Raw genomic sequence first — 56,602 nt, 5'->3', positions numbered from 1 at the left:
GATGGACGCCGGGACTGATCTCCAGCTCGCCCTCCACGTCCGAGGCATCGAGCAATATCTGCAGCTGTTTCACCATCGGCAGCGGCGCGAGCTCGTCATGCTCGGCGCAGGAGATGTAGAGCTCGGCCCGCCCCTCGCCGAGCGTCAGATGCGGGCTCTCCTCGGCCTCGCTCACCAGCCAGGTTCCGTAGAAGGAGGCGGCGGCGGCGATCCGCCCGGGATAGCGCGCGGCCGCCGCCAGCGCATAAGGCCCGCTCATGCAATAGCCGTGCACACCGACCGCGCCCGGCTCCACCTCGGCCTGGGTGTCGAGAAAGGCGAGCATGGCGGCCACGTCGCGCATGACGGGCGGAATGGTCATCTTCGTGCGGATGGCGCGCATGCGGTCGCGCTCCGGATCGTCCTTCTGCAGCACGCCGGGGCCGAACTTGGAATCGCGCCCGGCGCGGTAATAGAGGTTCGGCAGGAGGACGTAGTAGCCCACGCTCGCCAGCCGCCGCGCCATGTCGTGCAGCTCCTCGCGGATGCCGGGCGCATCCATCAGCATGAGCACGGCCGGGTAGGGCCCGTCGCGCTCCGGCCTCACGATGAAGGTCTCCATCGCGCCGTCGCGCGTGGTGATGTCCCTGGTGTCTTCGAGCATGCTCGCCCCCCTTTACGCACACCGATGATGGGCCGAGGCTGGCGCCACGCAAATAGGTGAATGCGAAACGATGCGGAAGCTTCACGGGCATCCCGATGCCTCCGATCCTCACGAGCCGCTCCGGCGGATGCGGATCGGGTCCGGCATCAGGCTTGCCTGAACGGTGACGGCCACGCGCTTCACGGCTGCCGTCGTGTTGGCTCAGATCCTGGCGCAGATCGGAGCCTATACGCTTCCCGCCCTGCTACCGATCTACATCGCCCGATGGTCACTCTCGGCCACGGAGGCGGGCTGGCTGATCGGCGCCTTCTTCGCCGCCTATGTCTTCGCGGTTCCCTTGCTGGTGGCACTCACGGACAGGGTGCCCGCCCGCCGGGTCTACCTCCTCGGCACGGCGCTGACGGCGCTGTCCCATCTCGGCTTCGCGCTGCTGGCGGACGGGTTCTGGAGCGCCCTTGCCCTGCGGGCGATGGCCGGTGTCGGCTGGGCCGGCTGCTATATGCCCGGGCTGAAGGTCATCGCGGACCGGCAGGAGGGAACGGCACAGTCACGCGCCGTCACCTGGCATGCGGCTGGCGTCGGCATCGCCGGCGCCGCCTCCTTCGCCGTGGCGGGATCGCTCGATTCCCTGGCCGGGCCGGCCGCTGCCTTTCTCTTTGGCGCCGCCGCCGCGGCCATGGCCTTTGCGATCGGTGCCGCCGTCATGCCCGCCGAGGCGCCCCGCCGCGTTGCGGGGGCGGTCGCTCCCGCGGCATTGCTGGATTTCCGTCCCGTGCTGCGTAACCGCGCCGCCATGGCCTGGATCGTCGGCTACACGGTTCACACCTGGGAACTGGCGGCCCTGCGGGCCTGGGCCGTCACCTTCCTCACCGTGACCATCGCGAGCCATGGCGCGCCGGCGTGGCTGCCCGGCCCGGCCGTGATCTTCACACTGGTCGGCCTGGTCGGCATCGCCGTCTCGGTGACGGGCAACGAGACGGCGCAGCGCTTCGGCCGAGCGCGGGTCGTGGCTGCCGCGATGGGCGCGGGAGCGGTGCTGGCATTTGTCACCGGCTGGTCCGCCGCGATCTCGGCACCCCTCGCGGTGGTATGCGTCCTGCTGTGGAATGCCGCGATCTATCTCGACAGCTCAGCCCTGACCGCGGGGACGGTAAAGGCGGCGGCACCCGGTATGCGGGGCGCCACAATGGGATTGCACAGCATGTGCGGCTATGCTGGAGGCTTCCTGGGACCGGTGGGAGTAGGGCTCATGCTCGACATCGCCGGGCACGATGCCTGGGGGCCGGCCTTCGGGCATATCGCCATCGTCACACTGATCGGCCTCTTCCTGATGCGGCGCCTCAACCGGCTGGCCTGATCCCCGCTAGGCCGCCGCCTGCTCCAGCGTCGGCGCCACGTCGGAGAGCGTCACGCGGCGCATGTCGCGCTTATAGGTCTTGTCGTCATAGGCGCGGCCGCGATGCATGGTGCTGCGGTTGTCCCAGACCACGAGGTCGCCCACCGCCCATTTGTGCGAGTAGACGAAGCGCGGCTGTGTCGCGAATTCCGTGAGGTCACGGATGAGCATCAGCGCCTCGGGCCGCGGCAGCCCGTGGATGCGGCCGATATGCGCCGAAAGGAAGACCGAGATTCGCCCCGAACCCGCGTGGCGGCGCACGAGCCGCTGCGGCACCGGCGCCCACATCTTCCGCTCCTCGCCCGTGTAGTTGTCGAAGCCGAGCTGTTCGCGGGAATAGAGCAGGGAATGGTCGCAGACATAGTTGCGGATCTCGGCCCGGATCTTCTCCGGCAGCGCGTCCCAGGCGGCGCGCATATCGGCGAACTCGGTCTCACCGCCCTCGGGCGGGATGCTGCGGGCATGCAGCATCGAGTACTTGGCCGGCGTCGCTTTGAAGCTGGAATCCGAGTGCCACAGCCGGTTGCCGAGCGAGAAGAAGCGGCGCCGATCGTCGGCGGCGAGGATCTCGCCCTTCTCGTCCAGGTTGGAGATGTCGTTGATCGCCGTATTGGCGAGGCGCTGCTTGTGCACGTCCACCGTGGCGCGCGTGCCCTCGAGGGGGCCGAAATTCCCGCCGAAGGCGGCCTGCTGCTCGTCGTCGATGTCCTGCGCCGGGAAGAGCAGCACGGCGTGCTTGTCCATCGCATCCTCGATCTCCCGCGCCTGCTCCCGGGTCAGCGGGCGGCGCAGGTCGGCGCCCTCGACGCGGGCGCCCAGGACGGGGTTGAGCGGCGTATAGGTGAACATCTCTGATCCTCCTCTCGAATGTCTATTGCGCGCGCAGGTTCGCGGCGCGGATCACGTCGAGCCATTTGGCGCGGTCGGCGGCCAGTCGCGTCGCGAAGGCCTCGGGCCCCTCATAGAAAGGCGAGAATCCGGCTGCGGCCAGGCGCTGCTGGAAGGGCTCGCTGTGCATGGCCGCACGGATCGCCTCGTCCCAGCGCGTGATGACGGCGACGGGCGTGGCGCGCGGCAGGCAGAAGCCGAACCAGCCGGTCACGTCGAAGCCGGGCAGCGTCTCGGCGATGCGCGGCAGGTCGGGGAAGAGGGGGAAGCGCGAGGGATCGCCCTGGGCCAGCAGGCGCAGGCTGCCGTCGCGCACCTGACCCGCGGTGTCGCCGAGATTGGTCATCATGAAGTCGATGCGCCCCGCGATCAGGTCGACCACCGCCGGCGCCGCGCCCCGATAGGGCACGTGCTGCATGTTCACCTCACCCAGCCGGTTCATCAACTCGCCCGACAGATGCTGCGCCGAGCCCGGGCCGGGACTGCCGAAGGTGACCGCGCCGGGACGGGCCCGCGCGCCCGCGAGAATGTCGGCCACGCTGCGATAAGGTCCGCTCGCCGCCACCGCCAGCCCGTAGGAGGACAGCGCGACGTTGGAGACGGGAACGAGCTCGGCCCCCACGTCCATGATCCCCGATCCGGGCAGCTGCGCCGTGATCGACAGGGTGCTCATCGGGCATTGAAAGGCCGTATAGCCATCGGCCGCGCCGCGGGCGACGAATTCGGCCCCGATCGCGCCATTCACGCCGGGCCGGTTCTCCACCAGGACGCGCTGGCCCATGCCGGCCGAGATGGCATCGGCGACCATCCGCGCGATCACGTCCGACGAGCCGCCCGCCGCCTGGCCGACGACGATGCGCGGCGGCCGGTCGGGAAACTGCGCGAGCGCGGGCGCGGCCGAAAGGACCACCGCCAGCAGCGACGGCACGAAACGCTTCATCGGTTCTCCTCCCAGGGAGAATTTCCGAAATCGTCCCGTTTGCTGCGCTGCGATGTCAAGCCCGGATTGCGGCCCGCCTCTCGACCAGCAGGGCCAGCAACAGCAGGGCGAGGCCCGTCCCCGCCATGAGGAGGATCGCCGCGCGCGGCCCCAGGTCGTCGGACAGCGCGCCGATGGTGAGCACGCCGGCCGGGCTCGCGCCGATGCAGGTGGTGACGAGGCCCAGCACGCGCGAGCGGATTTCCACGGGCGCCGCCGTCATCACGACCGAGGTCTGCATGGCGGAGAATTGCGCCGTGCCGAGACCGCCCAAGGCCAGCAGCGCCCAGGCCAGGAGATAGGCGTGGCTGAAGGCCGCCCCCATCACGAGCACGAGGAAGACGAGCGTTCCCACCACCAGCGGCGTCGTGCCCGGCGCCGAGCGGCGCCTCAGCGCCAACCACAGCCCCCCGATCAGTCCGCCGAAGGGCTCGGCGGCGGCGAGCAGCCCAATGGCCGCGCCCGAGGCCGAAAAGGCGACCGCGCCGAAGGCCGGCAGGATGGCGCCATAGGCAAAGGCGAAGACGTTCATCACCAGCGTGACCACGATCACCATGCGCAGTGCCGGCGTCGTCGCGACGAGCCGCGCGGCCTCGGCGATGCCGGCCAGGGCGCCGGCCCCGGCCGAGCGCGCCGGCCTGGGCGGCGGCGTGACGCGCAGGACCAGCCCCAGCGCCACGAGATGAAGGATGCAGGCGATGGTGGCCGCGACGGGCAGCCCGGCCCATTGGAACAGCACGCCGCCGAGCAGCGGGCCGAGGGCGCGGGTGGTGCTGCCGGTCACCGTGTCGAGCGCGATGGCGGGGACGAGATCTTCCGGCGGCGCCGCATCGGCCACCATGCGGCGGCGCGTCGCCATCTCGCCGGCCCAGGCCAGGCCCGCGACCAGTCCCTGCACCATCAGATGCCAGGGCGCGAGCCAGCCCAGCATGGCCAGAATCGCCACGGTGCCCGCGCCGAGGGCGGAGCTCGATTGCAGGAAGACCAGCAGTCGCCGCCGGTCGAAACGCTCGGCGAGCACGCCAGCCAACGCGCCCAGCAGCAGCATGGGCAAGGCGCGCATCATGGCCACGGCGGCGACGGCCAGCGCGGATTGCGTGGCCTCGAAGGTCCAGAGCGAGGCGGCCAGGATCTCCATCCAGCGCATGGCATTGGCAATGCCGCCGAGCAGCCAGAGCCGCCGGTAGTCGGGCGTGCGAAGCAGGCGGAGGATGCCGGATCGAGGCGGGCCGGCGATCGGCCGCGCGGCCGAGGGCGCGCCCCTCGATCTCATCTGGTCGTTTCCTCGCATTTGCTTACCGGAGGGTAATGCCCGAAGCAGGGATGCCGCCAGACCGGGAGCACCGAATAAATCGGCACCGGCCGCGTCACATGCCGCGCACCGGCTTGCCCTCCAGGAACGCCAGCACGTCCTCCAGCGCATCGCGGTAGCGGGCCACGAAATTCTCCCGCGTGCGTCCGCCGATATGGGCCGTCAGCAGCGTGTTCGGCAGCTTTCGCAGGACGTGATCCGCCGGCAGCGGCTCGCGGTCGAAGACATCGAGGCCCGCGCCGGCGATCGCGCCGCGCCGCAAGGCCTGGATCAGCGCCTCCTCGTCCACGATCGGGCCGCGCGAGGTGTTGATGAGGATCGCATCCGGCTTCATCGCACCGATCTCGTCGCGCCCCACCAGCCCGCGCGAGCGCGCGCTGAAGCGCGTGTGGATGCTGACCACGTCGGATTGCGCGAAGAACTGGCTCTTCGTCACCAGCCTTGCGCCGACCTCCGCGCAGCGACCGGCGGTGAGGTTCTCGCTCCAGGCGATCACCTCCATGCCCAGCGCCAGCCCCACCCGTGCGACGCCGCTGCCGAGCTGCCCCAACCCCAGCACGCCGAGCGTCCGCCCCGTGAGCCCGCGCCCCAGCCCCGCGCCCCAGCCGCCCGCGCGGATCGCGCGGTCCTCGGCCGGGATGTTCTTCACCAGGCCCAGGATGAGACCCCAGGTCAGCTCCACCGTCGCCATCTCCAGGCCCAGCGTCGTGCCGCACACCGTCACGCCCCGCGCCGCGAGCGCCGGCAGGTCGAGCGCGGCATTGCTGGAACCATGCGTGACCAGGAGCTTCAGCCGTGGAAGCTGCGCCAGAAGCGCCGCATCGAAGCGCGTCTCCTCGCGCGAGGTCACGACCATGTCGCAATCGGCGAGCAGCGCGGGCGCCTCCGCCTCGCTCACGCGGCCATGCACGCTGAGCAGGACATGCGCCGGCAACCGCGACCAGTCCGCCGCTTCGCGCGCGAGGCCGTGATAGTCGTTGATGATGGCGAGGCGCATCAGGAGGGCTGCAATCCGGCGAGTTGCGCCGCTTGCCGGGCCTTCACCAGCTCCTCGCGCAGGAAGGCCGCAAAGCCCGCGGGGCTCTGCTGCGCGGCGCTGCCGGGAATGGCGCCGACCTCGGCCACGCGCGAGATCACGGCGGGCTCGGCCATGGTCGCGGCGAGGGCGCGGCTGAGCGCCGCGAGAATGTCGGCCGGCAGGCCCGCGGGCGCGAGCAATCCGCCATAGCTGCCGGCCGTGAAGCCGGGGAAGCCCGCTTCGCCGAAGGTCTGCACGCCGCGCAGCAGCGGGGAGGGCTGCTGCCGGCCGTGAAGCCGGGGAAGCCCGCTTCGCCGAAGGTCTGCACGCCGCGCAGCAGCGGGGAGGGCTGCGGCGTCGCGATGCCGATGATGGGCGCCTGCCGGTCGCGATGGAGCGGCAGGGCCGAAGGCAGCTCGACGAAGGCCGCATCGACCGTGCCGCTGATGAGGTCGGGGATCATGGCGCTGCCGCCGCGATAGGGCACATGCTGCGCGCGGAGATGGGCCGCCGCGAGCACCAGCTCCAGCGCGAGGTGGCCCGCGCTGCCCTGCCCCGGCGTGGCGATGGTGATCTCGCCGGGCCGCGCGCGCAGCAGGGCCACGAACTCAGTCATGTTGCGCGCCGGCACCTTGGTGCTGACCTGGCAGACCATCGGCAGGATGCCGACCATGCCGACCGGCAGGAAGTCGCGCTCGACGTCATAGGGAATGCGCGCCATCAGCACGGGATTGGCCGTCAGCGGCCCGCCCGCGCCGAAGAGCAGCGTGTAGCCATCGGGCGTGGCGCGCGCGACCATCTCCGCGCCCACGCTGCCGCCGGCGCCGGCGCGGTTCTCGATGACCATGGCCTGGCCCATCCGCTCCGCCATTCGCTGCAAGAGGATGCGGCCTAGGATGTCGGTGTTGCCGCCGGCCGCGAAGGGCACGATCACGCGGATCGGCCGGTCCGGATAGGCGGCCTGCGCGGCATGCGGGAGCACGGAGAGCATCGGCGCGGCAAGGGCCGCCCGCAGCAGCGATCGACGTGAGGTCATCGGATGTTCTCCCTGCCCGGCCTCTGCGTCCGGTGCGGAGGGCATGATGACGCGCGGATCCTTGCCGGCACAAGCGGCTTGCCGCAGCATCGGCGCAACGAACCCGGGGAGAAAGCATGGAACAGCGGCGATTGGGTCGGACGGGTCTTTCCGTCTCGGTGCTCGGCTATGGATGCGGCGCCATCGGCGGGCTGATGGTCAAGGGCAGCGAGGCCGAGCAGGACCGCGCCATCGGCCGCGCGCTGGATCACGGCATCACCTATTTCGACACGGCCTATGCCTATGGCGAGGGCGTCTCCGAGCGAAACCTCGGCCGCGCGCTGAAGAAGCTGGGCGCCAGGCCGACGGTGGGCACCAAGGTGCGCATCTACGATCCGCAGCGCGGCGATATCGCCGGCGCCATCGCCGCCTCGCTGGAGGGCAGCCTGGCGCGGCTCGACCTGGATTGCGTGGACCTCTTCCAGCTGCACAATCCGATCACGGCGGCGGGCGAGAAGCCGGCCCTGACCAGCGAGCAGATCCTTGGCGAGGCCGTCCCCATGCTGCGGAAACTGCAGAAGGAAGGAAAATTCCGCTTCTACGGCCTTACGGGCCTCGGCGACGCGCCCGCGCTGCGCCAGGTGCTGGACGAGGGCGGCTTCGCCACCGCGCAGATGCCCTACAATCTCCTCCAGCCGAGCGGCGTGGTCGCGGGTTCCGCCACGCCCGATCTCGACGGCGTCATCGCGCATGCGGCGGCGAAGGACGTGGGCGTGATCGCCATCCGCATCCTCGCCGGCGGCGCGCTCAGCGGGACGCCGGCGCGGCACGCCTATGGCGCGCAGAAGGTCGAACCCATCGCCTCGGGCGACAGCTATGCGGCCGATGTGCAAACGGCGCTGACGTTCAGGCCGCTGATCGAGGCGGGACACGCCGCCGATCTTGTCGAGCTGGCGCTCCGCTACGCCATCGGGCCGGCGGAAATCTCGACGGTGCTGGTCGGCACCTCCAGCCCCGACGAGCTCGACCATGCGGTGGCGAGCGTGAACAAGGGGCGTCTGTCCGAGGCGGCCCATGCCCTGCTGAAAACCCTGCAAGGCTGACGACGCTAATCGCAGGGGCAACTCGCAAGGGTAGGCGGCGTTGCCCGGTCATGGCCCGCTACAGCAAGCAGGATTTCCCGCTCGACAATGTCCGCCGGCATCTGGAGCCCGGCCCCATCGTCCTGGTGAGTTCCGCCTGGAAAAGCGAGACGAACATCATGACCATGGGCTGGCACATGATGCTGGGTTTCACGCCCGCGCGCTTCGCCTGCTACATCTGGGACGCGAACCATAGCTTCGAGATGCTGCGACGCTCGCGCGAATGCGTGATCAACGTGCCGGAAGTGGCGCTGTTGGAGACAGTGATCGGCATCGGCAATTGCTCGGGCCGCGACGGCGACAAGTTCGCGCGCTTCGGCCTGCGGGCCGATCCGGCCGAGAAGGTGAAAGCGCCGCTGATCCGCGAGTGCTACGCGAATTTCGAGTGCCGCCTGGCGGATTCCAAGTTGATCCGCAGCGAGGGCGTCTTCATCTGGGAGGTGGTGAAGGCCCATGTCGCGCGGTCGCCCAAGGCACCGAAGACGGTGCATTACCGCGGCGACGGCGAATTCATGGTGGCGGGATCGACCGTGAAGCGGCGGGCCTTGTTCAAGCCGCAGAACCTCTAGGGTCAGGTCTCCGCGATCTCCCGGTCATCGCGTGGCGCGGCCGCCAGCTCGGCCCAGTCCAGTTCTTCCTGCAAGGCCTGGAAGGCATCCTCCGCGATGCCGCCGCCGCTGTGCAGGCCATCGAGCGCACGCCGTCCGGACGCGATGACCTCCAGCCGCAGGCGGCTGTCGTCCACCTCGCGCTCGATGGCCGCCCGGCCGCCCGCCGCGATGACCGCTTCCAGCCGCGCGCGCATGGCCACCGCCGGCTCGTCCGTGCGATCGCCGATCGTCTCCAGACCGGCTTCCGCCAAAGCGGAGCGGCCGATGCGGATGTCGTCGTCCATCGTGCCGTCACGCCCGATCCCCAGCCAGCGCAGCAGCAGCGAGACGGTCGATCCCTGGATCACCAGCGTGCCGAGGACCACCGCGAAGGCGCTCAGCACGATCACGTCGCGACCGGGGAAGTCGTAAGGCAGCGCGAAGGCCGTCGCCAAGGTGAGAATGCCGCGCATGCCGCACCAGGCGATCAGCATCCGCAGCGCAGGCGAGCCCGTCTCGGCCTCACCCGCGAGGCGAACGAGGGGCGCGAGCACCCGGCGGTAGCTCAGCACCCAGGCGATGCGCACCGCCACGACGATGGCGAAGACCGCACCCGCGAAGATCATCGCGTCCCACAGCTCGCGCGGCGCCAGCGTCTGGATGATCTGGCGCGCCTGCAGCCCCATCAGCAGGAAGGCGAAGACGTTGAGGATGAACACCGCCGCCGCCCAGACGGAGAAGGAATGCACGCGGTCGCGCGCCGATTGCCGCAGCGGTGCATGCCGGGCCAGCACCATGGCATAGGCCACGATGGCGAGGACGAGCGACAGGTGCAGCCGCTCCGCCAGCAGCCAGAGCGCGAAGGTGCGATGAATTCCAGGATGGTGGAGCTCAGCGTGCCCGCCCAGATCGTCCAGAGCCGCACGAAGGCCTGGCCCGCGACCAGGCCCAGCAGCAGCCCGCCCGGCACGGCGACGAGCCGCATGGCCGTGAAGCTCAGGGGATCCAGCGTCTCCGCCGAGGCGATGGCGACGGCGGTGGAGAAGATCAGCAGCGCCACCGCGTCGTTCAGCAGGCTCTCCCCCTGGAGCAGCGCCATCGTGCGGCGCGGCAGGCCCCGCCCGGCGAGCGTGGCCCGCGCCGCCGCCGCGTCGGGCGGCGCGACGATGGCGCCCAGCGCGACCGCCGCCGCGACGGGAAGGCCGGCGAAGGCCCATCCCGCGAGCGCCACGGCGGCCGTGGTGAGCAGCACGGCGAAGAGCGCCAGCGCGATCAGCGGAAACCAGTCGCGCTTCAGCTCATGCGGCGAGGTGTCGTAGCCCGCATCCAGGATCGCCGGCGCGACGAAAAGCACCAGCGCGAGATGGGGATCCAGCCGCAGATCCGGCGACCAGGGCAGGAAGGCCACGCAGGCGCCGGTCAGGGCCAGCAGCGTCGGATAGGGCATGCGCAGGCGCCGCGCGAGCTGCAGCAGCACCGCCGCGACCAGAAGCTGGGTGATGAGGGTTTCGAAGAGGGTCACGCAGGCCTAAGCGCGCGTGGCCCGTTTGGTTACGCTCCCGGCCCTAACTGCCGAGCGTGAGCGTGCCTCGCATGCCGCCCTCATGCGACAGGCGCAGCTTGCACAACCCGCCGCCCGGCCGGCGCAGCTGCCGTCCGGTCTGGCCGCGATTTTCCGGCAGGTTGCGGTCGTGGACGCATTCGGCGGCGGCCAGAACGTTGAGGCGCGGATCCGGCTCGCGCGGGTCATCGGACCGGCGCGCGATGGCGAGCACGCTTTCCGCCGGCGAGACCGCGAGTGCCGCGAGCATCTCCACCAGCGCCGAGGCGAAGGCCGGATCGTCGAGCTGCGCGCGGTCGTAGCCGAGGACGAGCATGCCCGCGAAGGACTGCACCTGCTGCGTCCGTCCCGGAACGAGGTTCATCTGGCAGGTGGTCAGCCGCGAGCCGTCCGGTCCCTGCTGGACCTGGCAGGATCCCGGCACCAGCCGTGGATTGAGCACCCCGGCCACGCGATCGGGCGTGGCCAGCGCGCTCGGCGGCTTCGGCGCGCAGGCGGAAAGCGCCAGGATCGCGATCGCCAGAAGGGCGCCCGGCGCGCCATTCGCACGCCTCATCTTCGATCCCAGCATCCCCATCCTCCCGATCCCCGGCTTCACATAAGCGAGGCCGGGCATGATGTCCTGATACAAACGGTTTCCAGGACCATGCCTGGGCTCATAGCGAAATGAGCCGCCTGGACAGTGTTGCGCGACGTTCCATGCCTTTTCATGATCGGGAATATTGACCAAACGGCGTCTTCGCGCTTCTTTGGTGCCCCGCGTGGCCAACCGGGATGGAGTCAACGAATGTCCTGGCACATCAGCCTGACGCGCTTTGCCAGTGCCCATATCGTGAAGAAGCAGGATGCCGTGAACTCCTGCGGCATCGCCTGCATCCTGATGGTCAACTTCAAGATCAAGAAGGGGCTGATGTTCGCGGGGCTTTCCGCCGGTGCCTCGGTATCCGCCGTGCCGGTGCCCGGCGCCAGCTTCGTCGGCGGCACGCTGTCCAAGGCCGCGGTCGACATGGCGGTGAAGACCGAGCCGACCGTCTACAAGATCTACAGCGACGTCGTGGGCACGGTCTACGACGGCACGTCCTACACGAACGGCCAGAGCCACCCGGAGGTGCTCAAGCGCCTCGGCCTGGGCAATTGGGAGTGCTTCTGGGCCGGAACCGAAGGCATCTCGGCCGCCATCAAGGCCCAGGCGAAGGCGGGCGTGCCCTGCATCGTGCATGTGAAGTGGAAGGCCGGCGGCGCGCATTTCGTCTGCGTCGACGACGTCTACAGCCCCTTCGGCAGCCCCTATGCCTGCGTGAACGATCCCGCCGATGGCGAGGTCGTCGTCACGGAACTGGGCGGCGGACCGGTCGGCTATCTGGACAACAAGGGCACCTTCTCCGGCTGGATCGTGCGGCGCGTCTCCTCGCCGTGACAAATCGGGGTGGTCTCCCCACCTAGCTCCGATGTCCAAACACGATCGCCCCTGCATCAAGGTCTGCCGCTACGACGACGAGAGCGGCTGGTGCCTCGGTTGCGGGATGAGCCTGCGCGAGAAGAAGAGCTGGAAGCGCGTGGCGGGCTATCGCGCGGCGATCCGGGATTCCCTGCCGGCACGGCTGGATGCCCTGGCGGCCGAGGGCTTCGTCATCGGAGCGGCGGCGGACGGGAAGCACCGGAAGGATTGAGGGCCTGCCGCTCGCTCCCGAGCTCGTCCAGGAACGCGCGCAACGGGCGCACGCTTTGCCCTCCCTCCGGCGCCAGCGCCTCGGCCGGCGAGCCCGATATCGCCGCGACGCGCAGCTGACGCGGCGTCGCGCCGAATTCGCGCCGGAAGGCCCGACTGAACTGCGACGGATCGTCGAAGCCGACGCGCGCGGCGATCTCGGCGATCGTGCCGGTGCAGGAAGGGGCGCTCAGCCATTCACGGCAGGCCTCCAACCGCAGCCGTCGGATGTAGTGCGCCACGCCGCCCTCACCCTGAAGCAGGCGGTAGAGCTGCGAGCGCGAGACGCCGAGCGCGGCGCAGAGCATGCCCGAATCCAGATCCGGCGCTTCGAGGTTCCGCCGCACGATCCGTCGCACCTTGTCGAGCCGGGTCGCGTCGATCTGCCCGGAAGCCATCACGATGCGGTCCGCCGTCGGCACCACGCAGGCGCCGATCATGCCCCGCACCGCGGCGCTGACCTGCGGGACGTCGGCCGGCGTCATCTCCGGCAGGCTTCGCACCAGGTTGCGCAGGAAGTCGCCGAGCAGCCGGCCGAGCCCCGCCTCCAGGGGGGTGTTGCGCGCGGCATCGAGCTGGGTGGCGATGTCGGCGAAGCTGTCGCGCGGCATGTAGATGTGCAGCCGCTCGTCGGCGGCGCGCTCGCTCGTCACATTCGCGCCAAGGGAGACGAGGAAGGGCGTCCGCGCCGGGATGGCCACGGAATCCTGCGGCGTGGAAATTTCGGTGTCATGTTGCCCGAGGGTGAGGCACCAGTGATCCATCGGGTTGCGCCGAACGAGGTTGCGCGTCCGATTGGCGCGCAGCTTGGGCGCCGAGACCTGACCGACGCCGAAACCCTCCAGCGCCCAATGGCGGCTCTCGGCGAGGAAGCCCTGGCTGGCATCCTCCGGCCGCTCCACCTCGAAGACCGACGAGAACCAACCACGCCAGGCATCGAGCTGCTGGAACTTCGGTAGTTCATGCGTTGTCATTATATCGGGCGTCATGTTGTTCCTGGCGGGTCGACCGGATCAGGCACGAGTAATGATTAATAAGACTTTCTAAATATTTCTGCCACGCAAGGATCGCGGGACGGCCATCTTCCGGGATCGCGGCTTGTTGCCCGAGGCATGTCCGGCGCATCGCCTGGCCCCTCCGGGGCGCGATCCTGCTAGCCTTGCCTCCTTCACCTTCGGGCCGGCGATGTCGCTGACCTTGCCGCGCTTTTGCCTCGACGATCGGAACTGACATGACCGCACCTGCAAAGCCCGTCCTGCTGACGGGAGCGTCCGGCAATCTCGGCCGCCATCTGGCGAAGAGCCTCGGCGCGCTCGGCTGGAAGCTGCGCCTCACCGACATCACGCCCTTCCCCGATCCGCTGCCGGAGGGCGCGGTCTTCGTGAAGGCGGATCTCAATGACGGCGTTGCCTTGCTGCGCCAGGCCGAGGGCTGCGGCGCCATCCTGCACTTCGGCGGCGTCTCGGTGGAACGCCCCTTCGAGGAGGTCCTGGGCCCCAATCTGCGCGGCCTCTACCATGTCTACGAGGCGGCACGGCACGAGGGCGCGCGGGTGGTCTTCGCCAGCTCCAACCACTCCATCGGCTTCCACGAGCGCCCGCAGGGCAACCAGGCCAAGCTCGACTTCGACGGCGACTTCCGGCCGGACGGCTATTACGGGCTCTCCAAGGCCTATGGCGAGCTGATGGGCCGCATGTACTGGGACAAGCACGGCGTCGAGAACGTGAACCTGCGCATCGGCTCCTGCTTCGCCAAACCGATCGACCGGCGGATGCTCTCCACCTGGCTCTCCTACGCCGATCTCACGCGGCTCATCGAGCGCTGCGTGGTCGCGGAGCGCTCGGGCCATGCGGTGATCTGGGCCTGCTCGAACAATCCCGCGACCTATTGGGGGGAGGATCATCGCGCGCGCATCGGCTGGGCGCCGCAGGACAGCGCCGAGCCCTTCCGCGCGGAGGTGGAGCACATCACCGCCGATCCGGTGACGGAGCGCTACCAGGGCGGCGGCTATACGGCCATCGAGTATTCGCGCAGGACGCCCTCGCCGCGGGACGCCTTCACCCTCGACGAATAGAAGGCGCGCCTTCCGGACGCGCCTTCTATCAGGTTCAGCGGAAGGCGCAGGTGAAGCGGATCTGCGCGCCGACCTCGTTCGCCGAGGGGGCGCCGGCCCCACCCGGATTGCTCCGCCGCAGCGTCATGAGCACGACGTTGTTCTGCTGGTACGGCGCGAGGTCGAAGCGGGCGAGCGGGCGGGTGACCTCCCAGTTGCCGAAGCGCGCGACGACGATGGACATCGTCGCCGTGATGGTGCGGCGGTTCGGATCCTGGTTCTGGAACATGCCGTGATATTCGACCTGGGCGTTCGCGCCGTTCGACAGGATGTTGGCGTAGAAGGAATTCGTCACGAGAACATTGCCAGGGCAGAACTTGGGAAGCGCCTGCGCGGAGGCGGGGCCGGCGAAGGCGCCGAGGGTCGCGGCGGTCAGGACGGCAGCGGCAACTTTCTTGAAGCGGACCGGGATAAAGCGGGTCATCTGAGTTCTCTCCTCTTTCTTGTTTCGGACCCCATGATTGGACCCGGTGAGAGGATGTTGCGCAGAAGACGTGTCACGCACCATACGAATTCGCCTATCGCGGGCATAGGTGATGGCCTCAGTACTTCAAGTCGCCGTCTTATTCATGAGGTTTCATGATGGCCCCGTTCGAGTTCAGGCGATTCAGGGCCGGCCCGGCTCCGTCTCAGGCAGCCGGCTCCCAGCCCGCGCTCCGCATGCAGGCGAGGATATGGTTGCGCCGGCCCTCGGCGATCGCCCCCATCATATAGGGCGCGTAGCCCGACATCCGCGCCGCCGGCGTCATGGTCCGCTCCGCGCGGTCCTGGGCCCAGCGGTCGCCCTCGGTCATGCAGCCGCCGATCGCCAGGCCTGCCTGCTCCGGCGGACGGCTGGTGCCGGTGAAGTCCTTCCAGGCCAAAGGCAGGCCCGGCTCCATGCCCGAAGGCGGCGGCGCAACGCAGGCCGCCAGGGCCGCGCAGAGAATCAGGCCGATGGAGATCCGCATGGGTGGTTCCTCGCTGACGCCGGGGCAGTCCCCAGGCGATGATTTCCCGAGCATGGATAAGCCTCAGCCGCCGCCACGGGCAAGACGAAAGCCTTGCTGGCGTGGCGGCGCCGTTCCATCCTCCGCAAGGGACGTCAGTGACATCGCGCAGAATGAGGGCGGCCTCCATGGGAGGTTAACCGATGCTTCGTCGTGTTCTTTTGGCCGCCCCCGCGCTGCTTCTCGCCGCGCGGGCGTCAGCTCAGTCGCTGACGGGGCGGACGGTGCAGCTGATCGTTCCCTATCCACCGGGTGGCGGCAACGACATCGGCGCACGCGCGCTCGCGCCGCTGCTGGAGCGTGAGCTCGGCGCCTCCATCGTCGTCGTGAACCGGCCTGGCGCGGCCAGCCAGCTGGGGATGGCGCAGCTCGCCCGCGCGGCGCCGGACGGCCTCACCATCGGCTACGGACTCTGGCCGCAGACGACGACGCTCTATCTCGACCCCAGCCGGCAGACGCCCTTCACGCGCGCGAGCTTCACGCCGCTCTGCCTCCACGTCACCGATCCGGGCGCCATCGTGGTGAAGGCGGACAGTCCGCTGCGCAGCCTCGCCGAGCTGGTCGCCGCCGCGCGGGCCCGCCCGGACGATTTCCGGATGATGGACAACGGCCGGTTCGGCCACGAGCACCTCGCCTCCGTGCAGCTCCAGCAACTGGCGGGCCTGGCCTTCAATCAGATTCATTTTCAGGGGGCCGGCCCCGCCATCGTCGCGCTGCTCAGCAGCCAGACGGAGGCGGGCATCTTCGCCGTGGGAACCGCGAATGCCAGCGTGCGCCAGGGGCTGATGCGCGCCATCGCGGTCCTGTCCCCACAGGAGAGCCCGTATCTGCCCGGCGTGCCGACCGCGGCCGCGCAGGGCTTCGACATCGTCGCGGGCTCGACGCGCGCCTTCGTGGCGCCGGCCGGCCTGCCGGCGGGGCTGAAGCTCGCCTGGGCCGGCGCGCTCGAACGGGCGATCCTGTCGCCCGAGCATCGCGAGAAGATGGAGCAGCTCGCCATCCCCATCACCTATCGAGGGCCGGAGGAATTCGCGCGGTACTGGGAGCTGGAGGAAGCGGCGCTGGTGCCGCTGATGCAGGCATTGCTGCGCCCGGGAGGCAATTGAGTTCATCCGCGCCGCATTGAAGTTCCCCCGGCCCGGCTGTAGCGAGCGGAGCTCGGCCCCAGGAAAGTTTCGAGTATGAGAACCGGCGTCTTTCTGTTCCACGAATCGCGCGACCCTTCCGGCGATTCCCAGGTCATCGACGAAGCCGTCCGCGAAGCCCAGCTGGCCGAGGCCGAGGGCATGGACGCCGTCTTCCTCGCCGAGCACCACTTCGACGGCAATTGCGTCTATGTCGACCCACCGACCTTCGCCGCCGCGCTCGCCATGGCGACGACGCGCATCAAGATCGGCTTCGCCGTCCTGCAGACCTCGCTCTACCACCCGCTGCGCGTGGCCGAGCAGATCTCGCTGCTCGACAATCTGAGCAAGGGCCGCATGATCGTGGGCCTGGGCCGCGGCAGCATGGTGAACCAGCACGAATACAGCGGCTACCAGATCGATCCCCAGAGCGCGCAGGAGCGGTTCGAGGAGATCGAGAAGATCCTCATCCAGAGCTGGACCAGCGACCACCTCAAGCACGAGGGGAAGTACTGGAACTTCGACGTGCCGATGATGCTGCGCCCCCGGCCATATACGAAGCCGCATCCGCAGATCCTGCGCGCCGTCGCCTCCGAGGGCTCGATCATGGGCCAGGCCCGTCAGGGGCGCCCGGTGATCATGGCGGCCGCGACGGCCAAGGGCGCGGCGCGCAACATCGAGGCCTATCGCAACGCGGCGCGCGAGGCCGGCGTCAGCGACGACCGCATCGACTGGGCCATCAGCGAGAGCTGGGTGTCGCGCACCGTGATTCTCGCGCCGACGGACAAGGAGGCCGAGGAGGTCGGCCTGCCGTATTTCCGGCAGATGCAGACCTATCGCGCGGCGCAGAGCTCCGCCTTCGAGGAGATGGTCGCCAAGGCCAATGCGCAGCCGACCCTGCCGGTTCTCTGCGGCTCGCCGGAGACGGTGATGGAGGACTTCACGAATCTGGCCAAGACCGGGATCGGCGGCGTCAGCATCCGCTTCCGCACGGGCCCGATGCCCGCAGAATTCTCGGCCCGCGCGCTGAAGCTGTTCATGAAGCACATCGCGCCCGAAATCCGGGACACGAAGCTGGCCGCCGCGGAGTGACGAAAGGCGATGGGCCGGGGCGATCCCTCAGCCCATCGCGGCCTTGCGGACCTCGTCGCGGATCTCGCCCATCAGCTGCGCCTTGAGGGCGGCGAATTCCGGCGTGGTCTTCATCGTCCAGTCGCGCGGATAGCCCATCGGCACCCGCACATCCGCCTTGATGCGGCCCGGCCGCGCCGACATCACGATCACCCGGTTTGCGAGGAAGATCGCCTCGTCGATATCGTGGGTGACGAAGAGCACCGTCTTGCGGTCCGCCACCCAGATCTCCAGCAGCAGTTCCTGCATCAGCTCGCGCGTCTGGTGATCGAGCGCGCCGAAGGGCTCGTCGAGCAGCAGGATCTCGGGGTCGTTGGCCAGAGCGCGGGCCAGGGCGCAGCGCTGCTGCATGCCGCCGGAAAGCTGGCGCGGCCAGTGATTCTCGAAGCCCTTGAGGCCGGTGCGCGCGATGAAGCGCTCGGCCGTGGCGTCCTGCTCCGCGGCCCGCAGGCCGCGCTCCTCCAGCCCGAAGCGGATGTTCTGGCCCACGGTCAGCCAGGGGAAGAGCGTGTAGGACTGGAACACCATCCCGCGATCCGCGCCGGGGCCGGTGACGGGCGCGCCGTCCAGCGTCACGCGCCCGGCGGTCGGTGTGTCGAGGCCCGCGACGATGCGCAGCAGCGTGGACTTGCCGCAGCCCGAGGGGCCGAGGATGGCGACGAACTCACCGGGCGCGGCGGTGAGGTCGGTGGGCTGCAAAGCGAGCGTCGGACCCGCCTTGCCACGGGCGGGGAAGGAGCGCGTGACGCCCTCGACCCGCAGGGTCTTGTTGCTCATCTCAGATCGACGCCCAGGGGAAGAGCCAGCGGTTCGCCGCCTTGAAGAGGAAGTCGGTGACGAGGCCGATCAGGCCGATCAGCACGATGCCGAAGATCATCTGCCCGGTGTCGAGCAGGCGCTGGCTGTCCATGATCATATGACCGATGCCCGAGGAGGCGCCGATCAGCTCGGCGACGATCACATAGGTCCAGGCCCAGCCGAGCACGAGGCGCAGGGTCTCCATCACCAGCGGCGCCGAGGAGGGCAGGATCACACGCTTCACGATGCCGCGGGATTTCGCGCCGAGGGTATAGGCCGCCTCGACCAGGTCCATCCGCGTCCCGCCGGCGATGACGGACACCATGATCACGATCTGGAAGAACGAGCCGATGAAGATGAGCGAGAGCTTCTGCGCCTCGCCGATGCCGACCCAGAGGATCAGCAGCGGGATGAAGGCGGAGGCGGGCAGGTAACGCGCGAAGGAGACGAAGGGCTCGAAGAAGGCCTCGACCGGCTTGAAGGCGCCCATCATCAGCCCGAGCGGCACGCCCAGCGCCGAAGCGATGAGGAAGCCGCCGACGACGCGCCCGATGGTCACCAGGATGTCGCCGAGGAAGCCGTATTCGGTGAGCAGGGACCAGCCCGACATCAGCGTCTGGCCCGGCGAGGCCAGGAAGAGCGGCGGCACGTAGCCGGAATAGGTCACGCCCGCCCAGGCCGCGACGAACATGGCGAAGAAGCCGGCGCCGAGGGCAACCCGGGCCGGCGCCGAAACTGGAACGAGGGGCTTCATGTCACCCGATGAAGGCGGGGTTGAAGAGGGCCGACAGATCGACGTCGCGGCGCACGGTGCCGGTCTCGCGCTGCACGGTATGCGCCTTGCGGGTGAATTCCGGCAGGCCGTTGGCGACGTAATCGCGGTTCATCGGCTGGTCCATCCATTCGATGAACCGCGCGCTGGCCCTGAACTGCTCCGGGTTCTGGTTGACGCGGCGGCCCATGATCTCGACCGAGCGATCGGGCTCGCTCGCGATCATCGCCAGGGCGTCGAACCAGGACTTCACCACGCGGCGCACGACCTCGGGATTGGCCTGGATGAAGGCGGGCGGGAAGGCGAGGGTGTCGACGATGCAGGGATGGTCCAGCGTCGTGGCGAAGACCTTGCCCTTGTCCGCGCCCATGGCGCGCACCTGGGAGAGGTAGGGTTCGTAGCTCGAGCAGCCGTCATACTGGCCGGCGACGAAGGCCTGGGCGGCGGGCTGCGCGGCCAGCGTGGCGAGGCTGACGTCGCGGATCGACATGCCGTTCTCGCGCAACATGTAGGCCAGCACGAAATAGGGCGAGCTGCCCGCGCCGTCGCAGGCGATCGTCTTGCCCTTGAAATCGGCCCAGGAATTGATGTTGGGGCGCACCGCGAGGCCATCGCCACCCTTGGAGCGGTCGAGCACCAGGACCTGCACGAGCGGCGCCGTGCTGGCCCAGAGGATCATGGTGTCGACCGTGGTGACCACGCAGTTCAGCGACCCGCCGACGAGGGCCAGGTTGCGCTCGCGCACCGGGATGAACTTGGTCTCGACCTCGACGCCATTGGCGCGGAAGATTCCGGCCTGCTCGGCCAGGGTCAGCGGGGCGAAACCCGTCCAGCCCGACATGCCGATGATGACCTTGGGGAGCGTCTGGGCGTGCAGGACGGCCGGAGCGGCCAGCAGCCCGGTCGTGGTGGCGCTGAGAAAGAGGCGGCGATCCATGCGTGTCGCTCCAAGATCCGGATGCACGCAGCCTAGCAAAGCTCAACTCTGGAGCAAGCTCCGCGACCTCCGTACGCGGCGGAGAACGCCGCGGATTGCCGCGGCAGGAGGCAATGGAACCGCTGGCTGCGCGGCGCGCGGGCAGCCGCCCCGATCGCCGGCCGTTAGCCGACGGCGGCGAGGGGCATGGGGGCTTTCTTCAGGCGGCGGCCCAGCGACCAGTTGGCGGCCATCCGGATCTCCGGGTTAGGCACTGTCCAGCACTCACCATTGGCGTCGAGGAACACGACCCACATGAGGTGGCTCTCCACCCCATAGTCGATGCAGAAATGAGCGAGGCCGGGCCCGTGAGGCGTCGTCACGGGCAGCGGCGGATTGAGCTGCAACATACATCACCCCCGGGGATTCCTGCGCGTCGCATTCAGCCGGCGTGGCGCGCAAATGAAACGCGGGGGCGGTTCTGCCGGTTGCGGCGGCGCGACGATCTGACGATCGCGCGCCAGGCCTGGACGTGAGTGAGGGCTGCTGATCTCAGCGCTTCAGCCGACCCTTGATGCCGCGCGGCAGGGTGGCGGATTTCCTGACACCGGCCGCCACGGCGTCCAGCGGATGGGCGAAGGTATCCACCGACCGGTAAACCTCCTCGCCTTCCGGGTTGCGCAGCACATAGCCCCACCGGCCGCCTCGCGGGTCGGCTTCGGCGCGGTTGAGAGGAGTGGAGATGGGTGTCATGGCAGTCATTCCTTGAGGTCCGCCACAAGTCCACGAACTTCAAGTCCGCAAAATGAGTAGGCTAGTCGACCGTAACGTATTGAAAAATTGGTGTCCCCGGCGGACGCCAAATCGTAGTCTACCTGCATCTACCATCGTCTATGAACACACGCATTAACAGTGACTTAGGTGATGATTTGTCTCAATGCATCTAGGATGATCTGCGTTTACCCCCGACGGAATTGGGGGTAGAGTTGGGGGTAAGGAAAATTGAGAGGCACGTGTGGGCCGACTAACTGCTGTGACTGTCAAGTCGCTCAGACATGACCCGGCCAAGGGCAGCAGGCCGGTGCGATTTCCCGATGGAGACGGTCTTTATCTTCAGATAGCTCAGGGAGGATCCAAGTCCTGGTTATTCAGATACACGCTGCGAGGTAAGGCACGTGAAATGGGTCTCGGCCCTCTTGGCGACGCGCCTGACGGAACCTCGTTGGCCGAAGCGCGCAAGCGAGCCGCAGCATCGCGAGCGTTACTCAGCGACGGCATTGACCCCCTAAACGAAAGAGTACGGGTCCGCCGTCAACGCGACGACGATCAGGCTGCTTCAGAGGCCGCTCGGGCGAGAACATTTAGGTCGGTCGCGATGGCGTGCATCGAAGCAGAGGCGCCGGGCTGGAAGAATGTAAGAACGGCGCTGCTATGGAAGTCGTCGTTGGAACGACATGCTTATCCCGTGCTCGGTGATCTACCAGTCGGCCAGATCGATCGGGCGCTAGTGAAGAAAGCAATTGAAGGTGTCTGGAGCTCGGCTCCGTCTATCGGTCGCAAGGTGCTACGTCGAATAGCAGCCGTGCTTCGCTACGCTGCAGCCCATGGTTGGCGTGCGAATGACAATCCTGCCGACGCTCGAATGCTGCGATACGCTGGGCTGCCCGCACTGCCTGGTGGCAAAAATCATCCATCTTTACCTTGGATGAAAATTGCCGCCTTCATGGCGGAGCTCAAGATGGTGGAGGGGCAATCAGCGCTTGTTCTCCAAACCATTATTCTCACCGCGCTGCGCTCTGGTGAGGTGAGGAAGCTTCGTTGGTCGTATCTCTCCTTCGACGGCACCCCGACCCTCACTGTTCCCGGCGAGGAGATGAAAGGTAAGAAGTCGGCCGAGGTCTTGCCTCACCGAGTTCCACTAGCGGCAGCGACCATAGAGGTCCTGGCGAAGGCTTGCGGCCATGCGGTCGGCTATCGCGTTTCAGCCGAAGGACTGCCTGGTCTCCTGGACGGCTTAGGGAGCGCGCTGATTTTCCCGAGCCAGAAGCGCGACGTTCCCTTGTCTGATATGGCGGTATCGATGGTTGTCCGGCGGATGAATGCGGATCGGCCAGAAGGTCAGACTGCCCCGTGGCGCGATGCAGACGGTAGACCGGCTGTACCCCACGGCTTCCGAGCTACGTTCTCGACGTGGGTAGACGATACCTGCCCTCAGGAACGCGAGGCTGCGGAGCGCGCCTTGGCTCACGAGATCGCTAATAAAGTGTCTGGCGCATATCGACGGAGCGACCTCTTCGATCGACGCATCCCGTTGATGAGCGCATGGGCGGATCACTGCTCAAACGGATTCTTGGCGAGATGATTCGCATGACGGCCGGCGTGTTTTTGACGATCCTACGTCAAACTTCTGCCTGCAAGAGGTTGAGGTTACCCCACATATGTGGCGCCTCAGCTGCAACATCGGTGAGAAAGCTTTTCTGAAACCGGGTGCAGATTTCGAACTCGACCTCGGCGGCGATAGCGGCGGCCATGGTTACGCTGGGTTATCTGTCTCGCCTAAGCCGAGCCCTTCCCCTCAAGATTGTCGGTAAGGATGACGTCCGCCCTAAGTCACCCGTTCACCCGTTCACCCGTTCAGGCATGTGCGCCGCGGTCACCCCGCGCAGCACACGGCTTGTGAGCAGGAACGATTCAATGACGGCGCCTGCGCCCGGCTCATCGTTTCCGAGAAGACGCTGGGCCTCTTTGCTTGTCGATTCGATCTTGTAACCGCATTGGCGCTAGCCGCTCAGTTCTATGATCATCCGTTGAACGGCGTAGGCTTCGAACTTGGTCTCAGGAAGCTGAAAGTGCGAGCGCTCCACCGTTCTTCCGCTCCTGCAGGCATCCCAAAGCGCATGCGGAAGACCCACCAAATCCCGTTCCATTCGGGCATTCCTCCCTGCTGGTGGCGCGAGAACAGCCACCACGGCACCGCCGACACACTCCGCCCATCATTGCCCCTTGCGTAGCTCAGCGGCAAAGCTCATCACATTGAGAAAATTAAATAACAGAGGTCAAACCGTGACGCGTCCTTCCACTCGGCGATCGCTCCCTGTTGCTGAGGCCATCGCGATTGTCAGCAAACGATGGATCGCTCGTTTCACTGGCTTCGCGCTGGGCGGCGAGGCGCCGGGAGAGGACCACGACGTTACGGACGAGGTGTGGAGCGAAGCAATCTCAGCCATCATAGCGGGCATCTTCAAGCATCCTTTTGACCGATCTGAGTACGAATTACTTTGGAGGCGCGCGCGCGAGATCCCTGCAGAGCGACAAGATGAATGGATCTCGGCGCTAACGAGCTGGAGATCAAAAAATTGGAAGCATGTTCGGGAGCGGATCGTCTCCGAATTGTCAGGAAATTTCTCATACTATTTTGAATCAAATCACATAGAGGAAAGATTCCTGGCGTACTGGCCCGAATTGAGAGGTGAGCAGCGGGTGATAGGCGCTGGCCTCGATGTATTGCACGCAAAGCGGGACCGTCCAATTTCGGTTCTTCACGTCCTAGCCTCGCTCAAAGGGACGGCGGAAGATGCTCGCGCTGCGCTTGCGATCATACTTGGAGAGCAGCCTCACTTACGCAACGAAGCAATCTCACGCCTCGTTCATGAGTGGGCAGGCGAGGTGCGTTGGGGACAGCTTTTCGCTGCTATTTGGTCGAGTAGGCTCGAGACCTATCACCCGCCGCAACAGGTGGCAGAGTTGGCCCATCTGCTACGCCAGGTGCCGCTCATATGCGGCCCCTCGCTCGACTCCTTCGCGTTGCGCGATATGTCTGGTCCGTCCCGGGCCGCATGGCGCCGAACACTCACGCGACTGGTCGCCGAGGATGCTGCGCTGCGCGATGCCGCCATCGAGGTGTTGCTCTGGTTCGCCGACCATCGCGAGGACTTGCTGTGTCAGGTTACCGCACTTGAGATGAGCGAGCCCGACCCGCGGAGCGCGATCGAACCATTCGCCGCCCATCCGTCGCATCTGGTAGCTCTGCGAGCCAGATCCGCCCTCGAGATATTTGGGGGTGAACCCGACTACCTCGAAGTGCTCCTTGGCAAAGAGCCGGCACACCACGCTTCCAACCCTGTCCTCGCTCCATCGAGGACCTGGCTCGGCGATGCCAGGCTGGAAGCACTGCTCCGCAATGCGTTTGGCGAAGCCGCAATGAGTATGGCGAATGAGGTACTCGCGACTGCATCGAGTGGTGAAGAGAACTTGGTCGGCAAGCTTTTTGAGCGGCTCCGGGGTGCCTGCGTGGCTGTCACGCGACAAGCCGCAATCTGGGCGCGCGAAACAGATCGCCACGAAAGGCTTACCGTCGCACTGTCCCACCGCATCATCGGGAAGACGGAGGAAGGAGCCGACGGGCTTAGGAAGAAGCGCAAGTTCTCAACCGACGTGACCCTGATCATACGGGCGCGCCGTGGTGCGGATAAGCCGTTCAGTGAACGTGCGACCTTCATCCAAGCTAAGCGCTTTAAACGGAAGAAGCGAAACGTGGATGAGCACTATGCCGTCGATATGAGCCAGATGAGCGACATCGCCATTCAAACCAAATCATCCTACCTTCTGGCCGTGGGGCCGACGGCCCAGGATGTTGTGATGCCAATCGTACCGGCCCAGCTCATGATCGACCGGTTGGGTACGGAGCAGAAAATCCGCCATCTGCATCCGGACCGAGTTGCGCGTTTGGGGCGGAGCCTGGCCGGGTGGCTTGTCGACGATGTGATCGGCTTGTGGACGGGCGATCCTGATGTGCGCACAGTGAAAAAAGCCGCCGCAGGCGCCGGCGATAGCGACACCATGGTGGTCGAAATCAAAGTTGCGTTCGTCCCGATCGAGGCTTAGCCGCACGCATCAACGCTCGGCCGCTGGGCAAGGCCGTGTACGGAGAATCGCCCTGCTTGCGCGCCCCTGTAAGTGCAGCCGCGTTCAACATGGGCTACCTCAATAACTGCGACCATCCGGTGCAGATCACTGCACGTGCGGGAGCAATTGAATCCACAATTCCCCAAAACTGCACACGTAGGACTAGCTGCAGAATCGCCCTTATGTTAAGGTCCAAATCTAGTATCCGGCCGTGTGGGCGGCCCCCATATTTAGGGTACGGCCTACCCAAGCTGATCGGCGAACGAGGAGCCAGGGGCGCAGTTAAATGACACGGGAGTACGCAGTTATTGAACCCAACGTTCAGCGCTCGACCGCAACCGTCGCGGCGATCGTTACCATCTGCACCAACCAAAAGCGGCTCCCCCCGACCTCTGAAGGAACACCTGCCGCTCTTCCTTTCGCGCCCCAAGCGGATGTCGCGTCGCGTTGGCTGTGGCAGATTTCGGCAGCGTTCCCCACGACTCCCGCGACTAAACTGTATGCGGGTCGAGCTTTTGCCTTGGCTCGCGATGCGGCTGCGCAAACCGGCGCCAAATTGTTTGTGGTTTCCGCGGGACTTGGCCTAGTCGCGGGGAGCACAGCCGTGCCCGGCTACAGCCTGACGGTCGCGCGGGGGGATACGGACTCCATTCGGAACAGGGTCATCGACGCCTTCGATCCGCCGGAATGGTTCAGGAGACTTCTGGCGAGCCCCTACTCGGCGCAATGGTCTGACGCGTTTTCAAGCGTCAACGGTCGCGTGTTATTCGCCGTAACCAAGCCCTACGCTGAGATGGCGTCCCAAAGCCTGGCCGCCGTTCCCGCCTCGGCGCTGAGCCGCCTGCGAATCTTCGGTGCCGGGCTTGGAGGAGTGTTGCCGGCCGTTCTGAAGCCATTCCTCCTTCCTTACGATGACCGGCTCGACACGATCTTTCCTGGCACGCGATCTGACTTCGCACAGCGCGCCTTGGTGCATTTCAGTCGAAACATCGCTCCGCAGGACGGAGACATTTCCTTGGACGCCGAATGGGTCCGACGCGCGATGGCCAAGTCAAAGTCGCCATTGCGCCCTGTGCGGAGCACCGCGACCGATGAGGCCCTACTGGCCGTGATCCGGTCTCGGCTTCATCCGCGTGCAAGCGCGAGCCAGTTGCTGCGGCGCCTGCGGGACGACGACCAGATCGCCTGTGAGCAAGGCCGCTTTGCAAAGCTCTTTCGCCAAGCCCAGTCGGAAGGTGACTGTTCATGACGCGTCCTAAGACGATGAGCGAGCCCACCTTGGCGGTGCGCGCCGTTCGAACTTACCAGGCAGATAAAGCGGTCTATGCCTTCTTTCTCGCCGGCGCCGACCTCTTGAAGGTCGCTGATATCTCACGCGTGCGTCGCGACGCCGATGGCGGCATGCAGGGCTTCCAGCGCAAGGGGATTCGGAGCCACGTTCAGTCCATCACCGAGTTCCTTGACCAAGGTCCGGTACTTTTCCCCAACTCCATCATTCTCGCGATCTCGCCGCGGGCCAGGTTTACCGCTGCGCGAGGCGAGCGGCCGTCGGGCGATCTACGCGTGGCGGAAGCTGGAACCCTGCGCATGCCGATGCCAACCGATGGCAGCCGCGCGGCCTGGATCGTCGACGGACAGCAGCGCTCCTTGGCCCTGTCTCGAGCCAAGGATCAGGGTTTCCCGGTCCCAGTCGTCGCCTTTGCCTCGGAGGAACTATCTGTCCATCGCGAGCAGTTCATCCTGGTCAACAAGGCCAAGCCGCTTGATCCGCGGCTGATTAATGAGCTGCTGCCAGAGGTCGACGCTCATTTTCCGCGTGACCTGGCCGCCCGCAAAATCCCCAGCCTGCTGGTACATCGGCTTCAGACCGCGACGGATTCTCCGCTGCGGGGCATGATTCGGCGAGTTTCGGAAGACGAGGGCGGCGGCGTCATCATCGATAGCGCTCTGATTAAGGGCATTCGTCAGAGCATCAGCAGCGGCCTCGGCGCTCTTGGCCCGCTCAGGGCGGGCGGCGGTCAGCAGACCGATGTCGACGGCATGTACCGGATCCTCGTGGCCTTCTGGACTGCGGTGAAGGCCGCTTTTCCCGAGGCCTGGGGACGCCCTGTGACTGATAGCCGGCTTATGCATTCTGCGGGCGTGGAAGCGATGAGCTTGCTGATGGATCGGGTAATGTCGCGCGCTGCGCCCGGCGCCGATCTTTTGGCCCATGCTTACGAGGCGCTGAGCCGCATCGCTCCGCACTGTCGCTGGACATCGGGCCGCTGGAATGAACTGCAGCGGGACTGGAACGAGATCCAGAACATCTCGCGCGACATCAAGCTCCTGGCCGGTCATCTGGCGCGGCTCGATCACCTTTACGCGTTCGCGAAGGTGGCCTCGTGAAGTTCCTATTCGCCGACAGTCTTGATACGATCGACCCGGCCTACAACTTCGTCGCCGACCGAAATGGCACAGGCCGCACGGTCCACCGCGACGATCAGTATCCGCACGAATTTCTCGATCGGGCGCCCTACGATGGCATACTAGTGTCGCGCGGGATCGTCGGCGACGCTCGCTATCCTGGGAAGTATTCAGAGGCGCAGTTGATGCGGTTTCGGCGCGAGGGCGCCCGCAGGTTTCTGCGTTACCCGCTAGAGCGATTCCCAGACAGTATAATGATGGGGGACTGCGGGGCCTTTACGTATCGCAACTTTCCTGAACCTCCGTACAGAGCCGGCGACACCGTAGAATTCTACGCCGACGGAGGCTTCTCCCATGGCTGTGCGCCCGACCACCTCATCTTCGATTTCGACGAAGTGGGCATCGAACGAGCGCTGATCGATGTGCCCGAAGACGTCCGCCGGCGGTACGAGATTACGCTTCAGAATGGCGCGGAGTTCTTCGCCGAGGCCGCGCGGCTGGGTCCTGATTTCACGCCGATGGGGGTTATCCAGGGCTGGTCGACCCGGAGCATGGCCGACGCCGCCCGCCAGCTCGCCGCGATGGGCTTCGACTATCTGGCCATTGGTGGGACTGTCCCACTGAAGATCGATCAGATTCGGCGGGTCCTGGCGGCGGTACGGGACGCTCTGCCGAACTCGGTGCGGCTCCACCTGCTGGGCTTTGGGAAGATCGAAGAGCTTCGATCTTTAGAGGAGTTTGGCGTCAGCAGCTTCGACACGACGTCGCCGCTGCTGCGGGCCTTCAAGGACGCGCGCAAAAACTACTGGGCGCGGACCTCGGACGGCGATCTATCCTACTACACGGCTATCCGCATTCCTCAGGCCATTGAGAATAACAAGCTTAAGCATAAGGCGCTTGAGGGCAGCTTGAACCAAGAGGCGGCGCGCCACCTCGAAGATGTCGCGCTCAAAAGCGTGAGGGCCTACTCAACGGGCGAGGCCACCCTCGATCAGAGCCTGGATGCCGTCATGGCCTATTGGGCCGCGCTTAACTGGGACGAAGAGACCTCGCCCACCCGCCGCGCCGAAGCGGCGGCGCGACAGCGAAAAGTCTATGCTAAGACCTTGACCGACCGACCGTGGGAGCATTGCGGGTGTCGCGTCTGTCGGGAGAGCGGTGTCGAGGCGCTGATCTTCCGAACTTCGAACCGCAACAAGCGGCGCGGCATCCACAACCTCCATGTCTTCCACACTCACCTCAACGAATTTCGGCGGGAAACCGTATGAGCGAGACTCATCTTTCATTCGACGTCCTGGTCCCGGCTCAAAGCCGCAATCTGACCGTCTTCACCTTCGTGGCGAAGGCCGCCGACATCGTCCGGATCGTCCGGATCGAACGCGCCGGGCGCGCCGCCGACGGCATGCTGCAGGGTTTCCAGCGCCCGCAAATCGCCGCCCACATACGGGAGATCCGCGACTATCTCGAGAAGCCCAACGCGATCCTGCCCAATCCGATCGTCGTGGCCTTCCTGGGCAAGGCCGCACTCGAGCCGTCTCGCGAGGCGAGCGGATCGCGACGCCTAAAGATCGACATCACTGAGGGGCCGCCCGGTTGGATCGTCGATGGACAGCAGCGCTTCACGGCGCTGTCGGAGCTCTGCGGACGGGAGTTCGAGGTGCTGGTCTCCGGCTTCCTGTGTGAGACGGAGGAAGAACTCCAAAAGCAGTTCATCCTCATCAACAACACACGGCCCCTGCCGAAGGCGCTCATCTATGAATTGCTGCCGCAGGTCGCCGACCTGCCGCTGCGGATGTCCAGCCGATCTCAGGCTGCGCTGCTCACCGAAGCCTTGAACTACCGCGCGGGCTCAGCGCTCAAGGGCCTGATTAAGCAGCAGACGAACCCGAAGGGCGTGATCCGCGACACGGTTCTCCAACGGGTCATCATGAACTCGCTAAGCGATGGCGCCCTGCGTCTCTACGCCGGCGACGACGCGTTGCTGCTGAGCAAGGGCGTCGAACTGATCAGCGAATATTGGCACGCTGTGCAGGCCGTTTTCGTCTCCGATTGGGATGGGAAGACCCCCAAGGACTCCCGGCTCATCCATGGGACAGGCATCATCGCCCTGGGCTACGTGATGGATTACCTTAACGCCGTCACCGGCGCCGAAACTCGCGACGAGTTCGCGCGCGGGCTGCGCCTGCTAAAGGGCAAGACAGCCTGGTCCTCCGGTGAGTGGAACTTCCGCGACGAACGCCGGCGATGGAACGGCTTGCAGAACGTCCCCGCGGATGTCCGCCAACTGTCCTTCTATCTCCTCGACGTCATCAAGGCAGCACTCGCCGCACAAGAGCGGGCAGCCTGACAATGGTCGCATACGCCGTCAAAGAGATCTTTTACACGCTGCAGGGGGAGGGCCGGCACGCGGGTCGCCCTGCCGTCTTCTGTCGCTTTGCGGGCTGCAATCTCTGGAGTGGCCGCGAGCAGGATCGAGGAACAGCCACTTGCCGTTTCTGCGACACCGACTTCGTCGGCGTTGATGGCGTGGGAGGCGGGCGATTCCGGGACGCCGCGGCCCTTGGCCAAGCGATCTCCGACGCCTGGATTGGCCGGGGAGGCCGCCGCCTCGTCGTGCTGACCGGCGGCGAACCTCTGCTGCAGGTCGACGAACCGCTCATCGAGCGCCTGCACGCCCTGGACTTCGAGGTGGCTGTGGAGACGAACGGCACCCTCCCCGCGCCGGCTGGGCTCGATTGGATTGCGGTCAGCCCAAAGGCGGACGCAAAACTCCAGATCCAGCAGGGGGACGAACTCAAGCTGGTCTATCCCCAACCCGAGGCGCCGCCGGACCGCTTCGAAGACCTAGCGTTCACCCATTTCCTTCTGCAGCCGATGGATGGGCCCAACCTTGCGGCCAACACATCCGCTGCCGTGGCCTACTGTCTTGCCAACCCGCGTTGGCGACTCTCCCTCCAATCACATAAAGTCTTGGGGATTCCCTGATGTTCGAACTCAGCAAGGAATTTCGCTTCGACGCGGCGCATACGCTGGAACGGGTGATCGACACAGAGTCGAGCCGCCGAATCCATGGCCATTCTTACCGAGCCGAGGTGGTGCTTCGAGGCCGCCCCGATCCTCAGACCGGAATGATCATGGACCTAGGGATCTTCGAGCGTGCGCTGGAATCTGCTCGGGAGGGCCTCGATCATCGATTCCTCGACGAACTCAATGACCTTGGCCCCGCGACGATGGAAAACCTGTCGACCTGGATCTGGCGCAAGGTCGAGCCTGTTTGCCCTAACCTCTGGCGCGTGACCGTGCGTCGCGACAGCGATCAGGGCGCGTGCAGCTATTTCGGCCGAGAGGATTAAGCGGCATGAGCGGCGGCGCGCTGGTATTGTTTTCAGGCGGGCAAGACTCCGCTACCTGCCTGGCGTGGGCGCTCGCTCGGTTCGCGACTGTCGAAACCGTCGGCTTTGATTATCGCCAGCGTCATGCGATCGAACTCGATGTCCGCCAAGCATTCCTTCAGGAATTAAGACGCGGCTTCCCGACCTGGGCCGAAAAGCTCGGCGAAGATCACGTCCTCGATCTAGCCGTGCTGGGCCAGGTCAGCGAAACTGCGCTCACGCGCGATCTAGAGATCGAGGCCACGGCGTCCGGCCTGCCGAACACCTTCGTGCCTGGCCGCAATATCGTCTTTCTCACGCTAGCCTCTGCAATTGCTTATCGGCGCGGCCTGAAGCACATCGTTACCGGCGTCTGCGAGACCGATTACTCCGGATATCCCGACTGCAGGGACGATACGATAAAAGCGCTGCAGGTGGTCCTGAATCTCGGGATGGAGAGCCGGTTTGTGCTCGAGGCCCCGCTGATGTGGATCGACAAAGCTGCCACTTGGACTCTCGCTAGAGATCTGGGCGGCGAGCGCCTGACGGACCTCGTCGTCGAGCATACCCACACCTGTTATCAAGGCGCCAGGGAACGCCGTCATAATTGGGGATATGGCTGCGGCGAGTGCCCCGCTTGCGATTTGCGCGCAAGAGGACACCAAGCCTGGGAGGCGGCAGCCGCCTAACGGGGCGCGCCGCCCCAGATCAGAAAAGTCCAACTGCTTCATCCGAGTCACCAGCGGTTCGTTAGCCGCGGCTGGAAACGTTTGAGCGAAAACTGTGCTCCACGCATTCACTTCAGAGGTCAGCGCCAATGCGCCCATTACTTCGCTGAGCGGTCGTAATAGGTAAGCGTTCACCGACGGCTGCGGTCGCGGCGGCTTGACGCGCTCAGGTGGTTTCGGGCCGCAGGTTCCTAGGCGCGAGCTCGCCGGTGCGGTTGATCGGGTGATCTGCGAGGGCGGCGCCAACGCCCCGATGGCTAAGATCACTCGATAGCCTCGCGCACGGCGGCCAATATGCTGGCCGTACCTTTGCCGGCCGCATAGATCAGATCGCACTTCGTCAGCGCCGTCTTCACGCAATAGTACGCTTGGTGGCTGCTGCTCTTCCATGCGAACACGAAGACGTCCGATGCCTGCGCGAGACTGGTCAGAGCCGAAGTGCAGACTAGGTCTGAATTCAGCTGGACGTCGCAACCGGGATAAAGTGTCTTGAGCAGTTGCTTGGCGCGGAGCCCAGCGGCCTCCGCCAGGGTGTAAATGCCGATCGTCTTCCCACTCAAGTCAGGGCCGGTCAAATCAGCGCCCACCGCTTCGCTGGCGCGGCGCAGCGAGGTGATCGCCTCGGTGTCCACGCCGAAGTCTTTGGCCAAGTATTCGATGACGAGGAGGTCGGGCGCCAGCAGTCGGTGGCCGAAGCCCTGGGCCTGCACCAGCACGCTGAGGAAGAAGCGCAGCCGAGCCTCCCGCGAGGCCGTCGAGGGACTGGGCGCGACCGCGAGCGCCTCGCACACATCCAGGCTCCAGGCGAGGTGCGCATAGGACGCAATCCGCCCTTGAACCTCCGATAGATCGCCGACGAGCGAGACATAGTCCGCCTCCGACAGCCCGAGGCCGAGGAGACGGGTCAGCAACTGTTCCAGTAGAGCGAGGTCGGCCGCGGACAAGGCGTCGTCTAGCGCAAGCAGCAGGAACAGCATGTTGGCGATCGGTCGCGTTGACCGTTCAGGCGCGGCATCCTCGGGAAAGAAAGCAGCGAAGATCTGCGCGAACGATCGCCGGAGGACCTCAGCGGGTTCGCCCTGCAGATTGCCGAGCAGGTCCGCCAACTCTTGGGACCGCGACTCGCTCGTCAGATAGGGCGAGGCGTCCCATGTCGTCGCGCCATCTCGAACCGCCAGCTCCGCTGCCGCAAGATCGCCGCCCGACTGCAGACGCCGCGCCCAGTACATCCAACGGTCGGGGTCGACCGCCGCGATTACGGCGCTCTGATCCGCGGCGTCCAGACTTTCGATCTTCTCGCGAACCGCCGGCGGGAGGCTCGCGAGGAAGGCGTCGCCGGCGCCGTCGATCCAGGTTCTGAAACGCTGCCGCGCGTCGGGCGTCCCGATGGCGAGGACGCACGACAGCAATCGGCTCGCTGTTTTGCGGTCCGGTCTGAGCACGATATAGAACTCAAATGCCCGGTCGAACTGCCTGTCGTCGAAGGCGAGATCGGCGTCGCCTTCGGTCGGCGGCTCCACCGTCTTGATCGCGGATAGCGCCTGCACGAAGGCACTGGCGCGATCGGAGGCCGATAGTAGGGCAGCGAGGTCGAACAAGATATGCGCGTTGGGTCGCGGCTGCAGGCGCTCGAACAGCAGGAACGCCTTGACGACGCGCGGCGTGCGCAGGCCGCGCCGGGACGCAAACAGCCGTGGGTACCGGCCGGATACCGCCTCACTGAAGACGCGGAGCGCCGCCACCGGGTCGACGCTGGCCTCAAGTTCATCGATGAAGGTGCGGTAGAGCGCCTCGATTAGGTCGGATAGCACCTGTGGCGGTAAGGCCAAATCCGAGAGTGTCGAGATTAGCCAATTGTCTCGGGCGATCTGCGGCCAAAGGCCCAAACCGGCTTTCAGCCGCACGTCGAGGTAGCGAAGGTTCTCCTCGTTCAAGCGCCCGGTACCGCGCAACTCGGCGATCATAGCCTCGGCGTGGGCTTCATCTTGGGCGAGGAGTGCGCGCTCGAATTCCGCCCGGATGCTGCCGACTGGGCGGGCGTATCGACGGGTGAGCGACGGCCGCCGTGCGAGCAGCGCGCCATACTCGGCCACCTTGGTGACAATCGCTTGGTTACCCACTGCATCCGCCCCCGCGAACCGCCACACGCGCGTGCCGAAGCGGCTCGTCATGGCCCGCGCCATCGGATCGCCGGCGGCCAAGGGCAACTGGCGCACCATCTTCAAAAGGTTGGGGCCAAGCCAGGCTTGCAGCTCATCGCCAAGCTCTTGGCTGCCATCGGTGCCCCTCGACGACGCGTACCACCCGACGATTACGCCCTCCCGCACGAACGGGAGAACGATCGCGGTAGCGCCGCGGCCAGAGACCAGGGTCTCGACCCAGGGCCGCACTTGGTCCGCGAGACGGGCAGGCACGACGCCGCTAATCAAATCACCCCAGTGCAGGGCGTTGGGGTCTGAGAAGAATGCGCGCAGCCACACCGCTTCGGTCTCGGGAAGGCCGTGGATCACTCGGTCGACCCCAGATAGGACTCGAAGTTTAGCCGCGCCTCGGCCAGCGTCTTCGGAACAGTGTCGTAAACCACCACCTCATCGTTCAGTTCGAGTCCGCGGTAGGTCAGGTTCATCGAGCCGGTGAGCAGGCCGCGCTTCACCAGGACGCCTTTGGTGTGCAGGTGCTGCCGGCGCACGACGGTAAGCTTCTCAGCGACGGCGCTTTCCTGCGCGGCTGTGGTTAAGCGCTCGATGAAGGGATCGTTGTGGGCGTCGTGGTTGGTCGCCAGCCCAAGGGAGGTGCCTCGCGCCATGAGGTCGGTCATCAGCTCCGCCAACCGGATCTCCCCTTGTCGCCAATCGGGATTGATTGAGCTGAAACCGCCTGCGCGGTTATCGAGCAGGACCACATTGCTGACCCACGGACTCACCAGCCAGGCGCGATCCCCTCCCGGCGCGAGGTATTCCCCAAGAAACATGAGCTGCAGAAGTTCGCGGATTAGATTCTGACTGGTCACCGCGCTCTTGAAGATCCGGCGCGTCTCGAAGGTCATTGCAGCGCCTCCGCGACATCGACGTCCGCCTGCAAGTCGTCCTTGACCCGGCGAATGCACTGCACTCGCGCGAACACCGAGAGATAGTCGCTCTGGACGGGATTGGTGGCGAGGAAGCCGAACGCCTGCGCGAGCAGTGCTGCTTCCGTGGCCGGGCAGCTCAGCGTGACGGCGCCGCGTTCGGCCAGCTGCTGCAGACAGCGATCGCGCCAGTCGGTCTCCCGCACGTCCAGCGTGGCGTCAGTTTGTGATAGGTGGCGGCCCAGCAGCAGCGGCTCGGCAGGCGGCAGATCGGAAAAGGGTGAGTAGAGATTCAGCCCGGACTGCCGGATCAGAGGCCCCCGCGGCCAAAGCAGTCCGTAAATGGCGCTGAAGCGCCACTGGTCCGGGTTGACGCTCGGAGCAGCGATGCCGGCGAGGCCGAGGGCGATGTCGATGTCTCCGCTTCGGGCCAGTCGGTAGGCGAGCACGCGCGAGTCCACTTCAACGCCGAGGCGTGACTCCTCGGCGTTCCAGGTTCGGATCGCGTGGAGCAGAAACGCGTCGCTGTCCGGCCCAGACCCTGGCCGCAGCACACGGTTTCCCAAGGCGACGAGAAAGGTGTGGAAGGTGACAAAACCTTGCTCCGCGAGGGTCTGCCGCAATGTCGTCAGGGTTTGATGCCCCGCTTCGGCCCCCCTCGCGGCCCGGAACGCTCGCGTCGCGACCACGATCTCACCGTCGCCCGGTCCCTCGACGATCGTATCCAGGAACCGCGTGATCTGGAAGTCACTCTGAGCGAGGTCGTTGTCACGCAACGCGGCCGCCATCAACGTAAAGAAGCGCCGGGGATCCTCCGCGTAGTGGCGCAGCGCCTCTTCGATGTGGCCGTTGCCGCCCGGTGCCAGTTCGCTGATCCAGATTTCGTGCCGCGCCGCGCCGGCGCAAACGTCGCCCGGCTCCGACGGTCCGGCATCGATATCGACGACCAAGCCGCTACCATCGATCTCCGGGCAAAGACTAAGCACGGCGCTGAGCGCGGCGGCAGCGACTGTGGAGGCGAACCGTTCGCGTAGCCACAGTTCCCAGCTGGCGTCGACCGGCGTCCAGAGCGTGGCGGCCAGGTCCGCCAGACCCTGGCGAACTTGAGGATCCGCCAGAAAGGCCGCCAAGTCTTGCCGGAGGCGATCCTGCTGGTTGCCCTGACCGTTGGCGTCGTCGACTACCGGGGAATCGAACAGGATAAGAAGGGTGCGGCCCAGATCCAGATCAGCGACGCCCTGCGCGAGGTTGGCCGCCGCGTCCTCAAGGGAGATCGACTTCGTCATGGCCTCGTTGACCAAGGTGGCCAGCAGCAGTTGGCCAAGCCATTCGCGCGCGAAGGGATTGTCCACCGCCCGGAGATACGGCCCGCGCTGCGCCTCGTGATGGAATCGCGCCGTCCGCATGGCTCGGGTAAGCGCTGACGACGCGTCAACGAGACCAGTCCAAAGCGCGTCCGGGAATCGCAACTTGAGGCACAGCGCGTCGACGGTCAGTTCGAACCCCAGCGCGGCCGGCGCGCCATCGGCCTCGAAGTAGAAGTCCTTGCTCGTCGAGGTCCCGTCGAGGTGTCGGATCTCGGCATCGCTGCCGAGAGCCATGCGCCGCACATTGACCGGAGCCAGCCCCTGGTGGGTGTGAAAACGCACCTCGGCGATCAGACCCCGCCAGGGCCCGGCTAGGGGCGGGTCGAGGGCCAGCCCACCGGCCCGCGCGACTATCTGCGTGCGCCAACGCAACCGTGCATTTGAAGTGTCGATCACGGTGTTCGGCGGCCCCTGAACCCTGATCTCGCGAGGCCGAAACACCGGAATGGGGACCGCACCACCCGGCGTCCGCATCTGCCAATTACCTAGCGGGTCGACGACAAGGTCCGCATGCAGCGCCACCGCCTGGCGTGGGTTGGGATCGAGCGGCGGACAAAACCAATGGCGCTCGGCGATATGTCTGAGGCCGTAGCGGCGGGAGACGCGGCCGGGAGCGAACTCGCGCATCGCCTGGGCGATGGGCATCACCATCACGTCGCCGCGGTTGCCGAAGCCTTGCGGCAAGACGATGTGGACCTCGGGCAGGTTCAGGTCGCTGAACAGGTTTGTGGGCGCAAACTCGGGGAGCGGAGAATTGCTCACCTGGTAGTCGCTCGCCGGTCCGGAGAGTGTGCTCCAGTTGCTCTCCAAACGCCGGAGGGCTGTGGGCAGGACCTGCGTCAGAAGCGGACGCGGGTGTTGCCAAAGTAGGAGTTCGACCTCGGCATCGTCGATGCGGAGCGCCTCACGCAAGTACGCTGCATAGCGCTCTTGCTCCACGGGGCTCGAGAGGATTTGGCGGACGCGTGCCGCCACAGCGAGTTGGCGTTGCCGTTGGACCGGATTCTGACGGTACGGTGGGCCCGCGAGATTGGTCCAGACGCTCCCCTCCGGCGTGCCCGCCCTTAACGTTTGCGAGAGAAAGTCCAAGGTCGCGTAGACCGCCTGCATGCGCAGTATATGACGGTTGCCGGTCGGCAGCGTGCGGGCCGGCAACTCGGGATCGAACAACAGGTCGTAGCCCTGGTAGGCTAGCCGGTCGCGGCCGTAGTCGGACAGCACCGCGACGGTCCAGGGGCGCATGAGCCGCGACCGGCCGGCGCGGCCTTTCCGCTGCAAGAACTGTGCGACGTCGCGGGGCGCCTTGTGCTGGACGACAGCCCCCACCTTAGGATCGTTAAACCCGACTTCGAGTGAGGCGGTAGCGACGATGATATCGCGGCCACTGTCCACGCCGGGATCCATCGACATGACCCGACCGACCGATTTGCGATCCGGTGCCTGCAGGCTGTGGCCGACCTCGGTCGCCGCTTCCCAGTCCTGGCCGTGCAGCTTTCGGTGCTGACTGGGCATGGCGCGCCGCAGCGTCGCCAGCCCGCCCTGGGGATAGTTCACTGGGTCGATCGCACCGCTGCTGCGCCGCCCCTCGGCGTCGAGCATGGCGAAGTACATGCGGTTGGTCACATCGATGTCATCAGTGAACAGGAATATCCGCTCGCCGAAAATGCCCCGACTCTTGTGCGAGTCCGGCGCATCCAACATCCGAGAAAGCAACATGGCGGTCTGAATGGTGGTCGACAGGAGGGCGGTGCGCGACACGGGATCACCGCGCAAGGCCAGAAGATATTCGGCGCCCTCCTCGATCATATCCGCGGCGCGGGGGCTGACTTCCACGCAAGCCTGCTCGCTTAGTCCAGTCAGGCTCGCGAAGAACCGAGCGCCGTCCGCAAGGGTCGCCGACAGACCGACGAAGCAGACTGACCGACGCAGGACGCGACGCCAACGACGCAGCAGGAAGGCGACCTGGGCGCCGGTGCTGCCGGCATAGGTGTGAACCTCGTCCAGCAGCATTATCTCGACCGGGCGCGGCGCGCGGTCGCCAACGCCGAACAGATGCCGGAACCGATCGTCGCCGAGTCGCTGGTTCAGCATTTCGGTCGTGGTGAAGAGGATGTCGGGGCTCTCGGCCATCAACCGGCGACGCGTCAGCACGATCTCGTCGCTTTCGATCGATCGACCGCAATCGACGCAAACCAGACGTTCCCGGCCGTCGGTGCGATCCGCGTCGGGCCACGCCAAGTCGCCATCGCAGGTCGGCGCTGGACACCGCAGATAATCACAAATTCGGCCCGCCGGGTGACCGCGCCAGCCGTTCTCGGGGTGCTCGACGTCCGCCGCGGCGTACGGCGTGGGTCCGAAGAATGTCCCGATTAAGATCTTGCGGTGGCCGGGCGCATCAAGGCGACGGGCTTGCGCGTAGACTTCGGCGAACTGATCCTTGAGGAGTTCGTTGCGCGGGTAGAGCGCCAGCACCTTGACCCAGCGCGAGGCGCCCGTGTCGCGCTGGATATGCGACATGATCCGGGCGAGCGCGGGCAAGTAGAAGGCGAGTGTCTTGCCGCTGCCAGTCCCCGCGCTGACTAGCGTGGCGGTCGAACCGGTCCCCTCCAGCGCCGCGAGGATCCGACGGGCGGCCTCAACTTGGAAGTCGGCGAGCGTGAACTCGGGGCCATAGCTTTCCAACAGGGTGGCCGCCGCGCGGGCGGCGACCGTATCGGCGATCGCCTCGCCGAGCACCACGCTGGCCCGGCGCGCCTCAATGTAGCGCCGTGGATAGCGCCGGCGACGCCAGATGAAGCGGAAATCGGCGACAAGGGTCGGCGCTGTCGCCCATCCCAGCGCGCCGGCGTGCTTCGGGAACAACTGGCGAAGCCGGAACAGAAGTCTGACAGTCTCCGCCATCCGGCTGCGGAAGCGCTGCCCCGGCAATTCTCCGACATCGAGCAGCAGTACCCGCGCTCGCATAGCCGCGAGCACGTCCGCGGAACTGACGAAGCTCACGCCGGCTGAGGCGTCCGGGTCATCGAGCAGACGATCCGCCGCAGCGTTCACTTCCGCAGCCGACAAGAAGCCGTCGACCAAGCCCCAGGTCAGCAGCCTGGCTTCGTGCCGCTCCAACTCTTCGAGGAGCGTAAGAAGAAGACGTTCGTCGGCCGACATCAGGCTGCCACGGCGCGTATGCGATAGTTTTGCAGCGCGTTGTTCGCCAGCAGCCAGTCCTTGACCGGCTCGGTCAGCAGTAGCAGCGGTGCCCCACCTTCCTGCACGGCGTCCAGGAAGGCCTTCACGTCTGGCGGGACATCGAAGTCGAATCGGGTTGCAGCCGCGCGGAGTCCGCGGGCGAGAGTCTTAGCATCCGCCAATGCTGCGGCGTCACGCGGTCGGACGCTGAAGGCGCCGAAGCGCTTGTAGAGGTCTTCGTAGGTCTTAAAGGCGTCAGCATTCTCCCGCGTCATGGCGAGACGGTTACGGACATCGGCCGGCTTGTCGCCGCTGAATTGGTCCTCCTTGTAGGCGAGCCAAGCCGTATCCAGGACCTTGCCGACCTCCCGTGCCGCCTCATCTACGTCAGCCAGCAGTTGGGTCCATGATCGACCCTTTTTGAGCGTCGCGGCAGATCGGTCAGCGCGGAAGCGCTCGAGCAAAACCGCTGTCCGCCCCCGCCTGGGTTCAAGGCTGACCGGCAGGCTAGCCGTTAGGCCCGCGCCTTGCAGGATAGCTCGCTGCTCAAGTTGTTGCTTCAGGGCAGCGATCGGCGCTGCCAACTCGGCGCGCAGGTCGTTGATTCGTCCAGCTTCCCGAACCTTGTCACCGAGATCCTGGACCTGCTTCAGGCGGCGGCGCAGATCCCGCACGCGATCCGGAAGGGAGCTTGTCATGCCGCAGCCTCGGAAGTTGGAGGTTCATCGCCCACCATGACAGTCAGAAGATCGATGAGTTCGTCGGCCACAACCTCCGGGTTGGCCTGGCCGTGCGACCTCTCCAATTGGGCAACCCGCGGCTCTGCCAAATCGAACAACTCCTTGGTAGTGGCGAGGAACGCCGCCGTTCGTTGAATGAGGTTGAGGTCAAGGGCGCCGAGAGCGTTCAACAGCCGGGGTGTCTGTTCACGATCGTTTTCGCCCGTGATCGTCGCGAGCTTCTCGATCAGATCGACGATGGCGCTCGACTGAAACTCGGTCACGCGCTGCTCAAACTCAGCCAGCTTCAGACTATGCGGCCAGACGCCTGTCGCCTGCAGCAGGAGGGCGACGTCACGCAGGTCGGCGACAAACATGGCTTTGTCGAAAGTGTCGTCGATGAACTCAGCGATCTCGTTCTGGAAGCCGAGCAGACGGGCAATCAGCGGCGACAGTCGGTTCCAGAGACGCGATGTGCCGACCGACGCGATGAATGGAGGAAGTTCTTCCGGAAGCCCATTCGCCGCCCCATCGCTGGACGACAAGGCCTCCGTCAGCCGCGCCGTGTCCACCGCAAACGCTTGCGCGCCAGTTCCTTGGAAGCTGGCGACGCGGTCAAACAGCTCTTTTTGAAGCTTTTCGCGCATCTGAGGCGGGAAGGTATCGCGCCGCAACTGATCCCAGGCTTCGTTGGAGGTCGGCTCCGGCGTCGGCAACGGCACAAAAAGTGCCGGCAGCATCCCAGCGGCGCCAGAGACCCGGATCGGCGGCGCCAGCCCTGCGATCCGCGCCTGCGTCAGCAAGGCAGAGCCAACTGCCGCCGCTTGACCCCGAGCCTCCTCCAGCAGGAGCGGTGTCAGTTGCCGCTTCAGATCGTCAACGATAGCGGCCGTCGCGACGTAGTCTCGATCAGCCTCAGGATACGACCAACGGCGGCGGTGAAGGTCGAATCGGACGGCGCCCAGGAACCCGGCGCGAATGGCGCCCGAAGGGTCTTGTTGTTGATCGCAAACCGTTAACACACGTCCGACCGTCGGGTTGTTTCGCGCGCCGGCAATAGACAACCAAGTTGGTCGAATCGCCCGCTTGCGCAACCGCAGCGCGGGCCAATCCATGGCGTCGGTTAGCATGTCAGCCAGCAGGGTCCGAAGTTGCCGCGCCTCCGTCTGCGGCAGCATTTCGCCGTCCTGAGCCCATGCCTCGAGCTTTCGGTTCCACTCGACGATCAGCGGGTCCTCGGCTGCGGTCTCAGAGGGAGCGGGCGGGACCTGGGGCGTTATGGTCTGCTCGCGCGGACCGCTGGTTTGCTGCTCGGGTGGCTTTGGAACATGCTTGAGGTTCGCCAGCGCCACCGGTGTTGGCAGCCCGAACGTCGTGAACAAGGCCGGCGGCACTTGGGCGAGCGTAGATTGATTGGGCGCGTTGCCGCCCCAGGTGGCCAGCAAGGCCCCTAGCCGTCCCTTCTGCGCGTCTGTCGCACTGCTTTGAGAGGTCCATTCCGCCAGGAAGCCATTGGGGCGCAGGCCTTGGAAATCGGTGGGCGGAAACGCCCCGCGCTCGAATACTGGGCGCATCAACAGCGCGCTGCGGAGAATCTCGTTGACCACGGTCCGGGGTTTGAACACCAGGCGGCCACCTGCCGCTAGGTGGCGGTTCGTCAACTGCTCAAGCGCGGACCGATTGAACGGAAATAGAGGGTCGCCTCGGTTCGAGAATCCGAATGCTTCCAAGGCGGCCGTAGCTTCGTCGGATTGAAGTTCGTCGTGCCACGACGGCAGCCAGTCCCGACCCGAAAGGTCAGCGCTGTCTGCCCGGTCCTCGAACCGTTCCTGAATGGCGGCCGCCCCCCAACGGGCGGCGTTGAGGTAGGCACCGGCCATCTCGACGACGTTGCTCTTGATCTCCTCATCGGTCAGCTGCCTGTCACCGACTACCCAGACCCGTTGTGCCCGAGTGAGGATCGTGTCGCGGGACGTCAGGTAGCCGTCGGTCAAGGCCAGGGCGGTGCGCATGGTCGCTTGCACCTTGCGCCCCTCATACTCGCCCTCCTGGATGCAGACCTTGAGGAGCACCTCCTGGATGCCCGCGAGGGCGGCGAAATCCTCGATCAGCAAGACGAGATCGCGCCCGTCCTCGAATAAGATCTTGCGGACGCCGAGGATGATGTCCTGGAGAGTCATCCCCCCCGTGTTCTGCTCCAGCTGGAAGACATTGCGGATGGCCGAATCGACGACGGTGTTGAGGAGATCGACCGCGCGTTGGCGCCGGCTCGCGTCACCCGCGGCGAGCTGCGTCTGGTAGTACGTCCGGACTGCATGTGCAGCTTCGCCTAATGGCACATCGTCGGGGATGATGAGATCGTCGGGGAAGAATTGTGACTGGGTCTCATCGTCGATGGCCGCGTCCGAGCGTCCCAACAGGGCGCGCGCAATGACCCGCGCCAGCACCTTCTCGGCGAAGTGCTGCTTAAGCGCCGCGTCCGAGAATAGCTGCGGGAGTGATTTTGCGTGACCCATCAGCGGTCGCAGTTGGGCGCCGCGCTCAGGGTGCTCCCGCGCCTCGGCCTGGAACGCCACGGCACGCGCCGCGAGCGCCACTTCAAGCTGAGCCCGAAAGAGCACCACAGCCTCGCCGGCGTCCACTTCGGAGATCGCGCGGGTCAACTCTTCGCGTGACTTGGCGTAGCGAGGATCATCGGCCAGCGGCTCGAGGATCAGTTCGACGACGCGCCGCAAGCTGGCGCTCTTCGGGATCTTGATGATGAGCAGCTTGTCGCTCTTGGGCGAGCGGCGCAGCTGCGCATCGAGCCAACGAATGACGTGGGACTTTCCGATGCCGGATGGGCCGGTAATTGGGGTCAGCACGTAGCCGCCCGGCGTGTTGTCGGTCAGGAAGGCGTCCAGGAGATCCTGTTCGCTCGCCGGCGCGGGGATGTTGGTGCCGACATTGCGCGTGGTCAGCAGACTCGGCTGATGCACAGCCAGCAGCACGGACGCAGAGGCCGTCTCTGCCTCGTTCTTGATGCACGCGTTAACTTGCTCGGCACTCGGCCAGTAGGCTTCCAACATCACCGAACCGCCTTCGTCGGGGTAAGAGCGAAATGGGTTATGTCGCGCCAGATTCGACCGCCGCTCCCAGAAAGCGAAAGCGCGTCCTCGGTGTCGCTCTCGTGTTTGAGTTCAATCGCCTTCTCGCGGTCGAGGCGCTGAACGGCACGCGAGAGCGACGTCGAGAGCATCCCCTCGCGCGGCCCGACCCAAGCGGTGTCCTTAAGTGCAGTCTCCACCTCTTGCCGGTAGGCGCCGCCGTCGAGGACCGGAAGAACCTTAGCGGCGCGCTCGACAAATTCGGACGCTGGCAAGGTCCAATCGGTTGCAAAGATCTCAGGCAGCGCGTCTCGCAAGGCTTCGGTCGGATCGACCTGCCAAGGACTGCCTTCGCGCCCGAAGCCAAGGTAGCCCATCCATGTTCGGAGACCCGCCCAGCGCGTGTTGTTCTGCACGATCGTGCTCGTCTTGCCACGAAATTGTAGGGTTTCCTGTTCCTGGAGGCCGTTCGTCGTGGTGTCGAGTTCGTAGATGTCCTGGGCGAGCATCCAGGCCACGCCGCGACTGAGATCCGCGCTCTTGGCGCGCTCGTTCTCCCAAAAGCGAAGGTTGTTAGCCGAGGCGAGGGCGATAGTGCGCGCCACCTTGGGTAACTGTTCTTCCGCCACGTCGGCCGTCGACCCAAGCGCTGCTCGGTGCGGATCTGCAAGCGACACCATGCCGTCGCGGGTCTCGAAGAGACCTAGCTCCTGCCAGCGGTTCAGTGTGTTTGTCAGCATGCCGGCGTTAACGGACGCGATGTCCGCACCGCAGGCCCGCAGCAAGTCCTCGCGGTTGCGAGGGCCGAACCGGATGATCACCCGAACAAGGACGATGAGTACGTTGAAGAGCCCGTCGCTGGCCTGGTTCAAGACGCTCATGCGCGAACTCCTGACTTGAACTGATCGAAAGACAGGACATTCCCGCCGGTGTCGATGAGCCGGCGCTGAGGATGCCAAGGATCCGGCGTCGTCGCGGCCACGAGGATCACGTGGAGCGGTCGATCCATCCCGAACAGGAACATGGGTATCGGCTGCTGCTCGCCTGCGTCCCACACGCTCGCGCGGGCCAACTGGTAAGACGTCGGACCGCGGACCTCCTCTTCCTCCAGATCCTGCACGAGAAGGACTCCGTCGGGCGCGCGCTTGTGAAGCGCCTCGATATCGACGTTTTGACTTCGGAACAGGCGCGTCACGCTGACCTCTCGAACGCCGAGCAACGCGACGAGGTCTCCGAGAATCGGCAGAACGCCATCCTCTTCAGCGTCCTTTGGCAACGCCAAAATGATGGGCGCACCAAGGTCCAGGTGCGGGAAATGGCTCCGCCAAGTCCCGGCGTCGGGCCGTCCGACCTGCTCGATCCCGAACGCGGCGGGTTCAGCGTAGTGCGTGTGCACCCCGCCCTCACGCCGATGCTGAGGACACCCGCCGCAGGCCTTCGACACGGCCACTGAACGCCCGTCGGCGTGATTGCGATAGAGACGGTCGAGCAGCGCGGACACCTCCACGCGTCCGTCAAGCAAGGCGTCGAGCATTGCCTCGCCGGCTTTGGCGGCCTCGAAGGTCCTTGTGCGCTCCTGGGAGATGATGGCGTCGAACACCTCCTTGTCGCGGTGGGCGCCTTCCTTCACGCGCACCAGCACCTGCCCGAAATAGCGACCCCAATGCTCTTCGTTGCGAAGCTCGAACGCGGCCTCGGCTTCTGACTCGAACTGGGCGATGCGCTCCGGCGCCTCCGACTCAAGGTCGAGCATGCCGGCCCGCGCCATCATGATCAGCGTTCGCATGTTCCAAGCGGCGTTGTAGTCGGTCTGGCGGCGCAGTCTCGGCGGCACCACGCTCAAGTCCAGCCGCATCAAGTGGCCTGTGGGGTCTACGGGCTCGGCGTGCGCGTACATCGCGTCCCACCGTTCATAACCTAGTTCCTCCCCAATCAGCGAAGGGGACGCGATTTGACTTGCTGCACCGCGATCCTCCGCCGAGTAGATCATGACGGCAGCCGAGCACCGCCCGTCGCGGCCGCCGCGACCAACCTCTTGGTAGAAGCGATCCAGCGTCTCCGGAACCGCGGCGTGAATGATAGTGCGGACGTCGCGCTTATCGATCCCGACCCCGAACGCCGATGTCGCGACGATGCCGTCCAGCCGATTGTGTGCCCACGAATCGATAATTGCGACCTTGTCTGAGGAACGCGTCTCACCGTGAAAGCAGTCCAGTCGCGCATATCCCTCCGCCTTCAGTATCCTCAGCCAACGGCGGGCGTCCCGGCGCTCTGTGACATAGAGGATGAACGGGCGCGGCGCGTGACGGAGGGCTTCGAGCACCTTTTGGGTCTTCGTCTGGGCATCGTCTTCGCGATGAAACCAGTATTGCGGCTCCGGCCGCAGATAGATCGACGCCACCATGCGCGTCGTCCGGGCGGGACCGAACAAAGTTTCAATGGTCCGCACCGTGTCGGGCGTGAGCGTCGCGGACATCAGCAGGGTCTTGAAGGGCGGGCCGGCGCAGGCGCCCAAGAGGCCGCGCCTAACGCCTGCCAACATTTGAAAGGCCGGCCGGAAGCCGTCGCCCCACTGGCTGACCAGGTGCGCTTCGTCGATGACAAGATAGGCCAGCAAACCCGACTTGGCGCACTCATACAGGGTCGGCAGCAGCGCACCGGTGATGGCTTCCGGCGAACAGTAGAGGATGCGCTGACGGCCCTCGCGAATGGCCCTCTTGATTGCCACGCGCGCCCCTTCGTCGAGCCCCGAGAACCACGCCAGCGGCGGGACCTCGCGATTGGGAAAGCGCGCCTTAAGGAGATCCGCCGTCTGTCTCGCCTGATCGATCGCCAGCGCCGTCGTGGGAACGACGCAGACGCTCAAGCTTCCCTCCGGCCCACCGATGAGCATCGGGGCCTGGGCGACTAAGCTTTTTCCGGACCCGGTCGGCAGCCCGACGATCAGCGTCTCGCCAGGAGGCAGAAGGATCGCGCTGCGGACCGCTTCGCGCTGCCCGGGCGAAACGTAGTCGGCAAACCGGCTGGCTTCGCCGACGAATGGATCGATGGGCCGCACCCAGTTCAAACGAACGTGATGCTCCGCGAACACGTCTTCAAAGATCGGGTTGTCAGAGTCGGCCACCCACGCCGGCCGCCAGGGTCTGGCCTCGATCAACCAGCGCCCCGTGCTGCCGCTCTGAGCGCGCATCCCAAACTGCTCCCATCCCTCGCGGGTTGGCCACCCCTGAGCGACTGGCACGGCCAACAGGGCGGGTTGCGATGCGTGAAGCGAATGGCGGCGCAGGACATGGCGCACCAATGCCATGAGGTCTGTCTGGCAGACTAGGCGACCGGCCGCACGCGACGCCGCAAGGATCTGGCCCAGGCGGTCGAAGACTCCATCCTCGGCCCGCGACGGGATTGGTCCGTCTGGAAACGCGTCGAATAGGCGCTGCAGCGAACTGAAGTCGAGAACGGTCATGTGGCGCCGCCGTCCACGACGTCGGTCGCGGCGCGATCGCCGCTCATGAAGACGGCCCCGATGGAGTCGACCCGAATCCTCGGCGCGCGAATGCCCGATCGCAATGCCGCGAAGAGAGCCTCCTCCAGTTGCAAGTCCGCGACGGGATCGCCGAAGGACGCCGCCTCGACCCGCGCCCGGGCGCGAAGTTGCCCGAGCCGGCCATGTTCGACCTCGGCTGCGCTGCGATCAGCGCGCGCCAGACGTTCGGCCAGATCCTCGCGGGCATGCAGGATCACCTCCGCCCGTTTGCGCGCCTCGGCACAGAGCGCAGGCCAATTCTCTAACTCAGGTATGTCGAGCCGACTCAGACGGCGCCAACGCTGGGCGTTCAGATTCAGGTCGCGGCCCACGGCGCCACGGCCATCCGGAGCGTAGGGCTGTTCGAGGGCCTTGAGCTTGTCCGGGTCGTCGACCGGCAGCAGTTCGCTGTTGAGCCAGACGGTTTTGAAGAACGGCGGAAGCGACATGTCGGCCCGGCGGCGGGCTGCAGCCGCCGAGGCGCCCCCGCCCACGCCGCGCGCCGCGAGTTCTGCGGCGGCCGCCGCCACGTCCGCTTCCACCACAAAATCGAAGCGGAAGTGGAGATCCGCCAGCAGATCGGCGCGATAGCCGGGAACGTAGCGCCACATGGCGAAGGTTCGGCCGCGATCGTCCGCTTGCGTCACCTCGGTGATGCCTGCCACGAACGGATCGCCGTACCGCATCATGGCGACCCCATCGCGACGCGACTTCCGGGCTAGCGCGACCCGGCGGCTGAAGGCGTAAGGGATGGTTCGCACTGCGCGGCCACCCCGGGCCGCCACCGAAAGGTCGAGCGCCGGGCGGCAGAACTCCAATAGGACCGGGAGCGGTATCAACGTACGCGGGTGGTCGGTGGTGTAAAGGTAACGAAATGGGCCAGCGTTCCCTGACCGGGCGGGGGCCTGGCCCTCCTCCACGCGGCTGAACTGCAGCGTGCGCTCGATCCAGAGCGTGGTGGCGGCGGCGATTTCGGCCCAATCCGCGTCGAGATCGGATAGCTGATCGTAAAATGCCGTCGGAGGCGCACCCAGTGAATCGAGCGCGTCCTGTTGATCGAGCGCGCGCATCTCCCCTTCGACGAGGCCGGCAGGGCCAAAGCTCGCCGCCGTCAATTCGATCAGTGCCTCGACGCCATCGGCGAACATTGCCGGAGCCAGCCGCAGAGTGGTGTCCTCGATCAGGTACTGCAGTCCGGCGACCGAGCGCTCGAACAGCCTGAGTCCTGTGTTCAGGTACTCGAACCACGCCCGATCGACGGGGTCGTCCAAACATAGAAGCGCCACTGACAGGACCGGATCGCCCGCGCCGTAGCGATCTGTCCTTCCAAGGCGCTGCTCGATCCGGTTCGGATTGAGCGGCAGGTCGTAGTGAACCACGATCTTCCGCCCACCTTGAAGATTGAGACCCTCCTCTGCCTGGCGATCGCATACCAGGACCGCATTCGCGGACGCCTCGGTAAACTGGAGCCAGCCGTCGTCGTCAGCGCGATGGCGATAGACTGGAACCCTGAGGGACCTGCCGAGTGCGACCGAAATGGCGTCAGCAGTTGCCGTCTCCGAACAGAACAGGACGATATGCGCGCCATCGGTCATCATCGCGGGCAGCGCACGACTCAGCGCATCCAGTCGCTCCTTAAAGTGGACGTCCAGATGCACCGTTCGCTCAAAGGCGTTTGACGCCCGCCCCGACGAAACCAGAGCATACTCGGAGGCGCGCTCGAGCATGCTCCAGAATGTTTGCACCGGCGGGGTCCAGGCTTGGCCATCGGTAACCCCGCTCAGCGCCGAGGCCTCCACGAAGCGCCAGTCTTCCAGCGCCGCGATAAGGTTCGTGCGACCGGGACTACGATAATTGATTACTCGCACCCCAGCCCGGTCCGGCGTGAGCCCGCTGACGCTGCGCCGACGGTAGCGCAGAATGCGCCGGTGGAGGCGATAAACCTCGCTCAGGTGGGCATGAACCTTGGCCACCGCGTCGATCAGCACGGGATCGTCCTCGGTCGGTATTGCATCCAACACCGACCGTAGCGCCTGGGCATGCTCCTGGAGCAGAGCATCGTCCGGGAAGAGCTTGCCGAGCTGATCGAGCACATAGTCGAGGTGCAGCGCATTCTCCGGGGTGAGGGTCGCGACGATCTCGGCAATGGCCTGCCGGTCCCGCACCTTGCGCCGAAACGCTTCCTCATCGTCAAGCGGATAGGCCCTCGGATCGAGGAGATGAAGCATCTCCAGAAACCCACGCTCGTTGTGAAGGGCAGGCGTGGCTGAGAGCAGCAACACACGCTCGATGGCCGGGGCCACTGCGGCAATCTCGCGATAGATTTTCTTGCCGTCAGTGGTGTGGCTCAGGTGGTGCGCCTCATCGATGACCAACATGGTCGCGATCCGCAGCCATCGAGTGGTCGTGGCATGATCACCAAGCGCGACGATTTGGATCGATTTGTCGAGGTAGGGCCCGAGGAAAAACCGATTAGAAAGCTCCCCTCGCCACTGACGGACGAGGGGAGCCGGCGCGAGGATCAGGACGACGGCTTCATTCGGCGCGTCCAGAACGCATTGGCGGATGAGAACTCCGGCTTCAATCGTCTTACCCAGGCCGACCTCGTCGGCGAGGAGGTAGCGCTGCACCGGATCCTGAAGTACCCGACGCACGACTTCGATTTGGTGCGCTTCAAGTTCGATGGCGGATGCCAGGAGCGCCGACAGGCCCATTGAAGCGGCCCGCTGCGCCACTTGCGAACGGACGAATGCGCTGCGGCCCTCGGAAAAACGAGGACTCTCGTTGATCTTGTGCGCCAGGAAGGGCGTCGGATCGCCGACTTCCTGGCTCCAGCGGACGAACACTTCGCTAACCCTGACGTGCCGGCTCTTGCTATTCGGAAATTGGATGAGTTGGCTGTCACCATGGTCATCCAGAACGCGGCCGATTTCCCAAGTATCGGTCCGCTGATCGAAGTAGTAGACGCGAGTCTGACTAGGCAATGGTGCGGGTTCCACCTCTCCAGCACGCATTTGTCGGACGACCAGCGGGGTAATGGGAGCCTCGAAGAACTCGACCGTACAGGCGTCGCCCTCGCGTCGCACCAGCTTGCCAACACCTAGCGCTATGCCTTCACCGCTGCGAACTTTTACAAACACCGGTCGATCGCTTCCCCGTTATTGATGTAACCGCGGCGTGGTGATACCCGCGCTCTCCGGCGTGGGCCGGATCGGTCGGAGGGCCACAGCGGGCAACTGACGAGCGGATCATCGCTCAGACGCGCTATTTAAGCCAATACGTCTATTCGCAGGGTCGGAGAACACCAGGGTCGCCAACGCCCAATACTGTCCTAGACTCGCCGACCTACGCATTTCGTTCAAATCCCATCGGAACAGCAGGCAACGCTCCGGCCCATATGGACGGGAACGACAGCGGGCGGCCGGCAAAGGTTGGCGATTCTTCGTCGTCACCGCCCTCGGCGTGCTGCTCTGCTTCCGCCTCCTGCCCTAGCCACACCGCTGCGCGCCGGCGTGCTTTTGTACGTGATAGGCGATGCCAAGGTCGCACGGGCACCGCTAGCAGGCACCGCAGAAGGCTACGCCATCGGTCGGTCGCTGTACTGCAACGCCGGCTGCTCCCTTTGGACGGGGCACGAGATCCATACTCGGTTGCGATCAAGAGGCAGGTTCTGCACCCGGGTGCAGGCTGAGGTGTAGGCGCGAAGCAGACCCCGAGATCAGCCGGCGCAACTCGTATGAAGTAAATATCGCCGATGCTGATTAGGTGTCGCCTACAAATGTGGGCTGCGTATATCACTGAATAAAAACGGAAATTTAGTGATTCCACCCTCTAGACGCTTAATGTGGCTAGAGATAAACGTCCCAACACCAAACGATGCTGAGGTATTCATGAAGAAGGTTGAGTGTATGGGGCGAACCTTATGTTTGCCTAACTGGCCTGCTGACCAAGTTTTTGCTGGAATTGATCCGTTGCTGACGGCCGCGGAAGCGGCTGATTACCGGCGGCAGGGTGTTAGCACCTTCTGGCGCGACGTCCGGGAGGGGACTGTCCGCCCGCCTATCTACGTCACGGCGAGAGCGCCGCGCTGGCACCTGTCCTGGCTCGCTAATGGGGTCACCGTCGAAGTGAAAACCTCGTCTGGGGGCAAAAATCTGCACCCGGGTGCAGATTCTCGGCGGGGGATGTCACAATGAGCCGGGTGTCTCTGTCAGCGCTTACCCAGGTGCTCGATCGCCTCGGAAGTGACTCCGGGAGCGAGCGGGCCGCGGCCGGTCTGATTGCCGCCAAGATGGTCCACGAATCTGGTGCATCGTGGGCCGCGCTCCTGTCTGGCATAGGCACGGAGCTGCGCCAAATTCCGTTGGCAACGGGAGGATCCTGGACGACCGACATCAAGGCGAACCGGATGTCCAAGTTTCAGGCGAAGGCATGGCTCGATCAGCTGGATCTTCTCGGAGGCATGACCGAGGCTGAACAGCGATTTGTATGGGTGACGTGGAAGCGCTTAACCAGCGAGCCTGGGTCTAGAGTCACGGTCGGTGAGCAGCAACAACTCCGCGACCTCTACAGCCGCCGCGTCACACCGGAACGGGTGAGAGCATATCGGCGGCGAACCGCAGCAAATTAGCCAACCTGCATCTGAACTTGGGCCGGGCAAGCGGGCCACCTGCGAGGACAAAGGCGTGGGCTTTCACCGCGTCAAGCCTCCACTTGCCTGTGCCCACGCATGACGATCCCAACTCAATGACCGGACAGACATGAATATCTCACTGAGTAAGCTTTCCAAGGTGCTCGACCGTCTTGCAAGCGACCATGTTGGTGAACGGGCTGCCGCCGGAATCATCGCATCCAGGATAATCGCTGATGCCGGGATGAATTGGGCGCAGATCCTGGCTGGTAAGAATGCACCGGCGCAAGTGAACGGACAGCGCGCGCCAGACGGGCCGATCTTCGGCTTCCGACGAGTCTCACGTCAGCAGATGTTCGCGTTGACGGACCTGCTATGGCATTGCCAGGGCCTATCGGAGCGCGAACGAAGTGGTCTGAACTGGATCAGGGCGGACATGACAACCGAACCATATGTCATTGATCCGCATGCAGCGGAGTGGCTCGGTCAGCTATGTCGGCGTGAATTCGCCCCTCAATAGCAAGGACGCATTGGCGCGTTGGCCACTCGTAGTCCACTCCCAATGGAAAATCTGCACCCGGGTTCAGAGCCGACCACCTCTCCGCGAGATACGACCATGTCCTTGCTTGAACCGCATCTCACTGATGCCGCCATGCCAGTGGCCCGCTTCAGCGGCGCTAACGAGAACACCGCGGGCGCGAACCCGGCCATGGCTGCCGGTAGCCGCCCGATGCGCCAGCTTCAGCATGGCCTGGTTGACGGCTCGATAGCTCCGACTTCGATTTCTACGGGAGAGGCCGTTTCCGTCATCAGGGAAGCAAAGCGGTCGGTCGATGCAGCGCAGCAGAAGATCCGGGTGGAGCATGAGCGTCACCGGTTTAAGATCGCGCGACGCAAAGTATCAGCGCTGATGCGATCGCTTCCGGCCCGCCTGGTGGCGGCAAGTGAGGCGGTGTCGAAGACTCGCCGATCCCAAGGCAATGCTTGGACATTTGCTGACATCTGGGCGTGCACGGAACGCCTTCGCGATCTCACATCGCCCTCGCATGCTCGTGTGACGATGCGCGACAAAAAGCGTGGTGGGCGTCGTCCGATATGCGCATTCTCCATTCAGAACAAAGCACGGCAGCACCTCATGCGGGTTTGCCTCACACCTTTCGCAAGCTTCCACCCATCGCAGTTCGGTCTGCGGCGTGGGCGGTCGGTAGCTTGCGAGAACCTCCTCCAGCAGCTGAATGCGGCCCGTCCGGAAACGTGCGTGGCTCAAATCGACGTGAAGAATTTCTTCGGGTCGATCTCGCACGAATGGCTGGAGGAGAACCTACCGCTCCCGCGGGGGATCATACGTGCCGTTCTTCATACAGGTGGAATGTCATTATCTCCTTCAGGACGTGGTCGAGCTCGTACTTCGGACGAGGACATTCAAGAAGTCGCCCGGCGGGGGATACCCCAAGGCTCGGCGGCCTCTCCTCTGGTTGCCGAGATCGTGATGTCGCATCTCCTGGGAGGGCTCACCGACCACCTGCCCGGCGGGGTGATGATCAACTACTCGGACAACACGGCCTTCGTTTTCGAGGGTCGGCCAGAGGAGTGGCATGCCATTGTGGAGCTGTTTCGGCGTGCTCTTTCGGAGCACCCGGCCGGGCCCTTTTTCATCACCGCCTCAGCCGCGCAGCCAATGGCAACGGGCTTCCGCTTTCTCGGCTATGAGTGGAGGAAGCGGGGCGATATCGCGGAGGCGCGTGTCGACCCCATCCACCTTGCCGATCGCGTGCTGAACTTTCGACGCGACATCTTGGACGCGCCGTGCATAGCGCCGCGCGTGCCACTCGCAATCCATCGGTATCGCATACGAGGCTATGAAGGAGCATTTTCGCTTTGCCCTGATACGCGGCGCGAAATGGCCACGCTGATGGCAGAGCTCGACGAGGGGTGAACCACCGAATTGGCTGCTAGCTTTTACCGCCGCGAAATTCCTCCAGTTCGAGGAGAAACCGACTCAGATTGCATCCCTTTCGGGCATAGAGGCTGCCAGAATTGAGAGACAATCTGGATCTGAGAGTCGCTACGCGTGCGCTCTGCCCAATTCGATCGCGCGGAGAGGGAGTGTCTAACACCGTCCACTGCAATCTCATCTGCGCATGGGGGTAGAGATGGGGGTACTATCAGATGATCGGGAAGAAAATCTCTTATCTTCAATTAGTTAATGGAATAAAATGGTGTCCCCGGCGGGATTCGAACCCACGGCCCCCAGATTAGGAATCTGGTGCTCTATCCGGCTGAGCTACGGAGACGACCGCTTTCGCCCATAGCACACCCACCCGCCCGAGGCGAAGTCTGGCCTTGTTCGCCTTTTGCCCCCAAATACGCCCCATGGCCTCCATTCGCCCGCGCCTGCTGATGCCCGAGGTGCCCGCGTTGGTCGCATCGCACGGCCGCGCCACTCTCCTCACGCCCGATGGCGAGGTCCTGACCCTCACCGGTTCGCACATCGCCGAGGCGCTCGGCGAATACCCGCCGCCGCTCCTCGTCCACGCCCCCGCCACGGCCCGTCGCCTCGACCTGCCCCGCTTCCTCGACGCGTTCGACCTGCTCGAGCTCTTCGCCTTCGCGCTTCCCGCCCACCACGCCGCGCCCACGCCGCGCGGCCTGGCGCTGGCCCTCGACCTTCCCGCGCCCGAGGATGACGAGGCCGCCGCGGCCCTCCTGCCCGAGATCGCCTCGCGCCTGCTCCGCGCCCTGGCCGACGAGGCGAACAGCCCCTCGGGCCGCGAGGCCGCGGGCATGGCCGCGCAGCTCGCCATCGCGGCCGACTGGCCCTGGGTGCCCAGCGTCCTCGCCGCGCTGGGCATGCCCGACGCCCGCCCCTCGCGCGATGCCTTCAAGCCCTGGCGCCGCCTGCCCGACTGGGAGGAGATCGCACCGCAGCCCCCGCCCTCGAGCTTTGACGTCACGGGCGCCGATGCCCGCAAGCGCTTGGCCGAGATGCTGGGCGCCGGCGCTGAGCAACGCCCCCAGCAGGCCGATTTCGCCTCCGCCGCCGCCCATGCCTTCGCGCCGCGCGACGTGGAGGGCTCGCCGCATATGGTTCTCGCCGAGGCCGGCACGGGCACGGGCAAGACGCTGGGCTATATCGCCCCCGCCTCGCTCTGGGCCGAGCGCAACGGCGCGCCCGTCTGGCTCAGCACCTATACCCGCAACCTGCAGCGCCAGATCGACCAGGAGCTGATGCAGCTCTTCCCCGATCCGGAGGAGCGCCGCGCGCATGTGGCCGTGCGCAAGGGCCGGGAGAACTACCTGTGCCTGCTGAACCTGGAGGAGGCGCTCGGCCAATACGGCCTGCGCCAGATGGCGCTGCCGCTCGCGCTGGTCGCGCGCTGGGCCAGCGCGACGCGCGATGGCGACATCACCGGCGGCGATTTTCCGGGATGGATCGGCGAGCTCTTCCCGCCGGGCACGCTCTACGGCCTGGGCGACCGTCGTGGCGAGTGCATCCGCTCGGCCTGCACTCATTATAAGAAATGCTTCGTGGAGCACTCCATCCGCCGCGCGCGGACGGCGCGGCTCGTCGTCGCCAACCACGCGCTGGTGATGGTGCAGGCGGCGCTGGGCGGCGGCGAGGACGGCAAGCCCACGCGCTACGTCTTCGACGAGGGCCATCACCTCTTCGACGCCGCCGACGCCGCCTTTTCCGCCGAGCTGAACGGCGTGGAGACGGCCGAGCTGCGGCGCTGGCTGCTCGGCGCGGAGGGCGGGCGTTCGCGCGCCAAGGGCCTGCGCGCGCGCATCGAGGAACTGGCCGGCGACATTCCCGAATTGCTCCCCCCGCTCGACCTCGCGCTGCGCGAGGCGCGATGCCTGCCCGGCGGCGGTTGGTACGCCCGCCTCACGGAAGGAACGCCGCCGCCCGAGGAGGCGCTGACCGAGGCCTTCCTGCAGGCCGCGCGCCGCCAGGTCCTCGCCCGCACGCCGGAGGATGACGGCATCTACACGCTGGAGGTCGATCTCCAGCCCGTCGTCGAGGAGGTCGCCGAGACGGGCGCGGCGCTGGGCCGCGCCTTGCAGGCGCTGGAGGCGCCGCTGAAATATCTCTGCGAGCTCCTCGCCAAGCGCCTCGAAGTGCCCGAGGAGGAGGAGATGGAGGCCGGCGAGCGCATCCGCCTCGAGACCGCCATGCGCGGCATCGAGCGGCGCGCGCTGATGCCGCTGGCCGCCTGGCGCGGCATGCTGAAGCAGCTGGAGCTGCCCCCCCGCGAGGCCGGCACGCGCCCGCTCATGGTCGACTGGCTCCAGCTCGACCGGCGCGAGGGGCGCGACGCGGATGCCGGGCTGCATCGCCACTGGCTCGACCCCACGATCCCCTTCGCGCGCACGGTAGCGAGCTCCGCACATGGCCTGCTCGTCACCTCCGCGACGTTGACCGACGCCGCCAAGCGCGGCGACCCCGAGGCCGCCTGGCATGAGGCCGAGGCGCGCACCGGCGCCCTGCATCTGCCCAACCCGGCCATCCGCGCGGCCCTGCCCTCGCCCTTCGACTACGCGACCAATACGCGCACCTTCGTCGTGACCGATGTGGATGCGCGACAGCCGGGCCCGATCGCCAGCGCGATGCAACAGCTCTTCCTCGCCTCGGGCGGCGGCGGGCTTGGGCTCTTCACCGCCATCCGCCGGCTGCGCGAGGTGCAATCGCGCATCGGCCCGGCGCTGGAGGCGCGCGGGATCCCGCTCTACGCGCAGCATGTGGACGCGATGGACAACGCCACCCTCGTCGACATCTTCCGCGCGGAGGAGAATTCCTGCCTGCTGGGGACGGATGCGATGCGCGATGGCGTGGACGTCCCCGGCCGCGCGCTGCGCCTGCTGGTCTTCGACCGCGTGCCATGGCCGCGCCGCACCATCCTGCAGCGCGAGCGCCGGCTCTTTCTCGCGGGCGGCCGGCCGCAGGATTATGACGACACCCATGCCCGCCACAAGCTGCGCCAGGCCTTCGGCCGCCTGGTGCGCCGCGCGGACGACAAGGGCGTCTTCGTCCTGCTCGACCGCGCCTGCCCCTCGCGCCTTCTCGCCGGATTGCCGGAGGGCGTGACGCCGCAGCGCGTGACGCTGGCCGAGGCCGTCGCCCGAACGCGGGAATTGCTGGGGACCGGGGCCAGCTCCCCGGCCGACGATCGTCCGGGTTAGAGCATCACCCGATCAGACGGGATCGTCTGGTCGGGTAAAGATGCTCGAAAAAACAAAGAACTAGAGACTTCGAAGTGAGCCCTTGCGAACGAAGAAGGCTCTAGGCCATGGATCCGTCCGGGGGGGACGCCTTCAATCCGCAATCCACGAGCTGCGTCCAGACCTGCTCCGCCGTATCGGCAAAGCGGAAGAGTTCGCATTCCTGCGCGCTGACCATGCCGTTCTCGATCATCGCGTCGAAGTTGATGACCGAGCGCCAATAGGCCTCGTCGAACAGCACGATGGCGACCGGCGGCGCCTTGTCGGTGACGCGCAGGTTGAGGATCTCGAAGAGCTCGTCGAGC

48 protein-coding genes, 1 tRNA gene and 1 pseudogene (2 of these 50 running past the window's edge) are annotated in these 56,602 nt (G+C 65.8%); 21 read left to right on the top strand and 29 right to left on the bottom strand.

Features of this window, described 5'->3' with window-relative positions:
- Nucleotides 1-643, bottom strand: the 5' portion of a protein-coding gene (locus ACO057_RS16440) for a dienelactone hydrolase family protein (protein WP_421993685.1). It extends 98 nt beyond the left edge of the window; the window shows 643 of its 741 coding nt (coding positions 1-643); its start codon is at nt 641-643; the stop codon falls past the left edge of the window.
- A 163-nt stretch (nt 644-806) separates the two neighbouring features.
- Between ACO057_RS16440 and ACO057_RS16435 the strand changes: the two genes are divergently transcribed.
- Nucleotides 807-2,000 (top strand): MFS transporter, encoded by a 1,194-nt coding sequence (locus tag ACO057_RS16435; protein ID WP_421993684.1) that lies wholly within the window; start codon nt 807-809, stop codon nt 1,998-2,000.
- 6 nt (nt 2,001-2,006) lie between these two features.
- Here ACO057_RS16435 and ACO057_RS16430 read toward each other — a convergent pair whose 3' ends face one another.
- From ACO057_RS16430 to ACO057_RS16405, 6 genes are all read right to left on the bottom strand, one after another.
- Nucleotides 2,007-2,888 carry a TauD/TfdA dioxygenase family protein gene (locus tag ACO057_RS16430; RefSeq protein WP_421993683.1) on the bottom strand — a complete coding sequence of 294 codons (882 nt, stop codon included), beginning with the start codon at nt 2,886-2,888 and terminating at the stop codon, nt 2,007-2,009.
- Nucleotides 2,889-2,910: 22 nt separating this feature from the next.
- Nucleotides 2,911-3,867 (bottom strand): Bug family tripartite tricarboxylate transporter substrate binding protein, encoded by a 957-nt coding sequence (locus tag ACO057_RS16425; protein WP_421993682.1) that lies wholly within the window; start codon nt 3,865-3,867, stop codon nt 2,911-2,913.
- Between the two features lie 55 nt (nt 3,868-3,922).
- A complete protein-coding gene (locus tag ACO057_RS16420; protein ID WP_421993681.1) occupies nt 3,923-5,179 on the bottom strand; it encodes an MFS transporter in 1,257 nt (418 codons plus the stop codon).
- A 94-nt stretch (nt 5,180-5,273) separates the two neighbouring features.
- Nucleotides 5,274-6,215, bottom strand: coding sequence for a D-2-hydroxyacid dehydrogenase family protein (locus ACO057_RS16415; protein WP_421993679.1), 942 nt, complete (start codon nt 6,213-6,215; stop codon nt 5,274-5,276).
- Nucleotides 6,215-6,370: a hypothetical protein gene (locus ACO057_RS16410; RefSeq protein WP_421993677.1), complete on the bottom strand. Its 156-nt coding sequence runs from the start codon at nt 6,368-6,370 to the stop codon at nt 6,215-6,217. The genes ACO057_RS16415 and ACO057_RS16410 overlap by 1 nt, the downstream gene beginning before the upstream one ends.
- Nucleotides 6,352-7,272 (bottom strand): Bug family tripartite tricarboxylate transporter substrate binding protein, encoded by a 921-nt coding sequence (locus ACO057_RS16405; protein ID WP_421993675.1) that lies wholly within the window; start codon nt 7,270-7,272, stop codon nt 6,352-6,354. Before ACO057_RS16405 ends, ACO057_RS16410 begins: the two co-directional genes overlap by 19 nt.
- A 116-nt stretch (nt 7,273-7,388) precedes the next feature.
- Here ACO057_RS16405 and ACO057_RS16400 point away from each other — a divergent pair, with 116 nt between their 5' ends.
- Nucleotides 7,389-8,354: an aldo/keto reductase gene (locus tag ACO057_RS16400; protein ID WP_421993673.1), complete on the top strand. Its 966-nt coding sequence runs from the start codon at nt 7,389-7,391 to the stop codon at nt 8,352-8,354.
- Between the two features lie 50 nt (nt 8,355-8,404).
- Complete coding sequence (locus ACO057_RS16395) at nt 8,405-8,962, top strand: flavin reductase family protein (RefSeq protein ID WP_421993671.1); 558 nt, start codon at nt 8,405-8,407, stop codon at nt 8,960-8,962.
- A 2-nt stretch (nt 8,963-8,964) separates the two neighbouring features.
- On the opposite strand, the gene ACO057_RS16390 is transcribed toward ACO057_RS16395, so the two are convergent.
- The 3 genes and pseudogenes from ACO057_RS16390 to ACO057_RS16380 form a co-directional block, all read right to left on the bottom strand.
- Nucleotides 8,965-9,792: a cation:proton antiporter gene (locus ACO057_RS16390; RefSeq protein WP_421993669.1), complete on the bottom strand. Its 828-nt coding sequence runs from the start codon at nt 9,790-9,792 to the stop codon at nt 8,965-8,967.
- A gap of 104 nt (nt 9,793-9,896) precedes the next feature.
- Nucleotides 9,897-10,460: pseudogene (locus ACO057_RS16385) on the bottom strand (cation:proton antiporter); the annotation flags it as partial.
- An 88-nt stretch (nt 10,461-10,548) separates the two neighbouring features.
- Nucleotides 10,549-11,100 carry a hypothetical protein gene (locus tag ACO057_RS16380; RefSeq protein WP_421993667.1) on the bottom strand — a complete coding sequence of 184 codons (552 nt, stop codon included), beginning with the start codon at nt 11,098-11,100 and terminating at the stop codon, nt 10,549-10,551.
- A gap of 231 nt (nt 11,101-11,331) precedes the next feature.
- Between ACO057_RS16380 and ACO057_RS16375 the strand changes: the two genes are divergently transcribed.
- Together ACO057_RS16375 and ACO057_RS16370 are read left to right on the top strand one after the other, a co-directional pair.
- Nucleotides 11,332-11,961, top strand: a complete 630-nt coding sequence (locus ACO057_RS16375) for a hypothetical protein (protein WP_421993665.1) — start codon at nt 11,332-11,334, stop codon at nt 11,959-11,961.
- A gap of 31 nt (nt 11,962-11,992) precedes the next feature.
- A complete protein-coding gene (locus tag ACO057_RS16370; protein ID WP_421993663.1) occupies nt 11,993-12,214 on the top strand; it encodes a DUF1289 domain-containing protein in 222 nt (73 codons plus the stop codon).
- On the opposite strand, the gene ACO057_RS16365 is transcribed toward ACO057_RS16370, so the two are convergent.
- On the bottom strand, nt 12,174-13,226 hold the full coding sequence (locus ACO057_RS16365) for a helix-turn-helix transcriptional regulator (RefSeq protein WP_421993661.1): 1,053 nt from the start codon (nt 13,224-13,226) through the stop codon (nt 12,174-12,176). The genes ACO057_RS16370 and ACO057_RS16365 overlap by 41 nt on opposite strands.
- Before the next feature lie 257 nt (nt 13,227-13,483).
- Here ACO057_RS16365 and ACO057_RS16360 point away from each other — a divergent pair, with 257 nt between their 5' ends.
- A complete protein-coding gene (locus tag ACO057_RS16360) occupies nt 13,484-14,326 on the top strand; it encodes an NAD-dependent epimerase/dehydratase family protein (protein WP_421993659.1) in 843 nt (280 codons plus the stop codon).
- Nucleotides 14,327-14,360: 34 nt separating this feature from the next.
- Here the strand turns inward: ACO057_RS16360 and ACO057_RS16355 are convergent, their stop codons facing one another.
- Nucleotides 14,361-14,789 (bottom strand): hypothetical protein, encoded by a 429-nt coding sequence (locus tag ACO057_RS16355; RefSeq protein ID WP_421993657.1) that lies wholly within the window; start codon nt 14,787-14,789, stop codon nt 14,361-14,363.
- A gap of 205 nt (nt 14,790-14,994) precedes the next feature.
- Nucleotides 14,995-15,315 carry a hypothetical protein gene (locus tag ACO057_RS16350; protein WP_421993655.1) on the bottom strand — a complete coding sequence of 107 codons (321 nt, stop codon included), beginning with the start codon at nt 15,313-15,315 and terminating at the stop codon, nt 14,995-14,997.
- A gap of 182 nt (nt 15,316-15,497) precedes the next feature.
- Here ACO057_RS16350 and ACO057_RS16345 point away from each other — a divergent pair, with 182 nt between their 5' ends.
- Nucleotides 15,498-16,460 (top strand): tripartite tricarboxylate transporter substrate binding protein, encoded by a 963-nt coding sequence (locus ACO057_RS16345; RefSeq protein ID WP_421993653.1) that lies wholly within the window; start codon nt 15,498-15,500, stop codon nt 16,458-16,460.
- Nucleotides 16,461-16,535: 75 nt separating this feature from the next.
- Nucleotides 16,536-17,570, top strand: coding sequence for an LLM class flavin-dependent oxidoreductase (locus ACO057_RS16340; protein ID WP_421993651.1), 1,035 nt, complete (start codon nt 16,536-16,538; stop codon nt 17,568-17,570).
- Nucleotides 17,571-17,597: 27 nt separating this feature from the next.
- Here the strand turns inward: ACO057_RS16340 and ACO057_RS16335 are convergent, their stop codons facing one another.
- The 5 genes from ACO057_RS16335 to ACO057_RS16315 form a co-directional block, all read right to left on the bottom strand.
- On the bottom strand, nt 17,598-18,386 hold the full coding sequence (locus tag ACO057_RS16335) for an ABC transporter ATP-binding protein (RefSeq protein ID WP_421993649.1): 789 nt from the start codon (nt 18,384-18,386) through the stop codon (nt 17,598-17,600).
- A gap of 1 nt (nt 18,387) precedes the next feature.
- Entirely contained in the window at nt 18,388-19,161 is a 774-nt protein-coding gene (locus ACO057_RS16330) for an ABC transporter permease (RefSeq protein WP_421993647.1), read from the bottom strand.
- A gap of 1 nt (nt 19,162) precedes the next feature.
- Entirely contained in the window at nt 19,163-20,116 is a 954-nt protein-coding gene (locus tag ACO057_RS16325; RefSeq protein WP_421993645.1) for an ABC transporter substrate-binding protein, read from the bottom strand.
- 164 nt (nt 20,117-20,280) lie between these two features.
- A complete protein-coding gene (locus ACO057_RS16320; protein WP_421993643.1) occupies nt 20,281-20,505 on the bottom strand; it encodes a hypothetical protein in 225 nt (74 codons plus the stop codon).
- Between the two features lie 142 nt (nt 20,506-20,647).
- Nucleotides 20,648-20,848, bottom strand: a complete 201-nt coding sequence (locus ACO057_RS16315; RefSeq protein WP_421993641.1) for a hypothetical protein — start codon at nt 20,846-20,848, stop codon at nt 20,648-20,650.
- A gap of 262 nt (nt 20,849-21,110) precedes the next feature.
- Between ACO057_RS16315 and ACO057_RS16310 the strand changes: the two genes are divergently transcribed.
- Nucleotides 21,111-22,457, top strand: coding sequence for a tyrosine-type recombinase/integrase (locus tag ACO057_RS16310; protein ID WP_421993639.1), 1,347 nt, complete (start codon nt 21,111-21,113; stop codon nt 22,455-22,457).
- A 37-nt stretch (nt 22,458-22,494) separates the two neighbouring features.
- Here ACO057_RS16310 and ACO057_RS16305 read toward each other — a convergent pair whose 3' ends face one another.
- Nucleotides 22,495-22,626, bottom strand: a complete 132-nt coding sequence (locus ACO057_RS16305; RefSeq protein ID WP_421993637.1) for a hypothetical protein — start codon at nt 22,624-22,626, stop codon at nt 22,495-22,497.
- Between the two features lie 532 nt (nt 22,627-23,158).
- Between ACO057_RS16305 and ACO057_RS16300 the strand changes: the two genes are divergently transcribed.
- The 8 genes from ACO057_RS16300 (at nt 23,159) to queC (ending at nt 31,466) form a co-directional block, all read left to right on the top strand.
- Nucleotides 23,159-24,979, top strand: coding sequence for a hypothetical protein (locus ACO057_RS16300; RefSeq protein ID WP_421993635.1), 1,821 nt, complete (start codon nt 23,159-23,161; stop codon nt 24,977-24,979).
- A 625-nt stretch (nt 24,980-25,604) separates the two neighbouring features.
- Nucleotides 25,605-26,249 carry a hypothetical protein gene (locus tag ACO057_RS16295; protein WP_421993633.1) on the top strand — a complete coding sequence of 215 codons (645 nt, stop codon included), beginning with the start codon at nt 25,605-25,607 and terminating at the stop codon, nt 26,247-26,249.
- Nucleotides 26,250-26,263: 14 nt separating this feature from the next.
- Entirely contained in the window at nt 26,264-27,388 is a 1,125-nt protein-coding gene (gene dbpB / locus ACO057_RS16290) for a DGQHR domain-containing protein DpdB (RefSeq protein ID WP_421993631.1), read from the top strand.
- Complete coding sequence (gene dpdA, locus ACO057_RS16285) at nt 27,385-28,674, top strand: tRNA-guanine transglycosylase DpdA (protein ID WP_421993629.1); 1,290 nt, start codon at nt 27,385-27,387, stop codon at nt 28,672-28,674. Before dbpB (ACO057_RS16290) ends, dpdA begins: the two co-directional genes overlap by 4 nt.
- Nucleotides 28,671-29,753 carry a DGQHR domain-containing protein DpdB gene (gene dbpB / locus ACO057_RS16280; RefSeq protein WP_421993627.1) on the top strand — a complete coding sequence of 361 codons (1,083 nt, stop codon included), beginning with the start codon at nt 28,671-28,673 and terminating at the stop codon, nt 29,751-29,753. The genes dpdA and dbpB (ACO057_RS16280) overlap by 4 nt, the downstream gene beginning before the upstream one ends.
- Nucleotides 29,754-29,755: 2 nt before the next feature.
- Nucleotides 29,756-30,391, top strand: coding sequence for a 7-carboxy-7-deazaguanine synthase (gene queE / locus ACO057_RS16275; RefSeq protein WP_421993625.1), 636 nt, complete (start codon nt 29,756-29,758; stop codon nt 30,389-30,391).
- A complete protein-coding gene (locus ACO057_RS16270; protein WP_421993623.1) occupies nt 30,391-30,759 on the top strand; it encodes a 6-pyruvoyl trahydropterin synthase family protein in 369 nt (122 codons plus the stop codon). The genes queE and ACO057_RS16270 overlap by 1 nt, the downstream gene beginning before the upstream one ends.
- 5 nt (nt 30,760-30,764) lie before the next feature.
- Nucleotides 30,765-31,466, top strand: a complete 702-nt coding sequence (gene queC / locus ACO057_RS16265; protein WP_421993621.1) for a 7-cyano-7-deazaguanine synthase QueC — start codon at nt 30,765-30,767, stop codon at nt 31,464-31,466.
- 302 nt (nt 31,467-31,768) lie between these two features.
- Here the strand turns inward: queC and dpdD are convergent, their stop codons facing one another.
- Genes dpdD through dpdE form a run of 8 tightly spaced genes read right to left on the bottom strand, consistent with a single transcriptional unit; the run spans nt 31,769 to nt 49,587 of the window.
- Nucleotides 31,769-34,015, bottom strand: coding sequence for a protein DpdD (gene dpdD / locus ACO057_RS16260; protein WP_421993619.1), 2,247 nt, complete (start codon nt 34,013-34,015; stop codon nt 31,769-31,771).
- A complete protein-coding gene (gene dpdK / locus ACO057_RS16255; RefSeq protein WP_421993617.1) occupies nt 34,012-34,551 on the bottom strand; it encodes a phospholipase D-like domain-containing protein DpdK in 540 nt (179 codons plus the stop codon). The genes dpdD and dpdK overlap by 4 nt, the downstream gene beginning before the upstream one ends.
- Complete coding sequence (dpdJ, locus tag ACO057_RS16250) at nt 34,548-39,098, bottom strand: protein DpdJ (RefSeq protein ID WP_421993615.1); 4,551 nt, start codon at nt 39,096-39,098, stop codon at nt 34,548-34,550. Before dpdJ ends, dpdK begins: the two co-directional genes overlap by 4 nt.
- Nucleotides 39,098-39,817 (bottom strand): hypothetical protein, encoded by a 720-nt coding sequence (locus tag ACO057_RS16245; RefSeq protein WP_421993613.1) that lies wholly within the window; start codon nt 39,815-39,817, stop codon nt 39,098-39,100. Before ACO057_RS16245 ends, dpdJ begins: the two co-directional genes overlap by 1 nt.
- On the bottom strand, nt 39,814-42,906 hold the full coding sequence (gene dpdH, locus ACO057_RS16240; protein ID WP_421993611.1) for a protein DpdH: 3,093 nt from the start codon (nt 42,904-42,906) through the stop codon (nt 39,814-39,816). Before dpdH ends, ACO057_RS16245 begins: the two co-directional genes overlap by 4 nt.
- A complete protein-coding gene (gene dpdG, locus ACO057_RS16235) occupies nt 42,906-43,805 on the bottom strand; it encodes a protein DpdG (protein ID WP_421993609.1) in 900 nt (299 codons plus the stop codon). The genes dpdH and dpdG overlap by 1 nt, the downstream gene beginning before the upstream one ends.
- Nucleotides 43,802-46,387 (bottom strand): protein DpdF, encoded by a 2,586-nt coding sequence (dpdF, locus tag ACO057_RS16230; RefSeq protein WP_421993607.1) that lies wholly within the window; start codon nt 46,385-46,387, stop codon nt 43,802-43,804. Before dpdF ends, dpdG begins: the two co-directional genes overlap by 4 nt.
- A complete protein-coding gene (dpdE, locus tag ACO057_RS16225) occupies nt 46,384-49,587 on the bottom strand; it encodes a protein DpdE (RefSeq protein WP_421993605.1) in 3,204 nt (1,067 codons plus the stop codon). The genes dpdF and dpdE overlap by 4 nt, the downstream gene beginning before the upstream one ends.
- Nucleotides 49,588-50,672: 1,085 nt before the next feature.
- On the opposite strand from dpdE, the gene ACO057_RS16220 reads away from it, so the two are divergent.
- The 3 genes from ACO057_RS16220 to ACO057_RS16210 all read left to right on the top strand — a co-directional run bounded on the left by ACO057_RS16220 (nt 50,673) and on the right by ACO057_RS16210 (nt 53,013).
- A complete protein-coding gene (locus ACO057_RS16220; RefSeq protein WP_421993603.1) occupies nt 50,673-51,077 on the top strand; it encodes a hypothetical protein in 405 nt (134 codons plus the stop codon).
- Nucleotides 51,078-51,207: 130 nt separating this feature from the next.
- Nucleotides 51,208-51,597 carry a hypothetical protein gene (locus ACO057_RS16215; RefSeq protein WP_421993601.1) on the top strand — a complete coding sequence of 130 codons (390 nt, stop codon included), beginning with the start codon at nt 51,208-51,210 and terminating at the stop codon, nt 51,595-51,597.
- A gap of 96 nt (nt 51,598-51,693) precedes the next feature.
- Nucleotides 51,694-53,013: a reverse transcriptase domain-containing protein gene (locus tag ACO057_RS16210; protein WP_421993599.1), complete on the top strand. Its 1,320-nt coding sequence runs from the start codon at nt 51,694-51,696 to the stop codon at nt 53,011-53,013.
- Between the two features lie 281 nt (nt 53,014-53,294).
- Here ACO057_RS16210 and ACO057_RS16205 read toward each other — a convergent pair.
- Nucleotides 53,295-53,371: transfer RNA gene (locus ACO057_RS16205), tRNA-Arg, on the bottom strand.
- Between the two features lie 79 nt (nt 53,372-53,450).
- On the opposite strand from ACO057_RS16205, the gene ACO057_RS16200 reads away from it, so the two are divergent.
- A complete protein-coding gene (locus ACO057_RS16200) occupies nt 53,451-56,258 on the top strand; it encodes an ATP-dependent DNA helicase (protein WP_421993597.1) in 2,808 nt (935 codons plus the stop codon).
- A gap of 100 nt (nt 56,259-56,358) precedes the next feature.
- Here the strand turns inward: ACO057_RS16200 and ACO057_RS16195 are convergent, their stop codons facing one another.
- A protein-coding gene (locus ACO057_RS16195; RefSeq protein ID WP_421993595.1) for a TIGR00730 family Rossman fold protein crosses the window boundary here: on the bottom strand, nt 56,359-56,602 show its final stretch. It continues 521 nt past the right edge of the window; the window shows 244 of its 765 coding nt (coding positions 522-765); its start codon lies off the right edge, out of view — the gene reads right to left on this strand; its stop codon occupies nt 56,359-56,361.

The organism is Roseococcus sp. (genome assembly GCF_965227005.1).
GTDB lineage: Bacteria > Pseudomonadota > Alphaproteobacteria > Acetobacterales > Acetobacteraceae > Roseococcus.
This window is presented reverse-complemented; position numbering and strand designations above follow the sequence as displayed.

Bases quoted from the DNA above. Each gene is read 5' to 3' on its own strand.
- ACO057_RS16430 (WP_421993683.1), bottom strand. From the start codon at position 2,888: ATGTTCACCTATACGCCGCTCAACCCCGTCCTGGGCGCCCGCGTCGAG.
- ACO057_RS16425 (WP_421993682.1), bottom strand. From the start codon at position 3,867: ATGAAGCGTTTCGTGCCGTCGCTGCTGGCGGTGGTCCTTTCGGCCGCG.
- ACO057_RS16420 (WP_421993681.1), bottom strand. From the start codon at position 5,179: ATGAGATCGAGGGGCGCGCCCTCGGCCGCGCGGCCGATCGCCGGCCCG.
- ACO057_RS16415 (WP_421993679.1), bottom strand. From the start codon at position 6,215: ATGCGCCTCGCCATCATCAACGACTATCACGGCCTCGCGCGCGAAGCG.
- ACO057_RS16410 (WP_421993677.1), bottom strand. From the start codon at position 6,370: ATGGCCGAGCCCGCCGTGATCTCGCGCGTGGCCGAGGTCGGCGCCATT.
- ACO057_RS16405 (WP_421993675.1), bottom strand. From the start codon at position 7,272: ATGACCTCACGTCGATCGCTGCTGCGGGCGGCCCTTGCCGCGCCGATG.
- ACO057_RS16400 (WP_421993673.1), top strand. From the start codon at position 7,389: ATGGAACAGCGGCGATTGGGTCGGACGGGTCTTTCCGTCTCGGTGCTC.
- ACO057_RS16395 (WP_421993671.1), top strand. From the start codon at position 8,405: ATGGCCCGCTACAGCAAGCAGGATTTCCCGCTCGACAATGTCCGCCGG.
- ACO057_RS16380 (WP_421993667.1), bottom strand. From the start codon at position 11,100: ATGAGGCGTGCGAATGGCGCGCCGGGCGCCCTTCTGGCGATCGCGATC.
- ACO057_RS16375 (WP_421993665.1), top strand. From the start codon at position 11,332: ATGTCCTGGCACATCAGCCTGACGCGCTTTGCCAGTGCCCATATCGTG.
- ACO057_RS16370 (WP_421993663.1), top strand. From the start codon at position 11,993: ATGTCCAAACACGATCGCCCCTGCATCAAGGTCTGCCGCTACGACGAC.
- ACO057_RS16365 (WP_421993661.1), bottom strand. From the start codon at position 13,226: ATGACAACGCATGAACTACCGAAGTTCCAGCAGCTCGATGCCTGGCGT.
- ACO057_RS16360 (WP_421993659.1), top strand. From the start codon at position 13,484: ATGACCGCACCTGCAAAGCCCGTCCTGCTGACGGGAGCGTCCGGCAAT.
- ACO057_RS16355 (WP_421993657.1), bottom strand. From the start codon at position 14,789: ATGACCCGCTTTATCCCGGTCCGCTTCAAGAAAGTTGCCGCTGCCGTC.
- ACO057_RS16350 (WP_421993655.1), bottom strand. From the start codon at position 15,315: ATGCGGATCTCCATCGGCCTGATTCTCTGCGCGGCCCTGGCGGCCTGC.
- ACO057_RS16345 (WP_421993653.1), top strand. From the start codon at position 15,498: ATGCTTCGTCGTGTTCTTTTGGCCGCCCCCGCGCTGCTTCTCGCCGCG.
- ACO057_RS16340 (WP_421993651.1), top strand. From the start codon at position 16,536: ATGAGAACCGGCGTCTTTCTGTTCCACGAATCGCGCGACCCTTCCGGC.
- ACO057_RS16335 (WP_421993649.1), bottom strand. From the start codon at position 18,386: ATGAGCAACAAGACCCTGCGGGTCGAGGGCGTCACGCGCTCCTTCCCC.
- ACO057_RS16330 (WP_421993647.1), bottom strand. From the start codon at position 19,161: ATGAAGCCCCTCGTTCCAGTTTCGGCGCCGGCCCGGGTTGCCCTCGGC.
- ACO057_RS16325 (WP_421993645.1), bottom strand. From the start codon at position 20,116: ATGGATCGCCGCCTCTTTCTCAGCGCCACCACGACCGGGCTGCTGGCC.
- ACO057_RS16320 (WP_421993643.1), bottom strand. From the start codon at position 20,505: ATGTTGCAGCTCAATCCGCCGCTGCCCGTGACGACGCCTCACGGGCCC.
- ACO057_RS16315 (WP_421993641.1), bottom strand. From the start codon at position 20,848: ATGACACCCATCTCCACTCCTCTCAACCGCGCCGAAGCCGACCCGCGA.
- ACO057_RS16305 (WP_421993637.1), bottom strand. From the start codon at position 22,626: ATGGCCGCCGCTATCGCCGCCGAGGTCGAGTTCGAAATCTGCACCCGG.
- dbpB (WP_421993631.1), top strand. From the start codon at position 26,264: ATGAGCGAGCCCACCTTGGCGGTGCGCGCCGTTCGAACTTACCAGGCA.
- dbpB (WP_421993627.1), top strand. From the start codon at position 28,671: ATGAGCGAGACTCATCTTTCATTCGACGTCCTGGTCCCGGCTCAAAGC.
- queE (WP_421993625.1), top strand. From the start codon at position 29,756: ATGGTCGCATACGCCGTCAAAGAGATCTTTTACACGCTGCAGGGGGAG.
- ACO057_RS16270 (WP_421993623.1), top strand. From the start codon at position 30,391: ATGTTCGAACTCAGCAAGGAATTTCGCTTCGACGCGGCGCATACGCTG.
- queC (WP_421993621.1), top strand. From the start codon at position 30,765: ATGAGCGGCGGCGCGCTGGTATTGTTTTCAGGCGGGCAAGACTCCGCT.
- dpdK (WP_421993617.1), bottom strand. From the start codon at position 34,551: ATGACCTTCGAGACGCGCCGGATCTTCAAGAGCGCGGTGACCAGTCAG.
- dpdJ (WP_421993615.1), bottom strand. From the start codon at position 39,098: ATGTCGGCCGACGAACGTCTTCTTCTTACGCTCCTCGAAGAGTTGGAG.
- ACO057_RS16245 (WP_421993613.1), bottom strand. From the start codon at position 39,817: ATGACAAGCTCCCTTCCGGATCGCGTGCGGGATCTGCGCCGCCGCCTG.
- dpdH (WP_421993611.1), bottom strand. From the start codon at position 42,906: ATGTTGGAAGCCTACTGGCCGAGTGCCGAGCAAGTTAACGCGTGCATC.
- dpdG (WP_421993609.1), bottom strand. From the start codon at position 43,805: ATGAGCGTCTTGAACCAGGCCAGCGACGGGCTCTTCAACGTACTCATC.
- dpdF (WP_421993607.1), bottom strand. From the start codon at position 46,387: ATGACCGTTCTCGACTTCAGTTCGCTGCAGCGCCTATTCGACGCGTTT.
- ACO057_RS16215 (WP_421993601.1), top strand. From the start codon at position 51,208: ATGAATATCTCACTGAGTAAGCTTTCCAAGGTGCTCGACCGTCTTGCA.
- ACO057_RS16210 (WP_421993599.1), top strand. From the start codon at position 51,694: ATGTCCTTGCTTGAACCGCATCTCACTGATGCCGCCATGCCAGTGGCC.
- ACO057_RS16200 (WP_421993597.1), top strand. From the start codon at position 53,451: ATGGCCTCCATTCGCCCGCGCCTGCTGATGCCCGAGGTGCCCGCGTTG.